Source organism: Pseudomonas sp. (assembly GCF_049645325.1).
In the GTDB taxonomy this organism is placed as follows: Bacteria; Pseudomonadota; Gammaproteobacteria; order Pseudomonadales; family Pseudomonadaceae; genus Aquipseudomonas.
Genome location: NZ_JBARTQ010000638.1, coordinates 1 through 54,038, shown reverse-complemented (window position 1 = coordinate 54,038; position 54,038 = coordinate 1). Strand labels below are relative to the sequence as shown.

Here is a 54,038-nt window from a genome sequence, read left to right as displayed (position 1 = left end):
GAGCTGGCTTGCCTGCGATGGCGGTGAATCAGTCAGCACACGGGGCCTGGCACACCGCTTTCGCAGGCAAGCCAGCTCCCCCATTGACCGCGTTAAACCAGCACCTGCCGTGTACTCGCCATGTATTCATGAATCTGCTTCTCCACCCGAGGGTGAATCAGCTCCACCGGCCCGCGGCCATTGGGGCATGGCAACGTCTTGGTAGTGCCGAACAACCGACAGATCAGCGGCCGCTCGTCGTACACCGTGCAGCCGTTGGGGCCCAGGTGCACACAGTTCAGCTCATCCATGGCCGCGTCCTGCTCGGCAGCCGTCTTGCGCGGCAGGCGCGACATTTCCTCGGGCGAAGTAGTCACCGGCCCACAGCAGTCGTGGCAACCGGGGACACACTCGAACGAAGGAATCTGTCGGCGCAGGGCGCTGATTTTCTGACTGTTGCAACTCATCGAAACACATACCGAACGGCGAATAAGTGTGGATTCTGCCGCAAAAAGCCCTGCGCAGACAGCTTCGTCCGACCGCTGTATCCTGCGTCAAATTTTCCAAACAGGGAGCCTCCCCATGACCGCCAGCGCCCGGCACACCGCTTCCTACTACGCCGCCAGCAGCGTGCCGCAACCCGATTACCCGGTGTTGACGGGCGAAGTGCGCGCCGATGTGTGCGTGATTGGCGGCGGTTATTCGGGGCTTAACACCGCCCTGGAGCTGGCCGAACGTGGCTTCAGCGTGGTGTTGCTGGAAGCGCGCAGGATCGGCTGGGGCGCCAGCGGGCGTAACGGCGGCCAGTTGATTCGCGGCGTCGGCCATGGCCTGGACCAGTTCGCCAATGTGATCGGCACCGACGGCGTGCGCCAGATGAAGTTGATGGGCCTGGAAGCGGTGGAAATCGTGCGCGAGCGCATTGAGCGCTACCAGATCCCCTGCGACCTGACTTGGGGCTACTGCGACCTCGCCAACAAACCGCGCGACCTCGCGGGCCTCGCCGACGATGCCGAAGAACTGCGCAGCCTCGGTTATCGCCATGAGGTGCGGTTGCTGCAGGCGGGCGAAATGAGCAGCGTCATCGGCTCCGAACGCTACGTGGGCGGCATGATCGACATGGGCTCCGGCCACCTGCACCCGCTGAACCTGGCGCTCGGTGAAGCAGCCGTCGCCCAACAGTTGGGCGCGAAGTTGTTTGAACAGTCCGAAGTGACGCGCATCGACTACGGCCCCGAGGTCAACGTGCACACGGCGCTGGGCAATGTGCGCGCCAAGACCCTGGTGCTGGCCTGCAACGCCTACCTCAATGGCCTGAACGCCCAGCTCAGCGGCAAAGTACTGCCCGCCGGCAGTTACATCATCGCCACCGAGCCATTGAGCGAAGCACAGGCCGCCCACTTGCTGCCGCAAAACATGGCCGTGTGTGACCAACGCGTGACGGTGGATTACTTCCGGCTTTCCGCCGACCGCCGCCTGTTGTTCGGCGGCGCCTGCCACTATTCCGGACGCGACCCGCTGGACATCGGCGCCTACATGCGGCCGAAAATGCTCAAGGTATTCCCGCAGCTGGCCGAGGTTAAAATCGACTATCAGTGGGGCGGCATGATCGGCATCGGCGCCAACCGTTTGCCGCAGATAGGCCGGCTGGCGGACCAACCCAACGTGTATTACGCCCAAGCCTATGCAGGCCATGGCCTCAATGCCACGCACCTGGCCGGCAAACTGCTGGCCGAAGCCATCAGCGGCCAGCAACAGGGTCGTTTCGATCTCTTTGCCCAGGTGCCACACATCACGTTCCCTGGCGGCAAGCACTTGCGCTCGCCTTTGCTGGCCTTTGGGATGCTCTGGCACCGTCTCAAAGAGTGGCTGTGAATCAGCCGCGCCAGAAGGGCTTCACGCCTTCCCGACGCGCCTGTTCGGCGGTCAGCCCGATGTCGCGCAACTGCTCGCAGGTCAGGGTCAGCAACGCCTTGCGGGAATGACGACGGTGCCAGAACACGCCCCAGCGGCTGTGGCTCGGCGCCGACATGGCGCGCTCCTGCCCCGCGTCCAACTCCTGACTGTGTAATGCCAACCGCACATCGCTCATGCCGCTCATTTTGCTGCCCCTCATTTACGTGTTGCCATGAGTGACTAGAGTGCGCGAGCGGGCAAAACCATTACAGATCCAACCCTTCCTTATTAAATCCATACAGACACTGCCTATCGACGCCTGAATCCTGTATTTTTGCCCTATCTGTACTGGTCCGCCGGGAGCGAACGCCATGACCCTTTACGTCAACCTCGCCGAATTGTTGGGCACGCGCATCGAACAGGGCTTCTATCGCCCCGGCGATCGCTTGCCCTCCGTACGGGCGTTGAGTGTGGAACACGGGGTGAGCCTGAGCACCGTGCAGCAGGCCTATCGTTTGCTCGAAGATAACGGCCTGGCAATGCCCAAGCCCAAGTCCGGCTATTTTGTGCCCGTGGGGCGCGAGCTGCCGGCCCTGCCCGAAGTGGGTCGCCCCGCCCAGCGCCCGGTGGAAATCTCCCAGTGGGACCAGGTGCTTGAACTGATTCGCGCCGTGCCGCGCAAAGACGTCATACAGATGGGCCGGGGCATGCCGGATGTGCTGTCGCCCACCCTCAAACCGCTGCTGCGCAGCCTGGCGAGGGTCAGCCGCCGCCAGGATCTGCCGGGGCTGTATTACGACAATATCCTTGGCTGTATGGAACTGCGTGAGCAAATCGCCCGGCTGTCTCTGGATTCCGGTTGCCAACTCACCGCCGAAGACATTGTGGTGACCACCGGCTGCCACGAGGCGCTGTCCGCGAGCATCCATGCCATTTGCGAGCCGGGCGATATCGTCGCGGTGGACTCGCCGAGCTTCCACGGCGCCATGCAAACCCTCAAGGGCCTGGGCATGAAAGCCCTGGAAATCCCCACCGACCCCATCACCGGGATCAGCCTCGAAGCCTTGGAATTGGCCCTGGAACAATGGCCGATCAAAGTCATCCAGCTGACGCCCAACTGCAACAACCCGCTCGGTTACATCATGCCCGAGGCGCGCAAGCGGGCGCTGTTGACCCTGGCCCAGCGCTTCGACGTGGCGATCATCGAAGACGATGTGTATGGCGAACTGGCCTACAGCTACCCACGCCCGCGCACGATCAAATCCTTCGACGAAGACGGCCGCGTGCTGCTGTGCAGCTCGTTCTCGAAGACCCTCGCGCCCGGGCTGCGTATCGGCTGGGTCGCACCGGGGCGGTACCTGGAACGGGTGCTGCACATGAAATACATCAGCACCGGCTCAACAGCCACACAGCCGCAGATCGCGATTGCCGAATTCCTCAAGAACGGTCATTTCGAACCGCACTTGCGCCGGATGCGCACGCAATACCAGCGCAATCGCGACTTGATGCTCGATTGGGTCAGCCGCTATTTCCCCGCTGGCACCCGCGCCAGCCGTCCGCAAGGCAGCTTCATGCTGTGGATCGAGCTACCGGAGGGTTTTGACACCCTCAAGCTCAACCGCTTGCTGGTGGAACAAGGCGTCCAGGTGGCCGTAGGCAGCATCTTTTCGGCGTCGGGCAAATACCGGAACTGCCTGCGCATGAACTACGCTGCCAAGCCGACCCCGCAGATCGAAGAAGCCGTGCGCAAGGTCGGGGTCGCCGCCACCAGGATGCTGGCCGAGGCGGCGGACTGACCTTTCACGGGAAATAGCCGTCATATGCCCACAACCGCCCTGACCTGGAAGCAGCGCCCTTGATGATCCGACGGCTTTTACCGTTTTTCCTGCTGGGCGCCCTGGCTCTGGGCGGCTGCGCCACGACCGATGTGCCGCGCATTCCCAGCGACGCCTTGCCCGCTGCGCAATCATCCTTCGGCCGCTCGATCCAGGCGCAAGCGGCACCCTATCAGGGCCGCTCCGGCTTTCGCCTGCTGCCCAACAGCAGCGAGGCCTTCATGGCCCGCGCCGAGCTGATCCGCAATGCCCAGACCAGCCTCGACCTGCAGTACTACATCGTCCACGACGGCATCAGCACCCGCATGCTCGTGGACGAACTGCTCAAGGCTGCCGACCGCGGCGTGCGCATCCGCATCCTGCTGGACGACACCACCAGCGATGGCCTCGACCAAATCATCGCCACTCTCGCCGCCCACCCCAAGATCGAGATTCGCCTGTTCAACCCGCTGCACTTGGGGCGCAGCACCGGCGTGACGCGGGCCATGGGACGCCTGTTCAACCTGTCACTGCAACACCGGCGCATGCACAACAAACTGTGGCTGGCGGACAACAGTGTGGCCATCGTCGGCGGGCGCAATTTGGGCGATGAGTATTTCGACGCCGAGCCCAACCTGAACTTCACCGATATCGACATGCTCAGCGTCGGGCCAGTGGCCGAGCAGCTCGGGCACAGTTTCGACCAGTACTGGAACAGCGCCCTGAGCAAGCCTATCGATGAGTTCGTCTCCAACTTGCCATCCAAAGGCGACCTCACCGCTGCGCGCGTCCGCCTAGAGGCGTCGCTGGCCGACTCGCGCCAGCAAAACCATGCGCTGTACAACCGCTTGCGCACCTACAAGACCCAACCGCGAATGGACATCTGGCGCCGCGAGCTGATCTGGGCCTGGAACCAGGCGCTGTGGGATGCGCCGAGCAAGGTACTGGCCACGGCCGAGCCGGACCCGCACCTGTTGCTGACCACGCAATTGGCGCCGGAACTGGAAGGCGTCAACCACGAGCTGATCATGATCTCGGCGTACTTTGTGCCAGGGCAACCCGGGCTGGTGTACCTCACCGGCCGGGCGGATGCGGGCGTGTCGGTGAGCCTGCTGACCAATTCGCTGGAGGCCACCGACGTGCCGGCGGTACACGGAGGCTATGCGCCCTATCGCAAGGCGTTGCTGGAGCACGGCGTGAAGCTTTACGAACTGCGCCGCCAGCCGGGCGACCCCAGCGCAGGCAGCGGCCCGCACCTGTTTCGCCGAGGCGCCTTCCATGGCTCGGACTCCAGCCTGCACAGCAAGGCAATGATCTTTGATCGGGAGAAGTCGTTTATCGGTTCGTTCAACTTCGACCCACGCTCGGTGCTGTGGAATACCGAAGTCGGCGTGCTGGTGGACAGCCCGGAGCTGGCAGAACACGTGCGCAACCTGGCACTGCAAGGCATGGCGCCCGCCTTGAGCTACGAGGCCAAGCTGCAGGACGGCCAGGTAGTGTGGGTGACTGAAGACAACGGCCAATTGCACACCCTGACCCGCGAACCGGGCAGTTGGTGGCGCAGGTTCAATGCCTGGTTTGCCACCAGCGTCGGCCTGGAGCGCATGCTTTAGGCGCGATGAAAATCAACTGTGGACGCAAGCCAGCTGCCACAGTTGATTACCTTTCAAGGTCAGGCCGGTTGGGCGGCGCCAAATGCACCTTGGCGCAGCAACAGCACCACCAGCCCCAGCGCGCCAGCCGCCATCAACAACGGCAGCGCGTGCCCGCTGATCCATTGGCTGCCAGCACCCGCCACCAGTGGCCCGATCAGGCAGCCAATCCCCCACAGCTGCGCGATGTGAGCGTTGGCGCGCACCAGCGCATCGTCGCGGTAGCGCTCGCCGATCAGAATCAACGACAAGGTGAACAACCCACCCGCGCTGGCCCCGAAGATCACCCACACGGGCCAGATCAGCACGCTGTGCAACGCCAGCGGAATCGCCAGGCTCGACGCGAGCAGCAACACCGCACAGCTCAAGAACAACGTGCGGCGTGGCAAGTAATCGGCCAGCGCACCGATCGGCAATTGCAGCAGTGCATCGCCGACCACCACCGTGCTGACCATCGCCAAGGCGATCTCGGCGGTAAAGCCCTGTTGCAGGCAATACACCGGCAGCAGCGTGAGAATCATCGCTTCGAACGCGGCGAACAACGCCACGGCCCAGGCAATCGCCGGCAGGCTCAGGCAAAAGCGCCACAGGTCGCCGAACGTCACGCTGAAGGACTCGGCCGTCGGTGCGCCGGAACGGCCCAACAGCAACAGCGGCGCAACCATCAGCAAGCCCACGCCCACCCAGAACCCATAATCATGGTCGGTGCCCAGCACGCCCAGCAGCAAAGGCCCCGACAATTGGCTCAAGGCATAACTGCAGCCATACAGCGCCACCAAACGGCCACGCCACTGCTCCACCACCAGTTGGTTGATCCAGCTTTCACCGAGGATAAACACGATGGTCAGGATCACGCCGATCATCAGCCGCAGCACCAGCCACACCGGGTAACTGGGCAAGATTGCCAACAAGCCGATGGACACGGCGCCGGCCCAGAGGCACAACCGCATCAGGTTGGCGGTGCCCAGCCATGAGGCCATCCGGCTGGAAACCTTGGCCCCCAGCAGTACGCCAAAAGCTGGCATGGCCGCCATCACGCCGATGGCGAAACTACCATAGCCCCAGCCTTCGAGGCGCAGGGACACCAGCGGCATGCTCACGCCCAGGGCCAGGCCGACGCTGAGCACCGAGGCCAGCACGGCGAAATAGGTCGCCCAACGCATTTCCACGCTCCTGTGGAGTATTTTCAGGGTTGTAAACGAACTGTAGGAGCGAGCTTGTGTGGGAGCCGGGCTTGCCCGCGATGCAGGCACCTCGGTGTGTCAGTCACACCTCGGTGATGCTATCGCAGGCAAGCCAGCTCCCACACAGGCTCGCTCCTACAGGGGATCAGTGCTGTTGCTTACAGTTTGATCCAGGTCGACTTCAGCTCGGTGTACTTGTCGAACGCGTGCAGCGACTTGTCGCGACCGTTACCCGACTGCTTGAAGCCACCAAACGGTGCGGTCATGTCGCCGCCGTCGTACTGGTTGACCCACACGCTACCGGCGCGCAAGGCCTTGGCGGTCAGGTGCGCCTTGGAGATGTTCGACGTCCACACTGCAGCGGCCAGGCCATAGACAGTGTCGTTGGCAATGGCGACAGCTTCTTCAGCCGTGTCGAAGGTGATCACCGACAGTACCGGGCCGAAGATCTCTTCCTGGGCGATCTTCATGGCGTTGGTCACGCCGTCGAAAATCGTCGGTTCGACGTAAGTGCCACCGGTTTCTTCCAGCGTGCGCTTGCCGCCAGCCACCAGCTTGGCGCCGTCGGCGTGGCCCGCCTCGATGTACGACAGCACCGTGTTCATCTGCTGGGTGTCCACCAGGGCGCCGACGTTGGTCGCCGGGTCCAGCGGGTTGCCCGGCTTCCAGCCCTTGAGGGCCTCGATCACCAGCGGCAGGAATGTGTCCTTGATGGAGCGCTCGACGAGCAAGCGCGAGCCGGCAGTGCAGACTTCGCCCTGGTTGAACGCAATCGCGCCAGCGGCGGATTCTGCGGCAGCTTGCAGGTCCGGGGCATCGGCGAACACGATGTTCGGGCTCTTGCCGCCCGCTTCCAGCCACACGCGCTTCATGTTCGACTCACCGGAGCGGATCAACAGCTGCTTGGCGATCTTGGTCGAACCGGTGAACACCAGAGTGTCGACGTCCATGTGCACCGCCAGCGCATTGCCCACGGTGTGGCCGTAACCCGGCAGCACGTTCAGTACGCCTTTTGGAATGCCGGCTTCAACCGCCAGGGCCGCGATACGGATGGCGGTCAGCGGGGATTTTTCGGACGGTTTGAGGATCACCGAGTTACCGGTGGACAGCGCCGGGCCAAGTTTCCAGCAGGCCATCATCAGGGGGAAGTTCCACGGCACGATGGCGCCCACCACGCCGACCGGCTCACGGGTCACGAGGCCCAACTGGTTGTGCGGGGTAGCGGCAACTTCGTCGTAGATCTTGTCGATGGCCTCGCCGCTCCAGCTCAGCGCGTTGGCTGCGCCGGGGACGTCGATGCCGAGGGAGTCGCTGATCGGCTTGCCCATGTCCAGGGTTTCGAGCAGCGCCAGCTCTTCGGCATTGGCATTGAGCAACGCCGCGAAACGCAGCATGACGGCTTTGCGTTTGGCCGGCGCAAGGCGCGACCACACACCGGAATTGAAGGTGGCGCGCGCGTTTTCCACGGCGCGCTGGGCGTCGGCAACGTCACAGCTGGCAACGGTGGCCAGCAGGCGGCCATCGACCGGGCTGATGCATTCGAACGTGTCACCGGAAACAGCGGCGGTGTACTCGCCATTGATGTAGGCGCGGCCTTCGATCTTCAGATCCTTGGCGCGTTGTTCCCAGTCGGCACGGGTCAGGGTGGTCATGCGAGTGTCCTCCTCTTATTGAATAAAAGGGCCAGGTGATGTCCCCCGGCAGCCTCAAAGAATTCTTGCCCGGCCAGCCTGCTGTTCGGCTCAAGGCAGCTGCCACCCTAAACCAGCGGCTGGGGATGTTTCAATATATTTGACATAACGCCGGTAAACACCCTTGCGATGTTCATTTTAATAAACATAGACTTTGGGCTCTCCAACCGCAGGCCAGACGGGACACGCACATGAGCATCCAGGACATCGTCGACTTCAGCCAAGCCAACACCGCCCCAGAGCGCTACCGCCCTGCCGCCGAAAAAGTCCTCAAGGGCGATCCCGAGCAAACGCTCTACAACCACTACAACAGCCCATGCGGCCAGATGAGCGCGGGTGTGTGGGAAGGTGAAGTCGGGCAATGGAAGGTCAATTACACCGAGCACGAGTACTGCGAGATTGTGCAGGGTGTTTCAGTGCTGCGTGATGCCGACGGCAACGCCAAGACCTTGCGCGCCGGCGACCGCTTTGTGATACCCGCCGGGTTCAGCGGCACCTGGGAAGTGCTGGAGCCGTGCCGCAAGATCTACGTGGTGTTCGAACAGAAAGCCTGATCGGCAAATTCCAGGCAAAAAAAAGCCCGACTCGTGAGAGACGGGCTTTTTTTCACAAGGAGGAAAATCAATTACTTGATTTTGCCTTCTTTGTAGATCACGTGCTTGCGAACGCGCGGGTCGAACATTTTCTTTTCGAGCTTGTCCGGGGTAGTACGCTTGTTCTTGTCGGTAGTGTAGAAGTGACCAGTACCGGCGCTAGAGATCATTCGAATCAATTCACGCATGATAGAGCTCCTTAGATCTTGCCAGCGGCACGGATTTCGGCCAGCACGACAGTGATGCCACGCTTGTCGATGATGCGCATGCCTTTAGCGGATACGCGCAGACGGACAAAACGTTTCTCTTCTTCAACCCAGAAGCGGTGATGCTGCAGGTTTGGCAGGAAACGACGACGGGTTTTGTTATTTGCGTGGGAAATGTTATTCCCAGTCACCGGACCCTTACCGGTAACTTGACATACTCTCGACATGCCTCAGCCCTCTAAAACCACATGCCCAACCCGGCATGGGTTGGCCGCTTAATCTCTCAGTCATTTGGCGCCAGGCGCCGCGTTTCTTTAAGGGTCTTACCGGCTACACCTACAGTGAAGGAACCGGGCCCCTAGAAAAGAGCGCTGCTTTATACCAGAAAGACCCCGGTGCAACAACAGCCCGTGAGTTTTTACCGGCGTAAATCTCGGCGGCAGACGCCTGAACCGTTGCCACTGGGGGCCGCTGTCACAGCCGACCACTCGTCGCACAGAATGATTTGCAGCGCCCGCGCGCACCGAAAAGTGCACAGCGAAACGCGCTGAGGCGCCATCAAAACAGCATTTGAGGCAAAAGCACAGGCAAAAATGGGCTAGTCATTTATCAATCAGACCTCTACGGTAGGACTTTTCCAGACTGCACTCGCAGATGGGCCTTCGATCTGCAAAGGAAACCGAATATGCGCCTCGCTGCCCTGCCGCTATTGCTTGCCCCTCTATTTATCGCCCCGGCGGCCTTTGCGGCCACCAATTTGAGCGTCTGCACCGAGGCCAGCCCCGAAGGGTTCGATGTGGTGCAATACAACTCGCTGACCACCACCAACGCCTCGGCCGACGTGCTGATGAACCGCCTGGTGGACTACGACGCCGTCAGCGGCAAGCTGGTGCCAAGCTTGGCAGACAGCTGGGACGTTTCGCCGGATGGCCTGACGTACACCTTCAAGCTGCACCCGGACGTGAAATTCCACCGCACCGAGTATTTCACCCCAAGCCGCACCCTGACCGCCGAAGACGTGCGCTTCAGCTTTGAACGCATGCTCGACCCGGCCAACCCGTGGCACAAGATCGCCCAGAGCGGCTTCCCCCACGCGCAGTCCCTGCAATTGCCGACACTGGTCAAGAAGATCGACGCGCTAGACCCACTGACCGTGCGCTTTACCCTCGACCATGCCGACTCCACCTTCCTCGCCGCGCTGAGCATGGGGTTCGCCTCGATCTACCCAGCTGAATACGCCGACAAACTGCTCAAGGCCGGCACGCCGGAGAAGCTCAACAGTCAGCCAGTCGGCACCGGGCCTTTTGTTTTCGTGCGCTTCCAGAAAGACGCCGTGGTGCGCTACAAAGCCAACCCGGACTACTTCGCCGGCAAACCGCCTGTGGATAACTTGATCTTTGCCATCACCCCCGACGCCAACGTACGCCTGCAGAAACTGCACCGGGATGAATGCCAGATCGCCCTGTCGCCCAAACCCCTGGATGTAGGCGAAGCCGAAAAAGACCCGGCGCTGAAGGTCGAGAAAACCGCTGCCTTCATGACCGCGTTTGTCGCGATCAACAGCCAGCACCCGCCGCTGGACAAGCCGGAAGTGCGCCAGGCAATCAACTTGGCGTTCGACAAAACCAGCTACCTCAAAGCCGTGTTTGAAGGCACCGCCGAAGCCGCCAATGGCGTGTACCCACCCAATACTTGGAGCTACGCCAAGGATTTGCCGGGTTATCCACAGGACATCGCCAAGGCCAAATCCCTGCTGCAACGGGCCGGGCTCAAGGATGGCTTCAAGACCACGATCTGGACCCGCCCCACCGGCAGCCTGCTGAACCCCAACCCTAACCTCGGCGCACAGCTATTGCAGGCAGACCTGGCCAAGGTCGGCATCCAGGCCGAGATCCGCGTGATCGAGTGGGGCGAGCTCATTCGCCGCGCCAAGGCCGGCGAACATGACCTGCTGTTCATGGGCTGGGCTGGCGACAACGGCGACCCGGATAACTTCCTGACCCCGCAATTCTCCTGCGCGGCCGTCAAATCCGGCACCAACTTCGCCCGCTACTGCGACCCGGCACTGGACAAACTGATCAGCGCCGGCAAGACCACCAGCGAACAAGGCGTGCGCAGCAAGCTGTATCAGCAGGCCCAGGCGCAGATCCAGCAGCAGGCCTTGTGGTTGCCGCTGGCGCACCCGACCGCCTTTGCCCTGGCACGCAAGAATGTCGAGGGTTACCAGGTGAGCCCATTCGGGCGCCAGGACTTCTCCAAGGTCAGCGTCAAGCCTTGAGACTCAACCCCGCCCTGACCGGGCGGGGTTACATCCAGCCGAATTCCGCCATCGACAACGGGTCGCCATCGCCCACGATGATGTGGTCCAGCACCCGCACATCCACGACTTCCAGGGCTTTTTGCAGCAAATTGGTCAATTTTCGATCAGCCGCACTCGGCTCGACGCTTCCGGAAGGATGGTTGTGACACAGGATCAATGCCGCGGCGTTGTAAGCCAGGGCGCGCTTGACCACCTGCCTTGGGTAAACAACGGCGGTGTCGATGGTGCCTTGAAACAACGCTTCAAAGCCCAGCACCCGGTGTTTTGAGTCGAGAAACAGGCAGCCGAAGATCTCGTGGGGTTCATGGCGTAACAGCGCCTTGAGGTAGTCGCGCACAGCCAAGGGGCTTTCCAGCACAGAGTCAGTGCGCAGGCGTTCAGCCATGTGCCGCCGAGACATTTCCAACACCGCCTGCAACTGGGCAAACTTCGCCGGCCCCAGCCCCAAATGCTGGCTGAACAGCGTCTGGCTGGCCTCCAGCAGAGGGCGAAGGCCACCGAACTGCGCCAACAAATGGCGCGCCAAGTCGACCGCGCTGCGCCCGGAAACCCCGGTACGCAGGAAGATAGCCAGCAGTTCGGCGTCGGACAGACTCGCTGCGCCCCATTCCAACAGTTTCTCCCGTGGACGCTCTGCCACAGGCCAATCGCGAATACTCATCCCTGCTCCCATTCCATCCATATGCGCCACGTGCGCCGCTGTTGCCTCGCGGTCGCTGTGTTATCGTAAGCCCTCTTTTTTGCGTGTGATTTCCCCTGGGGAGGGGGCATCGCAGGCGTCACTGAACTGGCATCACTGAACTGGAAAGGCAAACCAATGCAGCGTCTGTATCGGAAACGCATCGTTCTCGGCGTCGGCGGCGGCATTGCCGCCTACAAGAGCGCAGAACTGGTTCGCAGGCTCCTGGACCAAGGCGCCGAAGTGCGCGTGGTCATGACCCGCGGTGGCAGTGAATTCATCACGCCATTGACCATGCAGGCCTTGTCCGGCCACCCGGTTCACCTGGACCTGCTGGACCCGGCAGCCGAAGCCGCCATGGGCCATATCGAACTGGCCAAATGGGCCGACCTGGTGCTGATCGCCCCGGCCACCGCCGACCTGATCGCCCGTCTCGCCCAGGGTATTGCCGATGACCTGCTGACCACCCTGGTACTGGCCACCGACGCCACCGTCGCTATTGCCCCGGCCATGAACCAGGCCATGTGGCGCGATCCTGCCACCCAGGCCAACACCCAACTCCTGCAAACCCGCGGCCTCAAGGTGTTCGGCCCGGCGTCCGGCAGCCAGGCCTGCGGCGACGTCGGCATGGGCCGCATGCTCGAAGCCACTGACCTGGCGCTGTGCGCCGCCGAGTGCTTCCAGCACCTGGCCCTGACCGGCAAGCACGTGCTGATCACCGCTGGCCCGACCCAGGAAAACATCGACCCGGTGCGCTACATCACCAACCATAGCTCAGGAAAAATGGGCTTTGCCTTGGCGGAAGCGGCGGTCGAGGCAGGCGCACGCGTCACCCTGATCACCGGCCCGGTGCATTTGCCGACCCCGGATCGCGTCACGCGAATCGACGTAGTCAGCGCCCGGGACATGCTGGCGGCCTGTGAAGCAGCGATTCCCTGCGACCTGTTCATCGCCTCGGCTGCGGTTGCGGATTACCGCCCGGAAGTCGTTGCCCCGCAAAAACTGAAGAAAGACCCTACAAGCGGTGACGGCCTGCTCCTGCAAATGGTGCGCAACCCAGACATTCTGGCCACCATCGCCACCCGTCCGGACCGCCCGTTCAGCGTCGGCTTTGCCGCTGAGACCGAACACCTGCTGGACTACGCCGCACGCAAATTGAAAGACAAAAACCTCGACCTGATCGTTGCCAACGATGTCGCCAACCCGAGCATCGGCTTCAACAGCGAGGAAAACGCCTGCAGCGTGATCGACCGCGACCTGCACGCCACCCTTTTCGCCCAGACCAGCAAGGGCAAGATTGCCCGCCAACTGATCTCTTTTATCGCCCAACGGCTGAACCAGGTTTAATTTCCATGCACGCTTTGCAAGCCAAGATCCTCGACCCCCGCATCGGCACCGAATTCCCACTGCCGGCCTACGCCACACCGGGCTCCGCCGGCCTGGACCTGCGCGCCATGCTCAAGGAAGACACCGTCCTTGAACCGGGCCAGACCCTCCTGATTCCGACCGGCCTGTCGATTTACGTCGGCGACCCAGGCCTGGCCGCGTTGATCCTGCCGCGCTCCGGCCTGGGCCATAAACACGGCATCGTGCTGGGCAACCTGGTCGGCCTGATCGACTCCGATTACCAGGGCGAGCTGATGGTGTCGTGCTGGAACCGCGGCCAGACTGCATTCAACATCGCCATCGGCGAGCGCATCGCCCAGCTTGTACTCGTCCCGGTGGTGCAGGCGCATTTCGAGTTGGTAGAACAGTTCGATGAGACGCAACGCGGCGCAGGCGGTTTTGGGCATTCCGGCAGCCACTGACTAAGCTGAATCAGGCCGGACACCCCTTGTCCGGCCCGACGCCACCGCAAGGCTTTTCAGGACGAAGAATGCGCGGACTTAATCAGCGAGATTTCCCCAGTGGAATCAATGCATTACGCGATCGCCAAGGCAGCGCCAGCACGCCGATGGCACTTTTGCACCACGAACTCTCTGCCAAAAACGCCGTCATACCCTTCAGTTTGAGCCCGCCGGTCAGCCACATTCAGGCCAGCTTTGCCCCTTTCAGATGGAGTTTCCCCCCGCGATGAGTACCGCAGCCCGAGTAGCCCCGACATTCCCCGACAGCATCTTTCGCGCCTACGACATTCGTGGCGTCGTGCCCAAGACCCTGACCGCCGAAACCGCCTACTGGATCGGCCGCGCCATCGGCTCCCAGAGCCTGGCCCAGGGTGAGCCCAACGTCTCGGTAGGTCGCGACGGGCGCTTGTCCGGCCCGGAACTCGTGGAGCAACTGATCCAGGGCCTGGCCGACAGCGGCTGCCACGTCAGCGATGTCGGCCTGGTGCCGACGCCTGCGCTGTACTACGCAGCTAACGTACTGGCCGGCAAATCCGGAGTGATGCTCACCGGCAGCCATAACCCGTCGGACTACAACGGTTTCAAGATCGTGATCGCTGGCGACACCCTCGCCAACGAACAGATCCAGGCCCTGCACACGCGCTTGAAAACCAACGACCTGACCAGCGGCAAAGGCAGCATCACCCAAGTCGACATCCTCCAGCGCTACTCGGATGAAATCACCGGCGACGTCAAACTCGCACGCCGCTTGAAAGTGGTGGTGGACTGCGGCAACGGCGCGGCCGGCGTGATCGCCCCGCAGCTGCTCGAAGCCCTGAACTGCGAAGTGATCCCACTGTTCTGCGACGTCGACGGCCACTTCCCCAACCACCATCCGGACCCGGGCAAACCTGAAAACCTGGTGGACCTGATCGCCAAGGTCAAGGAAACCGGGGCTGACGTGGGCCTGGCCTTCGACGGCGACGGCGACCGTGTTGGCGTAGTGACAGAAACCGGCGAGATCGTGTTCCCGGACCGCCTGTTGATGCTGTTCGCCCGTGACGTGGTGGCACGCAACCCGAATGCCGAGATCATCTTCGACGTGAAATGCACCCGTCGCCTCACGCCGTTGATCAAGGAATACGGCGGTCGCCCGCTAATGTGGAAGACCGGTCACTCGTTGATCAAAAAGAAAATGAAGGAAACCGGCGCGCTGTTGGCCGGTGAAATGAGCGGCCACGTATTCTTCAAGGAGCGCTGGTTCGGTTTTGACGACGGCATTTACAGCGCCGCTCGTCTGCTGGAGATCCTCAGCAAGGAAAAATCCACTGCGCAAGGGCTGTTTGAGACCTTCCCGAATGATATTTCTACGCCAGAGATCAATATCCATGTGACCGAGGAGAGCAAATTCAGCATCATTGACGCACTGCACGATGCGCAATGGGGCGAAGGCGCCAACCTGACCACCATTGATGGTGTGCGAGTCGATTACGCCAAAGGCTGGGGCCTGGTTCGCGCGTCCAACACCACACCGGTGCTGGTCCTGCGTTTCGAGGCGGATACCGAGGCTGAGTTGCAGCGCATCAAGGACGTGTTCCACGCCCAGTTGAAACGTGTTGCCCCTGATCTCCAATTACCGTTCTGATTTTTTACCGGAGCCCTGAATGACCCTCGAACGCGAAGCCGCTGCCAATACTGCCAAGGTCCTGTCCGAAGCGTTGCCTTACATTCGACGCTACGTCGGCAAGACGCTGGTGATCAAGTACGGCGGCAATGCCATGGAAAGCGACGAGCTGAAAACCGGCTTTGCCCGCGACATCGTGTTGATGAAAGCCGTCGGGATCAACCCGGTGGTGGTACACGGTGGCGGCCCACAAATCGGCGACCTGCTCAAGCGCTTGTCGATCGAGAGTCACTTCATCGATGGCATGCGCGTCACTGACGCGCAGACCATGGACGTGGTGGAGATGGTCCTCGGTGGCCAGGTCAACAAAGACATCGTCAACCTGATCAACCGCCACGGCGGCAGCGCGATCGGCCTGACCGGCAAGGACGCGGAGCTGATCCGCGCGAAAAAACTGACCGTGACCCGTCAGACGCCGGAAATGACCCAGCCGGAAATCATCGACATCGGCCAGGTGGGCGAAGTGATCGGCATCAACACCGACCTGCTGAACCTGCTGGTCAAGGGTGACTTCATTCCGGTGATCGCGCCCATCGGCGTAGGTGCCAATGGCGAGTCCTACAACATCAACGCCGACCTGGTGGCAGGCAAAGTGGCGGAAGCGCTGAAGGCTGAAAAGCTGATGCTGCTGACCAATATCGCCGGCCTGATGGACAAGGAAGGCAAGGTGCTGACCGGCCTGACGACCACTCAGGTGGACGAGTTGATCGCCGACGGCACCATTTACGGCGGCATGCTGCCGAAGATCCGTTGCGCGCTGGAAGCGGTGCAAGGCGGCGTCGGCAGCTCGCTGATCCTGGATGGCCGCGTGCCGAATGCGATCCTGCTGGAAATCTTTACCGACACGGGTGTGGGCACGCTGATCAGCAACCGCAAGCGTCCTTAAATGCCAGCAAAAAAAAGGCCCCGCTCAACCCAGTTGAGCGGGGCCTTTTTTTTGTTTTCTGCTGCAAAATGGAGACCCCTGTGGGATCGGGCTTGCTCGCGAATGCGGAGTGTCAGTCATTGAATATGTTTCTGACCCAGCGCATTCGCGAGCAAGCCCGCTCCCACACAAGCCCTCTCACACAAAGAGATCAGTGTCAGACGCCGAACTGCTCGCGGTACGACTTGACCGCCGGCAGATGCTGCTTGAGCTGCGGGTCATCTTCCAGGAACTGCAACACCTGGTTCAGCGACACGATGCTCACCACCGGAATGCCGAAATCACGTTCCACTTCCTGGATCGCCGACAACTCACCGTTGCCGCGCTCCTGGCGGTTCAGCGCGATCAGCACGCCTGCCGCCTTGGCGCCTTCCTGGGAAGCAATGATCTGCATCACTTCACGGATCGCGGTGCCGGCGGTGATCACGTCGTCGATGATCAGCACATCGCCTTTGAGCGGAGCCCCGACGAGGCTGCCGCCTTCGCCATGGGCCTTGGCCTCTTTACGGTTGAAACACCACGGCAAATCCAGCTCATGGTGTTCAGCCAGCGCCACGGCGGTAGCCGCCGCCAGAGGGATGCCCTTGTAGGCCGGACCGAACAGCACGTCGAAGGAAATACCGCTTTCAACGATGGCTGCCGCATAGAAACGACCCAGCTGAGCCAGGGCCGAACCCGAGTTGAACAAGCCTGCATTGAAGAAGTACGGGCTGGTGCGCCCGGACTTCAGAGTGAACTCACCGAAGCGCAAAACGCCGCGATCGATGGCAAAACGAATGAAATCGCGTTGATACGCCTGCATGAAAAAAGCCTCAGATACCACGGATTTAGCTAATTAGGTAGACGGCGTGTATCATACACGCACGCGATTTTTGGGGCCATTTATGCGGATCATCAGTGTGAACGTCAATGGTATTCAGGCTGCAGTCGAGCGTGGTTTGCTCAGTTGGCTGCAAGCACAGAATGCCGACGTCATCTGCCTGCAGGACACCCGCGCCTCCGCCTTTGAACTGGACGACCCAGCCTTCCAACTGGATGGCTACTTCCTTTATGCCTGCGATGCCGAAGTGCCCACCCAAGGTGGCGTGGCTTTGTACTCGCGGTTGCAACCCAAGGCGGTCATCAGCGGCCTCGGCTTCGAGACAGCCGACCGCTACGGGCGCTACCTGCAAGCCGATTTCGACAAGGTCAGCATCGCGACCTTGCTGCTCCCTTCGGGGCAGAACGGCGATGAAGACTTGAACCAGAAGTTCAAGCTAATGGACGATTTCGCCCGTTACCTGGATAAACAGCGACGCAAACGTCGCGAGTACATTTACTGTGGCTCGCTGTACGTGGCGCAACAGAAGCTGGATATCAAGAACTGGCGCGACAGCCAGCAATCCCCGGGCTTCCTGGCGCCGGAACGGGCCTGGATGGACGAGATTGTCGGCAACATGGGGTATGTCGATGCCCTGCGCGAAGTCAGCCGCGAAGGCGACCAGTACAGCTGGTGGCCAGACAACGAACAGGCTGAGATGCTCAACCTGGGCTGGCGTTTCGACTACCAGTTGCTGACGCCAGGCCTGCGCCGATTTGTTCGCAGCGCACGCTTGCCGCGTCAACCGCGCTTCTCGCAACACGCGCCGTTGATCGTGGACTACGACTGGACACTGACCATCTGAGGTCTTTTCCCAGGCACAAAAAAACCGACATCGCTGTCGGTTTTTTTGTGGGCGCCGTTCGTAAAACCAGCGCTATTTCACCAGCCGCCAGGTCAAGGGATAGCGATAAGCGATCCCTTTGTTGGCCTTGATCGAACCGATGATCGTCAGTACTACGCTGGCGATGGCCAGGGCCGTCATCAGGAAAAAGCCGATTACCGCGAACGCCAACACGATGCAAACGATCCAGGCGATGGCCACGGTGATCTGGAAATTCAAGGCTTCCTTGCCCTGATCATCGATGAACGGGTCCACTTCTTTCTTCATCTGCCACAGGATCAGCGGCCCGACGACACTGCCGAAGGGGAACACAAACCCCAGAAACGCCGCGAGATGACACAACATGGCTCCCTGACGCACTTCGTAGGAAGGCGTAGGCACGGGCAGTTGTCCGTCATTCATGGCGTTTCTCCTTGAGGTCGTCTCAGTCAGCCAGGGCGGCGTTCTGCAGTTCGAAGATTTCGGTCATGCCCTTCTGGGCCAGGGCCAGCATGGCGTTCAGGTCAGCCGGCTGGAATGGCGCGCCTTCGGCGGTGCCCTGCACTTCGATGAAACCACCGGTGCTGGTCATCACCACGTTCAGGTCGGTCTCGGCAGCCGAATCTTCCAGGTAGTCCAAGTCCAGCACAGGCTCGCCTTGGTACATGCCCACCGACACCGCAGCAATCATCTGCTTGAGCGGGTCGCCGCCTTTCAGGCCGCCGCGCTTCTTGATCACTTTCAGTGCGTCGACCAGGGCCACCATGGCGCCGGTGATGGACGCCGTGCGGGTGCCGCCGTCAGCCTGGATCACGTCGCAGTCGACGTACAGGGTCACGTCGCCCAGCTTGGACATGTCCAGGGCTGCGCGCAGGGAACGGCCGATCAGGCGCTGGATTTCCAGGGTGCGCCCGCCTTGCTTGCCACGGCTGGCTTCACGCTGGTTACGCTCGCCGGTGGCGCGCGGCAGCATGCCGTATTCGGCGGTCAACCAACCCTGGCCCTGACCCTTGAGGAAACGCGGCACGCCGTTTTCGACGCTGACAGTGCAGATAACCTTGGTATCGCCAAACTCGACCAGTACAGATCCCTCGGCGTGTTTGGTGTAGTTGCGGGTGATGCGGATCGAGCGGAGCTGATCGGCAGCGCGACCACTTGGACGTTTCATAGGGGATACCTGTACGAAGGACGAAAAACTGCCGAGCATTATAGAGCCGCGAACCGATTCGGGGCACTTCTAAAAAATTCGGTTACGAATGGCCAGCCTTTCGCCCTTTGTTTGGGCGCGCTCGCGCCACTGCGCTACAATCCTGCGCCTTCGCAGCCTGTCGGCTTCAATTTACCCATCAGCCCGTATTTGCGGGACTGCATCGCGAGGTACCTCCATGGTGCACAGCATGACCGCCTTCGCCCGCGTCGAAAAAGCCGGCGTCCAAGGCACCCTGAGCTGGGAATTGCGCTCGGTCAACAGCCGTTACCTGGAGCCGCACCTGCGCCTGCCGGAATCGTTCCGCGACCTCGAAGGCGCTGTGCGTGAAGCGCTGCGCCAGGGCATCTCCCGCGGCAAGCTGGAATGCACCCTGCGCTTTACCGAAGAAACCACCGGCAAACCGCTGCAAGTCGACCGCGACCGCGCTGCGCAGTTGGTGGCCGCCGCCGAGACCATCGCCGGCCTGATCAAGCAGCCCGCCGCGCTGAACCCTCTGGAAGTGCTGGCCTGGCCCGGCGTGCTGGTGGCCGACGCCACTGATCCACAGGCTCTCAACGCCGAAGCCCTCACCCTGTTCAACCAGGGTTTGAAGGAGCTCAAGGCCGGCCGCGAACGTGAAGGCGCCGAGCTGGCCCGCCTGATCAACGAACGCCTGACCTCGATCGAAGACGACGTGGTCACCTTGCGCGAGCTGGTGCCGCAGATGCTCGCCACCCAGCGCCAGAAGGTCATTGACCGCTTCACCGACATGAAGGCCGACCTTGACCCTGTGCGCCTGGAGCAGGAAATGGTGCTGCTGGCACAAAAGAGCGATGTCGCCGAAGAACTCGACCGCCTGAGCACCCACATCCTCGAAGTGCGCCGGGTGCTCAAGTCTGCCGGTGCCGCCGGTCGGCGCCTGGACTTCCTGATGCAGGAACTCAACCGCGAAGCCAATACACTGGGCTCCAAAGCCTTTGATCCGCGCAGCACCACGGCGGCGGTCAACCTCAAAGTGTTGATCGAGCAAATGCGCGAACAAGTACAGAATATCGAGTAAGGCACCCTGACATGACCCACAGCACCGGCACCCTTTACATCATTTCCGCGCCGTCGGGCGCGGGCAAAAGCAGCCTGGTCAAAGCCCTGACCGACGCTGACGAGCAGATCCGCATTTCGGTCTCGCACACCACCCGCGCCATGCGCCCGGGCGAGGTGAACGGCGTGCACTACCACTTCGTCGAGCGCACCGAGTTCGTGAAGATGATCGAGCACGGCGACTTCCTGGAGCGGGCCGAGGTGTTCGGCAACCTCTATGGCACCTCCCAGAGCCATCTGCAGCAAACGCTGGACGAAGGCCACGACCTGATCCTGGAAATCGACTGGCAGGGTGCCGAGCAAGTGCGCCAGCTGATGCCCAAGGCCCGCTCGATCTTCATTCTGCCGCCGTCCCTGGAAGCGCTGCACCAGCGCCTGACCAACCGCGGCCAGGACAGCGACGAGATCATCGAAGGCCGCATGCGTGAAGCCGTCAGCGAAATGAGCCACTACGTCGACTACGACTACCTGATCATCAACGACGATTTTGCCCACGCGCTTGACGATTTGAAGGCGATTTTCCGTACCAACCAGCTCCAGCAAAAGCGCCAGCAGCAACGTTTTGGCAAATTACTGGCCGAACTGCTCGGCTGATTGGCTCTTCCCAAAACCGCTGCAAGGGCTTTACATTGGCACTTGTAGCGGTTTTGCGAGGGCGCGGGAAAAATCAGCGCTTCCCTAAACGCTGGTGATTTTTTAAACTGTTTAGTCCGCTCGCCCAACCGGGCAGCGCGCATCTTGCATTCGCTCCGAGGAATACCATGGCCCGCGTAACCGTTGAAGACTGCCTAGAACACGTGGATAACCGCTTTGAGCTGGTCATGCTCTCTACCAAGCGTGCCCGTCAACTGGCCACTGGCGGCAAAGAGCCCCTGGTCCAGTGGGAAAACGACAAGCCTACCGTTGTAGCCCTGCGTGAAATCGCTGAAGGCCTGATGAGCTACGAGTTCATCGCCAACGCCGAAATCGTTGAAGACGAACCGCTGTTTGCAGCGTTCGAGGACGAGTCCAACGAGGCCGTCTAAGCCTATGCCTGGTCGACGTAGCACGGCGCGGGGTCACAGCCAACGGCAGGAGTCATTCCTTTGCCGAGCATAGACGCCCTCGCCGATCGCTTATCGACCTACCTCGGCCCAGACCAGGTCAACCTGGTCCGCCGAGCGTATTTCTACGCCGAACAAGCCCACGACGGCCAACGCCGCCGCAGTGGTGAGGCGTATGTCACGCATCCTCTTGCCGTGGCAAATATTCTGGCCGACATGCACATGGACCATCAGAGTTTGATGGCTGCGATGCTGCATGACGTGATCGAAGACACCGGCATCGCCAAAGAAGCGCTCAGTGCGCAATTTGGTGAAACCGTGGCCGAACTGGTCGACGGGGTCAGCAAACTGACCCAGATGAACTTCGAGACCAAGGCCGAAGCCCAGGCGGAAAACTTCCAGAAAATGGCCATGGCCATGGCCCGGGACATTCGGGTAATTCTGGTCAAGCTGGCTGACCGGCTGCACAACATGCGCACGCTGGAAGTGCTGTCCGGCGAAAAGCGCCGGCGCATCGCCAAGGAAACCCTGGAAATCTACGCGCCCATCGCCAACCGGCTGGGCATGCACGCCATTCGTATCGAATTCGAAGACCTCGGCTTCAAGGCCATGCACCCGATGCGTTCGGCGCGCATCTACCAGGCGGTCAAGCGTGCCCGGGGCAACCGCAAGGAAATCGTCAACAAGATCGAAGAGTCCCTGAGCCATTGCCTGGCGGTCGATGAGATCGAAGGCGAAGTCAGCGGACGGCAGAAGCACATCTACGGCATCTACAAGAAGATGCGCGGCAAGCGTCGGGCGTTCAACGAGATCATGGACGTGTACGCGTTCCGGATCATCGTCGACAAGGTCGACACCTGCTACCGCGTGCTCGGCGCTGTACATAATTTGTACAAACCACTGCCGGGCCGTTTCAAGGACTACATCGCAATTCCCAAGGCCAACGGCTATCAGTCGCTGCATACCACGCTGTTCGGTATGCACGGGGTGCCGATCGAGATCCAGATCCGCACCCGCGAAATGGAAGAGATGGCCAACAACGGCATCGCTGCCCACTGGCTGTACAAATCCAGCGGCGACGAACAGCCAAAAGGCACGCATGCACGCGCCCGTCAGTGGGTCAAAGGCGTGCTGGAAATGCAGCAACGTGCCGGCAACTCCCTGGAATTTATCGAAAGCGTGAAGATCGACCTGTTCCCGGACGAGGTCTACGTGTTCACGCCAAAAGGCCGGATCATGGAGCTGCCCAAAGGCTCCACGGCGGTCGACTTTGCCTACGCGGTGCACACCGACGTCGGCAACAGCTGCATCGCCTGCCGGATCAACCGGCGCCTGGCCCCGCTGTCGGAACCGCTGCAAAGCGGCTCCACGGTGGAGATCGTCAGCGCACCGGGCGCGCGCCCGAACCCGGCCTGGCTCAATTTCGTGGTCACCGGCAAGGCGCGTACCCACATCCGTCACGCCCTGAAACTGCAGCGCCGCTCCGAGTCCATCAGCCTGGGCGAGCGCCTGCTGAACAAAGTGCTCAACGGCTTCGACAGCGCCCTCGACAAAATCCCCGCCGAGCGCACCCAGGCGATGCTCCACGAGTACCGTCAGGAAACCATCGAAGACCTGCTGGAAGATATCGGCCTGGGCAATCGCATGGCCTATGTGGTCGCCCGCCGCCTGCTCGGCGAAGGCGAACAGTTGCCAAGCCCGGAAGGCCCGCTGGCGATTCGCGGCACCGAGGGCCTGGTGCTCAGCTACGCCAAGTGCTGCACGCCGATCCCGGGCGACCCGATTGTCGGCCACCTGTCGGCAGGCAAAGGCATGGTCGTGCACCTGGACAACTGCCGCAATATCACCGAAATCCGTCACAACCCCGAGAAATGCATCCAGCTCTCATGGGCCAAGGATGTCACCGGCGAATTCAATGTCGAGCTGCGCGTCGAGCTGGAGCACCAGCGCGGCCTGATCGCCCTGCTGGCCAGCAGCGTCAACGCGGCCGACGGCAATATCGAAAAAATCAGCATGGACGAGCGTGATGGCCGCATCAGCGTGGTCCAGCTGGTGGTCAGCGTGCACGACCGCGTGCACCTGGCTCGCGTGATCAAGAAACTGCGCGCCTTGACCGGTGTGATCCGCATCACCCGCATGCGTGCGTAGCGCTTCACATAAGTCATCATCTCTTACAAGGAGTCACAAATGACCAAGACTGTAATCACCAGCGACAAAGCCCCGGCCGCCATCGGCACTTACTCCCAGGCCATCAAGGCGGGCAATACCGTCTACATGTCCGGCCAGATTCCGCTGGACCCAAAAACCATGGAACTGGTTGAAGGCTTTGAAGCACAGACTGTACAGGTCTTCGAAAACCTCAAGTCGGTTGCCGAAGCAGCCGGTGGTTCGTTCAAGGACATCGTCAAACTCAACATCTTCCTCACCGACCTGAGCCACTTCGCCAAGGTCAACGAGATCATGGGCAAGTACTTCGAACAGCCGTACCCGGCCCGCGCCGCCATTGGTGTTGCCGCTCTGCCAAAGGGCGCGCAGGTTGAGATGGACGCGATTCTGGTCATCGAGTAAAACACCCGGCGCAGCCCACACGCTGCGCCGACTTCGTTTTAGAAGGATTTCGTAATGCGCAAAGCGCTTGTTGCCTCTTCGTTGCTCGCCCTGTTGCTAGGCGGCTGTGCCAGCAACCCCGCCGACCTGGATGTGAGCGGTACCTGGATCAACCAGGCCGCCATCGACGCGGCAGCCAAGGGCGGCCCTTTGCGTGAAGCCCTGCAGACCTTTGGCCCGAACCTGGAGTGGGAGGTCAACCCCAAGGCCTCACAGGCGCGCTACTACAACGGCTTTGAAGTGGCTGAGGGCAAGTTGCTCGGTGAGCAGTCCGGCGCGTGGAGTGTCGAGTTCTACGGCAGCTCCGCCACCGAACTCAAGCGTAAAGGCAAACAACTGCTGCAAGTGGCCAACGACAATGAGCCGGAGCAGCTGTTCGCCCGTGCCAAAGACCCGGCTCCGGAAGGCGCGCCATTGGGCGCCAACTTCGAACGCACGCTGTATGCCGCCTACATGGGCGGCGACTGGAAGATCACCGACGGCAACGGTGACGGCGCCACGGTGCAGTTCCAGGCGAATGGCAAGGTTGCCGGCTTGCCCGGTGTTGATCAGTACTCGCTGTGCCTGGCGGGCGACTGCGCCTCCATGAGCGGCGGCTACGACAGCATCTGGCTGCAATTGAACGGCCAGGGCAACCCATGGATCTTCGCGCGCAAGGGCAAGCAGCTGGAAATCTTCCAGGCGATCAATACCGCCCAGGCCGACGAGGTGCCTTCGTTTACACCGGGCCCTCGCCAGTGGCTGCTGGAAAAGCAATAAGCAACATCACCTGGATCTAAATGTGGGAGCTGGCTTGTGTGGGAGCGGGCTTGCTCGCGAATGCATCACCTCGGTACAACTGGTACACCGAGGCGCCCGCATCGCAGGCAAGCCAGCTCCCACATTTTTGACCGCGCCTCAGCCCTTGAGAATCGCCGCATACCCCTCGCGGTAGGTCGGATACGTCGGCACCCAGCCCAGCGCCTTGATCCGCGCATTGCTGCATTGCTTGCTGCCGGCCCGGCGCACGCTGGCGTCGTCGGCCCACTCGGTCACGCCCAGGTAGTCACGCAACCAGCTCACCACCTCCGCCAATGGCGCCGGGGCGTCATCTACACCGATGTAGACCTTGTCCAACGCGCCGCCCTGCTCAACATGCTGCAACAAAAAGGCCAGCAAACCTGCCGCGTCATCCGCGTGAATCCGGTTGCCATATAAAGGTGGATCAATCGCCACGCGATAGCCCTGGCGTACCTGCGTCAGCAGCCACTCACGGCCCGGGCCGTAGATGCCGGTCAAGCGCACGATGCTCGCCGGGATGCCGCTGTTAAGCGCGACTTGCTCGGCTTCCAGCATCACTTTGCCGGAATAACCCTGCGCCTGAGTGTCGGACGTTTCGTCGACCCACTCCCCGTTCTGCTGCCCGTACACACTGCTGCTGGACACAAACAGCAGGTGCTTGGGCTCCTGGCCGTAATCGTCCAGCCACTCCAATACATGCTGCAACCCTTGCACATACGCCGCGCGATAACCGGCTTCGTCGTGGTCGGTCGCGGCGGCGCAGTACACCAGGTAATCCACCCCACCGATTGGCCAGGTGTCGGGGCAGTCTTTTTTGAACAGGTCACCGGCAATGCCGACCACGCCGTCGGGGAGCTTCGAAATATCCCGTCGCAGCCCATGGACCTCCCATTCCGAGGCCAGCAATTGGCTAGCCAGCCGACTACCCACGTCGCCGCAACCGGCAATCACAACAGAAGGCGCAGACATCACAAAACTCCATTCTTAAAGGCGCAGATTAGCCGCCGGAGATGACCAGCGGCCAGCAAAAGGACAAATAAAGTAACTGTATTACTTCTGTTAACAAGAATTACTTGCAATAATAACCACCCATTTGTCCTCGACCCCTTCGGGTCTGGAAGGACGATCACTCATTTTTTTCTCTCAGGTCCGGCCAGCATGACACGTAATACAAACCCCGCTTCGCCAACCAAGCTTCACAGCCCATCCCGCGCCTGGCGTGCGATTGCTGCGATGCTGTTCAGCGTAATGCTGGCGCCGACCGCCGCATTCGCGGACGCCGCCGCACCTGCGGCTCCTGCCGCTGCCGAGCATAACGCTGCAGCCCCGGCCGCGCCCGTCGCGGCACCTGCTGCCACCGACCCGGCCCAGGCTGCCGCCCCGGCTCCTGCCGACGATTCCGGTGTGGTGCTGGAAGAAGACAACACCCTGGGCATGTCGCACGACCTGTCGCCATGGGGCATGTACCAGAATGCTGACGTCGTGGTGAAAGCCGTGATGATCGGCCTCGCCATCGCCTCGATCATTACCTGGACCATCTGGATCTCCAAGGGCTTCGAGCTGTTGGGCGCCAAGCGTCGTTTGCGGACTGAAATCGTCCACCTGAAAAAAGCCACCACCCTCAAGGAAGCCAGCGACACCGCGACCAAGAAGGGCACCCTGGCCAACCTGCTGGTACACGACGCGCTTGAAGAAATGCGCCTGTCGGCCAACACCCGCGAAAAAGAAGGCATCAAGGAGCGCGTCAGCTTCCGCCTGGAGCGCCTGGTGGCAGCCTGCGGCCGTAACATGAGCAGCGGCACCGGCGTGCTGGCGACCATCGGTTCCACCGCGCCTTTCGTCGGCCTGTTCGGTACCGTGTGGGGCATCATGAACAGCTTCATCGGCATCGCCAAAACCCAGACCACCAACCTCGCCGTCGTTGCCCCAGGCATCGCCGAAGCCCTGCTGGCTACGGCCCTGGGCCTGGTTGCCGCGATTCCTGCGGTGGTGATCTACAACGTCTTCGCCCGTTCGATCGCCGGCTATAAAGCCCAGGTATCGGACGCGTCGGCAGAAGTCCTGCTGCTGGTCAGCCGCGACCTCGATCACCTGCCTACCGAGCGCAGCTCGCAACCGCACATGGTGAAAGTGGGGTAATCGGCCATGGGCCTGCATTTGAATCAAGGCGACGATGAGCTCGTCGAGAACCACGAAATCAACGTCACGCCGTTTATCGACGTGATGCTGGTGCTGCTGATCATCTTCATGGTGGCAGCACCGTTGGCTACCGTAGACATCAAGGTTGACCTGCCCGCGTCCAGCGCCAAGCCTGCGCCGCGGCCGGAGAAACCGATTTTCCTCAGCGTCAAGTCGGACCAGCGCCTGTTCCTGGGCGAAGAAGAAGTCAAAGCTGAAACCCTGGGGCCGGTGCTCGACGCCAAGACCCAAGGCAAGAAAGACACGACGATCTTCTTCCAGGCCGACAAGGGCGTGGACTACGGCGACCTGATGAGCGTGATGGATGCCCTGCGGGCAGCCGGCTACCTCAAGGTCGGCCTGGTCGGACTTGAGACGGCAGCCAAGAAATGATCACGACGCGCCACAAACTGACGCGTTATGGCACCAGCCTCGCCGTCGTGCTGGGCGTGCACGCCGTCGCGATCATCATCGCGCTTCAATGGTCCGCGCCGCATCAGGTGCAGTTGCCACCGGCGGCCATGGTCATCGACCTGGCGCCGATGCCTGCCCCGCCGCCGCCGGCACCGCCCAAGGTGATCACGCCGCCGCAGCCGCCGGCACCGGTGGAAGAGCTGCCCCTGCCGAAACTGGCCGAGGCGCCCAAGCCAACGATCCAGGTGCCCAAGCCGGTCAAACCCAAGCCCAAGCCTCAGCCGCCCAAGCCTGTGGAGAAGAAGCCCGAGCCGCCCAAGGAGAAACCTTCCGAAGAGCCGCCGAGCGAAACCCCACCGACCAACGCGCCAGCTGAAAAATCGGCCCAGCCGGCGCCTGGCCCATCGCCCCAACAGGTAGCGGCCAAAGCGTCCTGGGAAGGCACCTTGCTGGCGCACTTGCAGAAGTACAAGAAGTACCCGCCCGGCGCGCAACAGCGTGGCAAGGAAGGCTTGAACCGCCTGCGCTTTGTGGTGGATGCCGAAGGCAACGTGCTGTCGTATGAGTTGGTGGGCCGATCCGGCAACGCCGACCTGGACCGCGCGACCCTGGACATGATTCGTCGTGCCCAGCCACTGCCCAAGCCGCCGGCCGACATGTTGAAAGGCGGCAGCGTCGAGATCGTCGCGCCGTTCGTTTACAACATCGAGAAGCGTCGCCGTTGAGATATGAGTGTGGTGAGGGGCAGCCCTCACCACCTCAGCAAAATCTCCAACACTCCCCGCTCAATCCCGATCAAAGTTCTGATAACGTGCGTCTATCGATTGCAGCCGGTATGCTTGGCCCGCAACCTCATGGACGCCCGCTATGACTCTTACAGAATTACGCTACATCGTGACCCTCGCCCAAGAGCAGCACTTCGGCCACGCGGCCGAGCGTTGCCATGTCAGCCAGCCGACGCTGTCGGTGGGTGTGAAAAAGCTTGAAGACGAACTCGGTGTGCTGATTTTCGAGCGCAGCAAGAGCGCCGTGCGCCTGACCCCGGTCGGCGAAGGCATTGTCGCCCAGGCCCAGAAGGTGCTGGAGCAAGCCCAAAGCATTCGCGAACTGGCCCAGGCCGGCAAGAACCAGCTGACCGCACCGTTGAAAGTCGGCGCCATCTATACCGTCGGCCCGTACCTGTTCCCGCACCTGATTCCGCAACTGCACCGCGTTGCGCCGCAGATGCCGCTGTATATCGAAGAAAACTTCACCCACGTGCTGCGCGACAAACTGCGCAACGGCGAGCTGGACGCGATCATCATCGCCCTGCCCTTCAACGAAGCCGACGTGCTGACCCTGCCGCTCTACGATGAGCCCTTCTACGTGCTGATGCCGGCGTCCCACCCGTGGACGCAGAAAGACACCATCGACGCCGGCCTGCTCAACGACAAGAGCCTGCTGCTGCTCGGCGAAGGCCACTGCTTCCGCGACCAGGTACTGGAAGCCTGCCCGACCCTGACCAAGGGCAACGACGGCGCCAAGCACACCACCGTGGAATCCAGCTCCCTGGAAACCATTCGCCACATGGTGGCTTCCGGCCTGGGCATTTCGATCCTGCCGCTGTCGGCAGTCGACAGCCATCACTACGCTCCCGGCGTGATTGCTGTGCGCCCGCTCACGCCGCCAGTGCCATTCCGTACTGTAGCGATCGCCTGGCGCGCCAGCTTCCCACGTCCGAAAGCCATTGAGATCCTTGCCGACTCGATCCGCCTGTGTTCGGTGGCCAAGCCGCCTGCTGCGAGCTAAGCCACGGTATGACTGAACTGTCGCAGGTGTCGGTGACCGCACTCAAGGGTGTCGGTGAAGCCATGGCCGAGAAGCTGGCCAAGGTCGGCCTGGAGAACCTTCAGGACGTGCTGTTCCACCTGCCCCTGCGCTACCAGGACCGCACTCGCGTTGTGCCCATCGGCCAATTGCGCCCAGGGCAGGACGCGGTGGTCGAAGGTACCGTGAGCGGCGCCGACGTGGTGATGGGCAAACGCCGCAGTTTGGTCGTGCGCCTGCAAGACGGCACCGGCGGCTTGAGCCTGCGCTTCTACCATTTCAGCAATGCCCAGAAAGAAGGCCTCAAGCGGGGCACCCGCGTGCGCTGCTACGGCGAAGCGCGCCCCGGCGCCTCGGGCCTGGAAATCTACCACCCGGAATACCGCGCCATCACCGGCGACGAACCACCACCGGTGGACACCACCCTCACGCCGATCTACCCGCTGACCGAAGGCCTGACCCAACAGCGCCTGCGCCAACTGTGCATGCAGACCCTGACGATGCTCGGCCCGAAAAGCCTGCCCGACTGGTTGCCTGTGGAATTGGCCCGCGACTATCAACTGGCACCGCTGGACGATGCGATTCGCTACCTGCATCACCCACCCGCCGACGCCGATGTCGACGAGCTGGCCCTGGGTCATCACTGGGCCCAGCACCGCCTGGCCTTCGAAGAATTGCTGACCCATCAGCTGTCCCAGCAGCGCCTGCGCGAGAGCATGCGGTCCCTGCGCGCACCGGCGATGCCCAAGGCCACGCGCCTGCCCGCGCAGTACCTGGCCAATTTAGGGTTTGCGCCGACCGGAGCGCAGCAGCGCGTGGGCAATGAAATTGCCTACGACCTCAGTCAGCACGAACCCATGTTGCGGCTGATCCAGGGCGACGTGGGCGCGGGCAAAACGGTGGTCGCCGCCCTCGCCGCCTTGCAGGCCCTGGAAGCCGGTTATCAGGTGGCGCTGATGGCGCCCACGGAGATCCTCGCCGAGCAGCACTTCATCACCTTCAAGCGCTGGCTCGAACCCTTGGGCCTGGAAGTGGCGTGGCTGGCGGGCAAGCTCAAGGGCAAGGTCCGCGCCGCCGCCCTCGAACAGATCGCGGGTGGCGCACCCATGGTGGTCGGCACCCACGCGCTGTTCCAGGACGAAGTGCAGTTCAAGAACCTCGCGCTGGTGATCATCGACGAACAGCACCGCTTCGGCGTGCAGCAGCGTCTGGCCCTGCGCCAGAAAGGCGTGGGTGGCCGGATGAACCCGCACCAGTTGATCATGACTGCCACACCGATCCCGCGCACCCTGGCCATGAGCGCCTACGCCGACCTCGATACCTCGATCCTCGACGAATTGCCGCCCGGCCGTACGCCGGTCAATACCGTGCTGGTCACCGACACCCGTCGTGTCGAGGTGATCGAACGCGTGCGCAGCGCGTGCGCCGAAGGTCGTCAGGCTTATTGGGTGTGTACGCTGATCGAGGAATCCGAAGAGCTGACCTGCCAGGCCGCCGAAACCACCTTCGAAGACCTCACCAGTGCCTTGGGCGAGCTCAAGGTCGGGCTGATCCACGGGCGTATGAAGCCTGCTGAAAAAGCGGCGGTGATGGCCGAATTCAAGGCCGGCAACCTGCAATTGCTGGTGGCCACCACCGTGATCGAAGTTGGCGTGGACGTGCCCAACGCCAGCCTGATGATCATTGAAAACCCCGAGCGCCTGGGCCTCGCGCAGTTGCACCAATTGCGCGGCCGTGTCGGTCGGGGCAGCGCCGCCAGCCATTGCGTGCTGCTCTATCATCCGCCGCTGTCGCAGATCGGGCGCCAGCGCCTGGGGATCATGCGCGAAACCAACGACGGGTTTGTCATCGCCGAAAAAGACCTCGAACTGCGCGGCCCTGGCGAAATGCTCGGCACCCGCCAGACCGGCCTGCTGCAATTCAAGGTCGCCGACCTGATGCGCGACGCCGACCTGTTGCCTGCCGTGCGCGACGCAGCGCAAGCCTTGCTGGAACGCTGGCCCGATCACGTCAGCCCTTTGCTGGATCGCTGGCTGCGACATGGGCAGCAATACGGCCAAGTGTGACGCCTGACTCACTTAGTCGACCTACAGTTGTATCAAGCTGGGTATACTTCGGTGAATGTAAGAAATTGGATCAGGCCATGTCAGAAGTTGCCCTCGCTACAGCCCCACTGACCGCCCCGCCGGTCATTCGGGCTCTGCTCGCAAAGCTCGCCATCCCTTTCACGGAAGTTGCCGAACTGCCTGGCCTGAATCCTGCGCGGAAGGTGCAGGCGGTGCTGCTGGAAGATGCCGTTGGCGCACTCATGGTGCTGTTCCCGCAAAGCCAGTTGCTCGACCTCAACCGCCTCGCCGAATTGACCGGGCGCCGCCTCACGGCCGTGTCGCCGGATCGCGTCGAGCGCATGCTGGGCAAACATGACCTGCGCCTACTGCCGGGCCTGCCCGCACTCACCACGTCACCTTGCCTGTACGAGGGCAGCCTGCTCAACGAGCCAAGCTTGCTGGTGCATTCAGGCGAAGCGGGCTTGCTGCTGGAGATCGCCAGCGATGACTTCAAGACCATGCTCACCAAGGCCAGCGCCGGGCACTTCGGCGAACCGCTGAGCAACATCCGCCCCAACCTCGACCGCCCGAATGATGACCGCGAGGAAATCACCCAGGCCATGCAGGCGTTCACCGCCCGCCGTATCCAGCAGCGCCTGGAAGCGACCCTGGAAATTCCACCCCTGGCCGACACGGCGCAGAAGATCATCAAGCTGCGCGTCGACCCCAATGCCACCATTGATGACATCACCGGAGTCGTCGAAACCGACCCGGCCCTTGCCGCGCAAGTGGTGAGCTGGGCCGCGTCGCCGTACTACGCGTCGCCGGGCAAGATTCGTTCGGTGGAAGACGCCATCGTGCGCGTGCTGGGCTTTGACCTGGTGATCAACCTGGCGCTCGGCCTGGCCTTGGGCAAGACCCTGAGCCTGCCCAAGGATCATCCGCATCAGTCCACGCCGTACTGGCACCAGTCGATCTACACCGCCGCCGTGATCGAAGGCCTGACCCGCGCCATCCCGCGCGCCCAGCGCCCGGAAGCCGGCCTGACTTACCTGGCCGGTCTGCTGCATAACTTCGGTTACCTGCTGCTGGCGCATGTGTTCCCGCCGCATTTCTCGCTGATCTGCCGCCACCTGGAGGTCAACCCGCACCTGTGCCACAGCTATGTCGAGCAACACTTGCTGGGCATCAGCCGCGAGCAGATCGGCGCCTGGCTGATGCGCTACTGGGACATGCCGGACGAACTGTCCACCGCCCTGCGCTTCCAGCACGACCCGACCTACGATGGCCAATACGCCGAGTACCCGAACCTGGTATGCCTGGCCGTACGCCTGCTGCGCAGCCGTGGCATTGGCTCCGGGCCGGACGAAGCAATTCCGGATGCGCTGCTGGAGCGCCTGGGGCTGACGCGGGATAAGGCTGAGGAAGTGGTAGGCAAGGTGTTGGATGCTGAGGTGTTGTTGCGTGAGTTGGCTTCCCAGTTCAGCCAGGGCTGACACTGCCCCTGTGGTGAGCGGGCTTGCCCCGCGCGGGGCTGCGAAGCATCCCCAAAACCCGTCACGCGGCCCTAACTGAAGAAATGCGGTGACTTTGTCAGGGCTGCTGCGCAGCCCGGCGCGGGGCAAGCCCGCTCACCACAAAAAATCGCCAGCCACAGAAATGGCCTCAGACTTTCTTCTTTTTCTTCGGCTTCAGATACTTGGTCAGCCCCTGGAACCAGATCACCAGTGCCGGGTTGCCCTTGATCTGGATCGACTTGTCCTGAATCCCTGTCATGAACGCCAGTTGCTTGTTCTTCGCCTGCATCGTGGCGAAGCCGTAGGCGGCATCTTTGAAGGCGATAGCAAACGCAGGCTCTGGGTGAACACCTGAGCGGCTGGTGATGCGCTGGTCTTTGACGATGAAGTGACGGGCAACCTTGCCGTCGAGGGTCTGCAACTGGAACGCCAGGTCTTTGTCACCCAACTGTTGCTGAAAGGCAGGATTGGTGCGGCTGGCTTTGCCCATCATCAGGCCCAGCACCCACAACAAAAGACGAAATTTCATTCACACGGCCTCGGTGTAATTATTAAGTGGCCGCAGCAGTGTAACGATTTGTCGGAGGAACGCCACCGATCTCGCGCTTTAGCAGGAGATCGGCTGGCGTTTAACGCTTATAGCGACATGTTGCTTAAACGTTAGGGCAAGGCACCGGCGCCCAGTCGGCGAGGTTTGGATCGCGGCAAGTGCCTTCGATCTGCGCCTTACCGGCACTGGCGACCTGCTTGCTTTCAGCTTGCTTGGCCTGAGCGGTCTGGAAGCTCTTCTCGGTGGTCACCGCTTCTTTCGGCACGGTTGGCAGCACGGCTTTTTTCGCCGGCTTCACGGCTTTCTTGCCTTTGACCGGCGTCACTGGCGGCGTGGTATCAGCGGTGGCCACTGTCACCACGTCGGTACGCTGCACACCTACTTGTTGCAGGTCTTTCTCGTAGGCCTGGTTGTAGTTGCTCAGGTCTTCGCTGGCTTTGCCGTTGACCGCGACGATCAGGTCATTCGACTCTTTCAAGCCCGAAACGATTTCTGCCAGGCGCTTGCGGCCTTCGCTGTCGTTGACGGTGTTCGCCTTGCGGTCGGCAACAAGCTTGGTAAACGCGCTCTGGTAGCACTGCTGGGACGCCTTGGCGTACGCGGTGCTGCGGTCGATGTCAGAGGCACTTTTGTTGAAGTCGGTGGAGTACGACGCGATGCGCTGGTTGTCATCGCTGATCTGCTTCTGACGCTCGGTGTAGTAACCCGCTGCGCCGCCGGCCAGGGCGCCGCCCGCTGCACCGATGGCGGCGTTACGGCCGCGCTTGTCGGAGTCGCCGGTCAGGGCGCCCAGCAATGCACCGCCGGCTGCGCCGATGGCCGCGCCGGTAACGACCGACTTGGTCATGTCCGAATCGGTCGCACGCAGGTGCTGCACCGGCTCGTAGCAGTTGGGGTAGTACTCGACCTTGGTGCTCGACGCGACCTTGGAGGACGGCGAGGTAGCGCAACCGGTCAACACGGTGCTGAAACCAGCTGCGATCAGCAGCAGGTGACGCTTGGAAACCGCCTTACGTGAAAAAAGCATAGGTGTGTTCTCTTTTAAGTTTGACTTGCCCAGCACGGCCCACCGCCGCCTGAGTCCCTTCCAAGCTCGCTATACAGCCATCGGTCAAGACCGCTGACCGCTCGCTGCGAGCAATTCCTTCAAGATCGTTGCCGGGTCGGCCCGCTGTTGCTTGCGGTAGTTGCCGACATGGCGAACGAACAGTGTTGCGCGCGTCACCAGGCTCTTGCCGAGCACGGGTTTGCGATCCAACTCTTCCTTGATCCGTTGAAACTGCGCCTGGATCACCGCATCGGTGTAACGCGTGCCGGTCGCCAGGTTGTCGATATAAATCGCCACCGCGCCGTCGAGAGCGCTGCGTCCATTGGTGATGGCCATGTCGAACAGCTGCGCGCTGGCCTCATCCTTGTTGTCTTTGGCCTGCTGGCGACTCTTCTGCAGGTTGGCCAGGCGAATGTTGTAGTTGCTGATGGTTTCAGCCACCAACGCGGCCGACTGAATCAGGTTGCCTGCGGCTTCTTCGCGTTGCTGGGCGATCAGCGAAACGTTGCGCTTGAGCTCTTCATTGACCAGCCCCAGCTCGGCTTGCAGCTTGGGGTCGGCGCTGCTGGCGATGATGCTGTCCAGGCGTTTGGTCGGGTCTTGGGCATCGTCGATGGCATCAGTCAGGGACGCGAGGCGACCTTCTTTCTGCCACTGCGCGAACAGCTCCTTGTAGCGCGAACGCGGCGCCGACAAGGCGCCAATCGCCACGCGAAAACCGGTGGTCTCGTTGCTTTGCTCGGTGCCATCGGCGGCAAACAACGGGTACTCGCGGCGCATCCCGGTAAACAGCGTGCCCTCGCCTTCGAGGTAGTTGCCGCCCTTGACCACAAAGCCACCGTAAGTGCCCTGACGACGCCCGGCGTGCACCAGTTGGAAAGACTCCTGGACCATTTCCGCCGCGTTGCCGATCACGTCGAACATGCCGATCGGGTTGGGCAGTTTGGTGCCGATAGGCATCAACCGCGCGACCTGACCGGTGCCGCCGGCAACCTGGTTGAACACTGCGTAATCGCCCAGCGGGCCGTCGCTGTCGCTGCCTTCGACGCGGCGCGGGAACAATCGCCCTTCGAGATCCTGGCGGCTCACCGCCTGGCCGCCACGCGCGGCGAACTCCCATTCCACTTCGGTGGGCAGGCGCACAAAACCCAGGCCGCCGTCTTCAGCCGACGAACCGCGGCCACTCACCGGCAACAACTCCCGGTGGTATTTCATCAGCCAGGCGCTGTACACCGCCGAGAAGCGCTCGGCTTCAAAGCGCGACAGTTTCACCTTGGGCAGGCGCGCGGCCATGCCCGTGGGCACATCACACGCAGGCGCCGGCTCGCCACTGGCCAGCGATTGGGCCTGGGACATCACCTGGGCGTACTGGCGTGCGGTCACTTCGTACTTGCCGATGAAATACAGCATGGGCTTGAGCGGCGTCTTGGCATCGGTCTTCGGCATCAGTGGCGCGATGACGCTGTTCCAGTCTTTCGGCAAATCCTTGAGGGTGAACTGGCCGTTGATGAAGTCGCGGCGGTAGCCGGAAATAAACGACTGCTGGTAGCCCGCCTCACCTTCGGCGAAGGGGTAGCCGAGGCTGATTTCGCGGTCATCCAGGGTGCCCTGGGCCAGCACGTAGGCGTAGCGAAACACCATGTTGCCTTCGCACGGCAGCGGCAGGCTGACGTCATCGGCCAAGGGTTTTGGATTGTCGAGTTTGTCGCTCGCCTCATCAGCCCACGCCATCGAGGCCAGGCTCAGCGCCACAGCGGCGCCCAGTAACTTATACATCTCTGATTCCTTCAGAAGCCTGGATACGCGCTACCCGCCAGCCACCACACGCCGCCGCTACGGCGCTGACGCCGAGGACTGCAGCCAGGGCCAGGCCGTAGTGACGCGCCAACAGGTGGCTGGCGTGTTCGCCCGACACTTGCACAAATAGCTTATTCAACGCCGCCTCGGCCAAGCCATACAGCCCGACACTGAGCACGGCGGCGAAACCTGCGCTGTACAACGCCTGCACCACCACAAACAACAACAGTCCGGCGGTGGAAAACCCCAACAGGCGCAGCACCGACAACTCCCGACGCTTGCGCGCCACCGCGGCCAACGCCCCGGCGAAGATCGCCGCAAACGCCCCCGCCAGCGCCAACCCGGCGATGATCCAGAACACGATCGACAGGTTGCGGCTCAACGACTGCACTTGGGCAATGGTTTGTGCCTGGGTCGACACCAGCAAATCCTGCCCGGCGAAATACACCCGCAACGGCTCTACATCGGTGAGCGCGCGCGCGTACAAACGAAACGCTGGGTAAACGCGTTGTTCACTCACGCCCGCTTCATCGCCGTTCCAGCCCAACGCTGATACGGCGCGACCATCGCGGTAATCTTCGACGGCTTCGAGCAAGCTCAAATCGGCAAACACTCCGTCCCGGGCGAACGCTTCAAGCGGCAACACCGCCTGCACCTGCAACCGCGTGCGCTGGGCTTCGACGCGCCCCGCCACTTGCCGCGCAAAACGCGTGTCGAGCCAATCGCCAGGGCGCGCCGCGAGCTTTTCAGCGGCGGTGTGGCTCAGCACGATCTGGTCCAGCCCCTTTGGCACTGGCAACGCGTCCAGCAATGGATCACCCGGCGCGGTTGGCAGCATCTCCAGCGCCAGCGTGCCCACCTGCGCCGTCGCCGCTATCTGGCGTGTGCGCGGGATGGCGAAAGCCACATCGCTACGCTGGCCGAGCTGTTCGACGAACGCGCGGCTGAATCGACCGCCGCCCAACGGGATAATTTCACGGGTTGCGGGGTCGGTCTCCAACCGTTCGGTCAAACTGCTAACCAGTCCAAATTTCAGCCCGAATAACACCAGCAACGGCGCGATGACAGCCACCAAAGCCAACACCGAACACGCCGACAGCCACGCGTCGTTGCGGTAATCCTGCCAGGCGAGCGACGCTACCAAACCGATGCGCATCAGCACGCCTCCCCAAGGGTGGCGGTGACGCCGCCGTCGGTGTCGCGACGGCAACTGATACGCCGCACCTGCAAGCCACTGGCGCGGGCCAAAGGTTCGTCATGCGTAGCGATCACACAGGCCGCGCGGTGTTCGCGGGCCTGGGCCAGCAGCGCCTGCATCACGCGTTCGGCATTCAGCGGGTCGAGGGACGCGGTCGGCTCATCGGCCAGCACCAATTGCGGCGCATGGGCCAAGGCGCGGGCACAACTGACGCGCTGGCGCTGGCCCACCGACAACGCAGTCGGCTTCTTGGCCAACTGATCGCTGATCTCCAACTGTTCGGCCAGGCGCGCCACGCTGCCGTCGTCCTTCAAGCCCAACAGCTGCCGCGACAAGGCGATATTGCTGCGCACATCGAGAAAGCCCAGCAACCCGCCGGTTTGCAGCACATAACCCAAATGCTGGCTGCGCAGCGCGGCCAGGCTGGACTGCTGATCAGCCCGCCACAGCCCGCCGATGTCGTGTTGATGAAACTCAAACTGGCCGACTTGATCCGGCGCCAGCACCAGCGCCAGCAAATCCAGCAAGGTGCTTTTGCCACAGCCACTCGGCCCGACAATCGCCAGTTGCTCACCGGCACGCAGCGTCAACGTCGGAATCACCAGGCTATAGCGCTGGCTACCGAGGCCCCGGCTCTTGTGCACCGCGCTCAGGTTCAGCATCACGGCAGCGTCGACAACGGCACGCGGTACAACGCATCGCCCGGCTCGGCATCGCCGAAACGGACCCAGTTGGCCACGTCGTTATGGAAGGTTTCGTAAAGGCGGATTTTCGAATCCAGCTCGTCGATGAAGTCTTCCTGCTCGGCCACGCTCAACGACAACCACAAATCCTGGGTCATGTTCAGCGACTTGCTGCGGTACGGCAGGCCTTCCAGGTATTCGCCAAGAATGCCGCCGTCGGCCAGGTTGCCGCCCTTGCGCAGGGCTTGCGGGTCGCGGCTCATGTAGGCCGAGGCGCTGGCGATTTCCTGGAAGAAATCTTTGGGCGAGGTCTGGGTTTTGCGCGCCGCGTCGACGATCAATTTCAGCGACTGCTGCAAATCATTGAGCTGCAACTTGGTCAGCATCACGCACACCTGGAACGCCGGCAGTGCCGGGTTGGTCAGGTCGCGGTCGGCGGTCCAGGCGCTGACCAGCTGCGGCGCCTGGCTCGCGGTTTTGCGGCCGAGGAAATCCATGTGCATGGCATAACCGACCGCTGCGGACTTGTCGGCCAATGTCGGCGCGGTACTCAACAACGGCACCGGCTGCGGCGTATTGCTGCGCACCTGATGGACGAGGTTGGCGAAGACCGTGCCGATCTCATCCACGCGCTCACCCAACTTGCGCACATCGCCACCCGCCACCGGCGTGTACAGGTCGCCAATCTGCGGGTTGGCGTCGGCGGTAAGGATGCGGTACTGGCTCTCGGCACCCGCGTGGGTTTTCTTGCCTGCGTCGGTGCGCAGGTGCAGGGCGTAGATCTTGATCTGCTTGCCCAACGCGGCCTGGCGCACTTCGGCTTCGTTCATCTGGGTGGCGGCAAACGGGTCGTTCTTGCGCAGCGCGCCCGCGTCGGTGACCAGCAGGATAATACGCCCGCCGTAACCGGACCAATCCATGCCATCCACCGCCTGCATCACGCCGGCAAACGCGTCTTCGTTGAAGGAGTGGCTGGAGACGGTGGACGCTTTGACCTGGCGCGCCATGTCGAGAAAGCGTTGCGGGTCGCGGCCCTGGTCCAGGGTGATTAGGTTTTTGGCCACGTATTCGAGGCCCGGGGTTTTCTTGATGCTGTTGCGAAAACCCACCAGGCCGAAGCTGACGCTGTCCAGCTCGCCGCGTTCAGCAATGCGGGTCTGCAGTTCATGCACCACGTCGCGGACCTGGTCGATGTAGGGCTGCATCGATACGGTGGTGTCGACCACCAGGACCACGGCGGTGCGGAAGGTGTCGGCGCTGGCGTCCGGCGCACTGCGGCCGACGGTTTTGGCGACAGCATACGCCGCACTGCCCGGGTCGATAGACGCCACATTGAGCAACTGCACCGGCTGGCCGTTTTCGTCGAAGGTCTCTTTGGAATCGAAAATCGGCAACAGGTAGAACTGGTTCTGCGGCACCGCACTGGCCGTCGGCTCAAGCGCCAGCACCTGTTGATTGTCTTCGCTGTTTTTCTGCGCCTTGGCCAAGACGCCCTTGGCCGCTGCGGGATCCGCCAAGAGCTTTTCGACTTCGCCGGATTGGCGCAGGAACATCACCGGCGCCCGGCCCGAGCGCTCGGTGAACTTGAGCACCAGGCTCTGCTTCCAGTCACTGACCTGCGAGGCCGGCAACCAACCGTCGCTGCGCCCATCGGTCGCCGCGCCGACACGCACCCAAGGGCTGCCATCGACATCTTTGCGCTGGTAAACGTAAAGCACGGAAAACGCCGGCAGCCCTTCGCCGGGCGCGGCACCGGCATCATGGGAGAGCTTGGCGCCCGGCTTGCTGAGGACGCGCTGGAACAAGGTCTTCTTGCCCGCCATCAGCAAAGGCCGCTGACCGCCATCCGCCTCGGCCACCACCGGTGTCAATGCAGGCGGCGGTGAAGCCTTGGTTGGCGGTGTCTTCGGGACCACGGCGGCAGGCGGTGCAGCCGGCGCATCGCTGCCGCTCAACCACCAGTAACTGGCGCCACCTATCGCCAGCGCAACGGCCACCGCAACAGCGGCCAGCGCGAGTACCGGCCCACGGCGCTGCTCGGACACGGCACCGTGCTGGGTCGGCGTCACCACCGGCTGGCGCACAGGCTGCGGCTGCGGCTTATCGGTCGGAATCTCGATAGATATCGGCGTGATGCCCGCCAGATCAAAACTCAGTGGAATCGGCAACGGCCGTACCAGCGTGGCCTCAGCTGAATCCAGTGGCAGCTGGTCCAGCGCTCGCAACAGCGCCGCCGCGTCCGGGAAACGCTCGGCCGGGTCCTTGGCCAACAGTTTGCGCAACACGTCCTGATAACGGCCGTGGTGCACCGGCAATTCCGGCAACGGTTCGGTCAGGTGCGCCAGTGCCGTGGACAGCGCGTCGGTGCCGGTGTAAGGCAGCTTGCCGACGAGAATTTCATACAGCACCACGCCCAACGCATACAGGTCGGCGCGGCCATCAATCTCCTGGCCCCGCGCCTGTTCCGGGCTCATGTAGCTCGGCGTGCCCACGGCAAAACCGGCCTGGGTGAACTGGGTGCGATCGTCGAGGGACTTGGCGATGCCAAAGTCCGACAACACTGCCGTGCCGTCAGCGCGGAACAGAATGTTCGCCGGCTTGACGTCGCGGTGCACCAGGCCTTGGGCGTGGGCATAACCCAACGCCGAGGCGATCTGGCGAACCAGCGTCACGCCCTGCTCCGGCGTCAGCCCGGCGGCAATACGCTCCTTGAGCGTACCGTTCGGCAGGTATTCCATGGCCATGTAATACAGCTCACCGACATTGCCGATGTCATGGATGGTCACCGTGTGCGGGTGGGACAGGCGCGCCAAGGTCTTGCCCTCGCGCAGAAAGCGTTCGCAAAAACTCGGGTCGGCCGCCAGCGCCGCCGCCATGACCTTCAGCGCCACTTTGCGCTCCAGCGAACGCTGGGTCGCCAGGTACACGTTGGCCATGGCGCCTTCGCCGATCTCGCCCTCGATGTCATAGCCCGGAATCACGATGTTCATGCCGACACCTTCACGACAATGGCGGTGATGTTGTCCGGCGCGCCCCGGTTCAGCCCCAGGTGCACCAGGCTGCGCACGATTTCATCCGGGGCGTCATGACCGAGGACTTCGCGAATTTCGTGGTCTTCGACGGTTTTGGTCAGGCCATCGCTGCACAGCAGGTAACTGTCGCCGGGGGCGATCAGCAAATCGACCACTGCCAGCTCCAACTGGGCTTCCACGCCGACGGCGCGGGTCACGATATTGGCGCGCGGATGCACGCGGGCATCGGCTTCGCTGAGCAGGCCGCTGTCTTGCAGGTCCTGCACGTAGCTGTGGTCTCGCGAGATGCTGTCCAGCACACCGTCACGCAGGCGGTACAGGCGGCTGTCGCCCGCCCACAAACACACACCGCGCAAACCGCGAGCGGCCAACACCACCACGGTGCTGCCCATCATGGTGACACCCCGGTTGGCGGTTTCTTCGCGCACGGTCGCGTTGATGCGAATCAGGTCATTGCGCAGCGCTGCCGAGTACTCATCAAGGGAACGGCCCACCGGCACATTGCGCAGGCTGTCGACGATCAGGCTGCTGACGTAGTCCCCTGCCGCATGCCCGCCCATGCCGTCGGCCACCACCCACAGGCGGTTCTCCTGCAGGTCCAGGCACGCGTCTTCGTTGACCTGGCGAACCATGCCCACATGGCTTTTGCTCGCGGATTTGAACGTCGCCCCCATCTACACCACACCTTCTTGTCCGAGCAAAAACTGCGCAAAATCGCCGGCGGCAGGCAAACCCTGACACCGCAATAAACCAGGTGAAATACGCTCCGAACCGCGGCCCCACCAAAGGCTGGCGCCTTCGCAGGCCTGTTCGGCGAGCGCCGTCATGCGCCCATGAGGCACGGTGGCGGCCACCCGTTGCAGGCCGGCGAAACGGCTGTCGACCGCGCGCGGCTCGCTGGCTGGAACGCCCAAATGATCGATGCCGTGATTGAAACTCTCGAAGGTCGCGCCCGCATCCAGGGTGCTGAGCAACAGCTCTTCGGCCTGCTCAAACCAGGCGTCCGGGCCGCCGACCAGCGACGCCGGATTGGTGTCGTGATCGAGCAACGCAACCACCGCCAGCGGGAAATAGCGCCCGACCCGATCAATGCTCGGCATCACCACCCCCGCCGCGGCGTCCGGCCCGCACACGCCCGGCGCCAGCACAAAGCGCCACAGCGGGCTGACCAGGTACACCTTGAGCCAGTCGCCGCCGAGGCTGTTCTGGCTGGCGAGCAAACCCGCCGCCAGCCAGCTGTCCCACGGGCCGATAAAACTCTGGGGCAAGGCGCGGCTGACAAAGTCACCGCGGCTGGCCAACTTGCCGTAGAAACCCAACGTCGTCATAGCCGCTCCGGCAGGCTGAAGCCGCTGAGCACGCGGCTCTTGAACGGGTTGAAGGCACTGTTGGCGCGCAACTCGTAGGCGATGCTTGCGCCGTCGACCCGCAGGCGCAGGTTGAAGCGGTCCGGCGAGTTGCCGGCGGTGAGGTCAGATTGCTCCAGCAGGCGGAACCAGGCCCACGGGCCGTCGAGGGTCACGCCCGAACGCCCGCTGGCCGAGGGCGGCATGATGGAAATGCGCACCACACCAATGCTGCCCGGGTTCGGCCATTGCATCGCGACCGGGCGACTTGGCCCATGGTCGTAGCTCAATTGCTGGCCGTCGAGGTCGAGCAGGAACTGGGTGATAGTCGGGTCCATCGACACCGGCTTGAGTTCAAAACGCACGATGGGCTGGGTGCCGCCTGCGCGGAAGAACGCGTCACGAATCGCTGCTGCGCGCTGGAAGGTTTGCAGCACGCCCGGCGCAATTCCGAGCTTCTGCGCCGCGCCCGGCTGCCAGCGCCAGGTCTGGGCCGACGTGTCCACGTAAGGCTGCAGGTATTTGCGGAAGTAGTTATCCATCACCCCGCCCACGCCGAAGAACTGGCCGAAGTCATCCAGGGTCGCATCACGGGCACTGCCCGGTGCCATCGGGTAACGCCCGGCCAGCGACTGGCGATACACATTCACCACTTCGCTGACCCACGCCGCGTTCAACTGGTTACGCACCCCGCCCATCATGCTGTTGGTGGTGGAGTTGACCACGGACTTGACCAGGCCCTGCACCAGCGGCGGCTGGCGCTCGGCATTCAGGCTGACCCGCGTGGCCGCTGCCGCCGCCTGGTTCTTCGCCTCGCCAAGCAAGGCGTCGCCACTGGCGCCGACCATTGCACTGACCTGCACATACAGCGCGTTCATGTCCGCCAGCAAGCCGTCGATGGCGGCCGGTTCGCCTTCGTTTTTGCTGACGATGCTGTTGAGTTCGGCAAAGTGCGCGGTCACCGGGTCATCTGCCGCTTCGGGCGTGCTGGCCGTCTGCTGCTCCTGGCCAAGCAGGCTGCCGAGGCGCTCCTTGAGCTTGTCGACGCCACCTTCCACCGGCACGCCTTTGGCGGCCAACTGACGCTCTTCGGCTTGCAGATCAGTCTCTTTGGCCACGGCCACCAGCAGCTTTTTCAGCGGCGATGTCGGGCCGGAAATGACGCGCAGCACGTCAGCGGCCTGGGCCACGCTGGTGATCGGCACGAAGTCGATGTCCGCGAGCAAGGCGTCCCATTGGCGCTGGTAATCCTGGAAATACAGGCGGCGCACATCAGCCGCCAAGCTGATCACATTCTGCTGATCGGCCTGCTCACGGCCCAGCACCCATTGCTCTTCGGCGAGGGTGCCGGTCTGGTTCAAGCTGCTCAACAGGAACGCCTGGCGGTAACCCTTGGCGGTAAAAAACCCACTTAATGGTTCACCCAGCGGTTTGCCACTCTTGCGGCTGAACACCAGCGCGGCATCGCGCCCGGCGGCTTCGTTGATGCGAAAATCCGCAATGCCTTCCGGCAGTTTCTGGCGCTTGACCCGGTCATAGACACGCTGGGCCACCGGCAGCTGTTGCAGCTGGCGCCGCAGGTCATCGATCAGGCGCGGATCAAGACGTGCGCTCGGTGGGTGGCGTTCGAACAGCGCCTGCAAGTGCGCGGTCAAGGCTTGGCGCTGGTCGGCGGGCAAGTCGCGCGGCAGGCTGCGGTCCCAATCCAGCGCGATCCACGCCTTGATGAAGTCCGGGTCGTAGTGCTCGGCATCCGCCAGCATCAGGTAGGCCTTGAGGCCTTCGTAGAGGAAGTCGGAATTGCCGCCGCCATGCAGTTGTTCTTCGATGCGCGTCACCAGGCGTGGCGCGAATACGGCGATCAACAGCTTGCGGTACACGCTGGCAGACTCGGCTTCGAGCATGTCGCCCTGGTACAAGCCCAGGCCTTCGGCCCAACTGGGGGAGTCGCCGGCGAGGCCTTTTACCGCATTGAGCAACGGCAGCACGGCGAGCACTTCGCGCTGCGCCGGGGTCAGGTTCTGCACGGCCTGGCCGAGTGGCGCGACCTTCTGGTCGACTTGGGCGATATACGCCTGGTTGGCGCGATAACTCACCCACCACAGGCTGCTGACCACCAGCACCACGGCCACCGTGGCGGCCAGCACGCCGCGCGCGATCCACTTGCGCCGACGTTCGACCTTCGGGTTCACGCCCACCAAACCACGCTCGGCAAACGCCACAGCGGTGAAGAGTTTTTCGATGAAGTAACTGCGCCCGGTGCCGCTCTGGCGCGCCAGGTGCTGGCGGTCCAGGTTCATGCTCTGGGCCATGGCGCCGATCAGGCGGTCAATCGGGCTGCCTTCCTGGGTGCCGCTGGTGAAGTACACGCCGCGCAGCAATACGCGCTCTTCAAAGGCATTCGGTTTGAACACACCTTCAAGGAAGCTTTGCAGGCAGTCCTTCAACGCGCCGAACTGCTGCGGGAAGCCGTAGATCAGGTCACGCCGCGCCGGGTCGCGTTCCTGTTGCAGGCGCTCCACCAAGCGTTCGTTGAGGCGCTGCTCAAGCCCGGCGAACTCGCTTTGCAGCGTCGCCAGCGGGCTGTCACTGTGCTTGCCGTCGTCCAGCGCAAAGGTCATGCCCCACACCTGGGCGCGGTCTTCCTTGCTCAGGTTGTCGAAAAACTCCATGAAACCCGGCACCAGGTCGAGCTTGGTCAACATCAGGTAGATCGGGAAACGCACGCCCAACTGGGTGTACAGCTCCTGGATCCGCAGGCGAATCGCGGCGGCGTGGGCAGCCCGTTCGGCGTCACTGCCGAGCAGCAAATCCGAAAGGCTGATGGCGATAAACGCACCGTCGATAGGCCGGCGCGAACGCTGCTTTTTCAGCAAGTCGAGAAAGCCCAGCCACGCGGCCTTATCCACCGTCGAATTGCTGTCCTGGGTGGTGTAGCGGCCCGCGGTGTCGAGCAAAACGGCTTGGTCGGTAAACCACCAATCGCAGTTGCGCGTACCGCCGACACCCCGCACCGCGCCGGCACCCAACTGCGCAGCCAGCGGAAAATGCAGGCCGGAATTGACCAGCGCAGTGGTCTTGCCCGAACCCGGCGGGCCGATGATCACGTACCACGGCAACTCGTAGAGGTTGCGGCGCTCATCGCCACCGAGCTTGGCTTTTTTCAGCAACGCCAGGGCTTCGTCCATGCGCTGGCGCAGGGTCACCAGTTCTTCGGCGGTGGCGACGCTATTGGGGTCGACCGGGGTCTCTGCGGCCAGGCTGCGCATCACTTCGGTGGCCTGGCGCCGGGCCTGGATGATGCGGAACACGCGATAGGCGATCCACACCGCAAACACCAGGATGATCAGCGCCCAGCGGCGCCCTTCGGGCATCAGCACGTCGAGCAACGGCCCGACAAACCAGATGATCAGGCTCAGGGCGATCAGGCCCAGCAACGGGATCACCCAGCGAATCATGAAACTGAAAAACGCCTTCACTCGACGCCCTCCGCCAATACGGTGATTTCAACCCGACGATTGCGGGCACGGCCTTCGGCTGTGCTGCTGGTCGCCACGGGCTCGGTGTCGCTTCTGCCTTCGGCGCTGAAGCGATCGCCCTGGCCGGTCTTGGCCGCGAGAATCTCCAGCACCGACTTGGCCCGCGCTTCGGACAAGGCCCAGTTGGACGGGAACCGCAGCGTGGCAATCGGACGGTTGTCGCTGTGCCCGGTGACGCGCACCTGGCCCTTGACCTTGCGGATGGCATCAGCGATGCGCAGCATCAGCGGCTGGTAGTCATCGACGATGCTGGAGCTGGCGGACGCAAACAGCTCATCGCCCCGAATCGTCACGACGGAACGGTCGACCTTGTCTTCCACCGCCACACGGCCTGCCTTGATGTCTTCCACCAGAAAGCCCGCCAGACGCGGCCGCTCGACAACTTTTGGCTGCGCCACCGGACGGTCGATGGCCTGCACCGGGATCTCGCCCAGGGCATGGATATTCTTGAACACCGGCTCGGCATCCGACGCCAGTTTCATGCGCAACCCAAACAACAACGCCAGCAGCAGCGCGAGGCCAATGGCCACGGCGATCCACGGCGGCATGAATTGCGCGAGGCGGTCACGCGCCACGGTCACGCCGCGCCAATGCGGCGACAGCTCGCGCTCGTGTTCGCCACGGGCGCTGCGAATGGCCGCCGCCGTGCGCTCACGCAAGGCTTCCAACTGGCTGCGACCGTCGTTCATTACGCGGTAGCGGCCTTCGAAACCCAGGCACATGCACAGGTACAGCAACTCCAGCAGGTACAGGCGCTCGCGCGGGCTTTGCAGGCAATGGTCGAGCAGTTGGAAGACTTTTTCGCCGCCCCAGGCTTCGTTGTGCACGGTGATCAGCAGGCTCTGCTTGCCCCAATCGCTGGTGCTGCCCCATGGCGTACTGAGCACGGCTTCGTCGAGCGCGGTACACAGTGCGTAACGCGCCAACAGCACTTCGTTGCGCGCCACACCGGCAGCTTCGGCGCGCTCTTCAAACTGACGCAAGTAGGCCAGCAACTGCGCGCGCAAACTGGCCGGCGCCGGGTGGGCGATGGTATTGCGCAGGCGCGTCAGCAACGCCAACAGCGGGCCGGCGGCGCTTTCCAGCGGGTTCAGACCCTGGCTTTTGCCGGTCAGGATCGGCGCCGCAGGCACGGACAAAGGCGCCGGTTCTGCACGCGCAGGTTCCGGCGCACGGCCGCCCGGGCGCGGCATGAACTGGGTGCGGTCATCATCATTGGGATGCATCGCGAATTATCCTCGGATCGCCCAGAAGGCCAGGTTCAGACCCGGGAACTGCCCGGCGATATGGAAAGCAAAACCGCCCGAATGGATCAGTTGCTGCCAGTGCTCGCTGCCGCGATCCAGCTCGTAATAGGTGCTGCCTGCGTGGTACGGGATCTGCCGTGGTGCCACCGGCAACGGCAGCAGGCCGATGCCTGGCAACTGCAGGTTGACCAGGTCGCGGATGTGCTCCACCGAGCCGACCTTGCTCTGCTGGCCGAAGCGCGCCCGCAGGGTTTCGCCGGGCACATCAGCGCGCACCACGAGGATGAAACTGGCGCTGTCGATGAGGGTTTTGTCGGCCAGCATCGCCACGTGAATGCCGTAGGCTTTTTCCACAATCGGGATCGGCGTGGCCTTGCTGTCGATGAGCATCGACAGCGCTTCACGCAGGGCCGCCATCACCGGGGCGAAGCTCAGGGTCAGGTCATCATGCTGGTAGTGCGGGTATTCCTGAGGACGGCGGCCTGAGGTGGAAAAGGTTGAGAACTCACCGGCCAGGCTCACCAGTTCGCTGAAAAACCGCTCTGGGTGCAGCGGGCTTAACTGGCTGAAATGCTGGATCAACGGTTGGGCGCGGTTGACCAGTTGCAGCAACATGAAATCGGCAATTTCCGACGCGCCACCGGCGCCCGAGGCGACCACGCGGCCCGCCAGGGCTTCGCCGCGCTGGTGCAGCAGGCCGAGCAGTTCGCTGCGAAATGCCGTCAGCGGCTTGCTGGCGGCCACGTCCAGCACCGGCGGGATGTACGTGTCGTCGAGCACCAGCGCGCGGTCGGCGCGTTTTTCCTTGATGCGCACCAGGCCGATGGCGGCGTAGTCGCTGATGCCATCCTGGGCAGTCAACAAGCGCAGGGCGCGGGAGCCCACGGCCACTGGCGCGCGGTTTTCGAACGGCGCGTTGTCGTCACGCACTTCGCGCACCTGGCTCACGTAACGCGCCGCTTCAAGGGCTTCGCCTTCATCGACCGTGTCGCGGGCACCCGCGCGCTTGAGCGGCAAGGCCAGGTAGACCAGGCCGTCGCGCAGGTTGTCGTCGATGTTCAGCGGGCTCGGCGCCAGGTCATCCTGGGGAATATTGAACGGCGTGCCATCAGGCAGCAGGCCGCGCGCCGACACGATCGCCAGCTTGCCCTGGGCCAGCAGGCCCTGGTCGATCAGCAACTCGGAAAACCCCCAAGCCCCGGCAGACAACGGGCGGCTACGCGCGTCGATCAAGTTTTCCAGGTAACGGTCATGCTGCTGGAAGTGCTGCGTTCCGATGAACATGCCTTCCGACCAGACCACGCGATTGTTCCAGGACATGGGGGCTCCGTTTGCTTCTTATTGGGCAGGGCTGGATGGGGGAACCACGACGTCGGCACGCACAGCGCGCACATCGAGGCTGATCTGGTATTCGGTGTATTGGCGCGGCGGCACGTTGATCACCGTGCGCCATTGCGCGCGGTCGAGTTCGCGGTAACCCACCAGCAACCCGATCTGGCGCGTGGAAGGGTCGAGGTTGCGCTGAATGCTCAATTGCTGGCCCGGCTGCACCATCACTTCGTCCTGGTCCAGCAGGTCCAGCCCGAGGGTGGATTGCGCGCGGTCAGCCAGCGCGAAGTAATCGGAACGACCGAAGGTGGCGGCGTTTTTCAGTTCGAAAATGCGCACCCGAACAGGCGCGGCCTGGCCGTTGGCGCCGGGGTTGAGCCCGGCAATGGCGTGGAAGTGCAACTCGACGGCGGCCGTGTCCGCGTCAGCTTCGGCAGCCGCCTCGGGCTTGGCGGCATCCTTGGCACACGCCGTCAGCAGCAACGCGGTGGCAACTGCGAGTAAAAACCTGGGAATCATCCTGCGTCCTCAATGACGTACTTAGCTATCCGTTTTATCCATTGTTGCGGCGCGATTCAGCGTCGCTGTCGTGCGCTGTGCTCTTCGTAGGCCCGGCTGAATTCACGGCCGAACAGGTCCTGGAAGTCTTCCTGGGCCTCGCGGGAAATATTGCTGTAGAGCTCGGTGAACTGCTGCCAGTACTGGGCCTGGCGCGAGCCGTTGAAAATGCTCGACAGCCCGCCGGGCTTGCCCATGCGCTCTTCCAGTTGCCCCGGCTCGAAGCGCGCCAGCAAGTGCTTGATCGCCGCTTCGACCCCGGCCATGACGGCCAACTGGTGGGCACGCAGGTCGTCGAAACTATCGCGCACCGCGATGTCCGGTGCCATAAACGCTTGGTTGCCATGACGAAGCAGCAGCAACAAGGCCTCGTCGGCATTCGGGGCGAATTTCAACGGGTTGTTTTCGGCGGGACGGATCATGGTCTGCTGCATGCGGAACTCGCCCTTGAGGCTTGCACGGGCACGCAATACGTCGATCAGGCCTTCGACCATCAAGCGGTAGCTGCGGCCGATACTTTCCATCTGGGCTTCGGCTTGGGCCTTGTCCAGGCGTAGCTGATCCAGGCCGGCGCCGCGCAGGAAGGCTTGCAAAAGGTCGGGCTGTTGCTGGGTGTCGGCCACGGGGAGCACGGGCTCGACCACGGGTGGCGGTTGGATGACGGGCGCGGGTGCTGGCGTGTCGCCAAACAGGTCCCAGTCTTCGGGAATCACGGAACCTGACAGCACCGGCTTTTCGACCGCTGGCACGGCAACCGGCGTCGGCGGGCGGAAATCGTGCTGCTCGGAGGGCACATGATCCGGCACGGTCGGCGGTGGCACGGCGGTCGGGCTGAGAAAATCGAACAGGTCCGGCAGGGTGTCCATCGACGAGGCGCCCTGGAACTGCGGCGCGATCGCCGGCGCTGGCGCGGGTGTGCTCGCCACGGCGCCCATCAGCGCCTCAAAGCTGTTCGGTGACTCACTGGCAAACGCTTGGCTATCAACGGCTTGCACGTTGAAGTCGATGCGCGCCTGGATTTCGTAATCGCCGATACGGATCAACTCGCCATCTTGCAACGGCTCGCTGTTACCCCGGCGCAGACGAATACCGGCGTTCACCAACTCCACACCGTTAGTGCTGTTATCGGTTAGATAGTAACGGCCATCTTTGTATTGAATAACACAATGTTGCGACGAGACGAGACGCTCTGGATCAGGCAATACCCAGTCATTATCCGAACTGCGGCCGATCGCCATCGAGCCCTGGTTCAAGGACTTTTCAGGGCACTGCCCAGGGGTAATCTTGTGATAACTAGTGATAGTCAAACACAGCGACATCTTGCCTCCTTGCTGATACTTCGCGCGCAGCCGATTCCCGGGCCAACGCTTCCCGAGAAACCCCACCAGGTCGTGCAAACGACCCTCACAACCTGTTTTTGTCAGCATGATCGCTGATCTTAACTGGGCTCTATGACAAAAATCCTGTCCTGGTGCGCCGCTCGACCCACCAGTCGCGCAGGGTGTTAAGCACCGCACATCTGTCACAGAGGGCGAATAGCTTACCTTGACAAGGCCCAACTACTACACCAAAAATGCACAACTTCTTGAACACCAGTGATGGCACTTTGAAATCAACTTGAATTCAAAGTTCCACTATGACCAAGAAAACATGCCTAGTTCATCGCGCAACTAGTGCATGCATTGCCCGCCATCTAACGGGCTGATAGGGAGATCAAATTCAGTGGATGTGCCGTTGCTGCTCACCGCCGTTTCCGCGACTTCGCCGTGTGGCGAAGACATGGAATATGACGCGGACTTTCTCCACCTGGAGCGTGCTGCCAAGGGCCAACCCGAGCGCAGCATGGGCGACTCGATCCTGCCCGCAGAACCACCGGAATGGCGCGGCATCCAGCAGCAAAGCCTCGACTTGCTGCAACGCAGCAAAGACCTGCGCATCACCCATTTTCTCTTGCAAAGCTCCCTCGCCCTTCAGGGTGCGGCCGGGCTGGCTGAAGCGCTCACGCTGATCAACGCGTTGCTGCGCGATTACTGGGCCGACCTGCATCCGCGCCTGGACGCCGACGACGATAACGACCCCACCGTACGCATCAACGCCTTGTCCGGCCTGACCAGCGACACCACCATTCGCCTGTTGCGCGAGAGCATCCTCACGCGTTCGCGCACCTTCGGGCCCGTCAGCCTGCGCGCGGCGCTCAACGCCAGCGGCCTGCAGATTTTTGCCGACGAACAACTCGGCGCCCAGCAACTCAACGCGGCGTTCCTCGACAGTGACCCCGAGCAATTGCAAGCCACCCGTGACGCGTTGATCGCCGCGCGGGCAGCCTGCGAAGCCATCGAACAACAGGTCAACAAGCACGTCGGTTCCGCCCAAGGCGTGGACCTCAGTGGCCTGAAGCAACCGCTCAAGCAGGCGTTGCAGATACTCAACCAAGCGGTGCCTGGCACCGTCAGCAGCAGCGAACCCGAGGCCGTCAGTGAAGACAATGCCCCCTCGGTCGACTTCGCCGCTGCCCCCGCGGCACCGCGCCCGGCCGGCGACATCGCCAGCCGTGACGACGTGCTGCGCAGCCTCGACAAGATCCTTGCGTACTACACCCGGCACGAGCCTTCGAGCCCGCTGCCGGTGCTGTTGAACCGGGCGAAGAATCTGGTGCACGCCGACTTCGCGGCCATCGTGCGCAATCTGATTCCCGACGGCATGTCCCAATTTGAAAACCTGCGCGGCCCGGACGGCGAGTAAACCGCCCGGCAGTGCAGTAACAACACCGTCGCTCAAGCGACCAGGAGCAGCAACGTGGCGAAGCAAAGTTCTCAGAAATTCATCGCGCGCAACCGTGCGCCCCGGGTGCAGATCGAGTACGACGTCGAGCTCTACGGCGCCGAGAAAAAGGTCCAGCTGCCCTTCGTCATGGGCGTGATGGCCGACCTCGCCGGCAAGCCTGCCGAGCCGCTCGCACCGGTGGCCGACCGCAAGTTCCTTGAAGTGGACGTCGACAACTTCGACTCCCGCCTCAAGGCCATGCAACCGCGCGTGGCGTTCCACGTACCGAACGAGCTGACCGGCGAAGGCAACCTGAGCCTGGACATCACGTTCGAAAGCATGGACGACTTCAGCCCGGCCGCCGTGGCCCGCAAGGTCGACTCGCTGAACAAGCTGCTCGAAGCCCGCACCCAGTTGGCCAACCTGTTGACCTACATGGACGGCAAGACCGGCGCTGAAGAAATCATCATGAAGGCGATCAAGGACCCGGCATTGCTGCAGGCCCTTGCGAGTGCGCCCAAGCCTGCTGGGGACCAGTAATCATGACCGACAATACCGCCCGCGAAGGCGCCCAGATCCTGGGTGCGACTGAAGAAGCCAGCGAGTTTGCAAACCTGCTGCTGCAAGAATTCAAGCCCAAGACCGAGCGCGCCCGCGAAGCCGTCGAAACCGCCGTGCGTACCCTGGCCGAACAGGCCTTGGCGCAAACGGACTTGGTGTCCAATGACGCGATCAAGTCGATCGAATCGATCATCGCCGCCATCGACGCCAAGCTCACCGCCCAGGTCAACCAGATCATCCACCATCAGGATTTCCAGCAACTGGAAAGCGCCTGGCGTGGCCTGCATTACCTGGTCAACAACACCGAAAGCGATGAGCAACTGAAGATTCGCGTGCTCAACATTTCCAAGCCGGACCTGCACAAGACCTTGAAGAAATTCAAGGGCACCGCGTGGGACCAGAGCCCGATCTTCAAGAAGATGTACGAAGAAGAATACGGCCAGTTCGGCGGCGAACCGTACGGCTGCCTGGTAGGCGACTACTACTTCGACCAGTCGCCTCCCGACGTGGAACTGTTGGGTGAGCTGTCGAAAGTCTGCGCCGCCATGCACGCCCCGTTCATCGCAGCGGCGTCGCCGACCGTTATGGGCATGGGTTCGTGGCAGGAACTGTCGAACCCGCGCGACCTGACCAAGATCTTCACCACCCCGGAATACGCCGGCTGGCGCTCGCTGCGCGAATCGGAAGACTCGCGCTACATCGGCCTGACCATGCCGCGCTTCCTGGCGCGCCTGCCGTATGGCGCCAAGACCGACCCGGTGGAAGCGTTCGCCTTCGAAGAAAACACCGACGGTGCCGACAGCTCCAAGTACACCTGGGCCAACGCCGCGTACGCAATGGCAGTCAACATCAACCGCTCGTTCAAGCACTACGGCTGGTGCTCGCGCATCCGTGGCATTGAGTCCGGCGGCGAAGTGGAAAACCTGCCGGCCCACACGTTCCCGACTGATGACGGTGGCGTGGACATGAAGTGCCCGACCGAAATCGCGATCAGCGACCGCCGTGAAGCGGAACTGGCGAAGAACGGTTTCATGCCGCTGCTGCACAAGAAAAACACCGACTTCGCCGCGTTCATCGGCGCCCAGTCGTTGCAGAAACCGGCCGAATACGACGACCCGGACGCCACCGCCAACGCCAACCTGGCTGCACGCCTGCCGTACCTGTTCGCCACCTGCCGTTTCGCCCACTACTTGAAGTGCATCGTGCGCGACAAGATCGGTTCCTTCAAAGAGAAGGACGAAATGCAGCGCTGGTTGCAGGACTGGATCCTCAACTACGTCGACGGCGACCCGGCCCACTCCACCGAAACCACCAAGGCCCAGCATCCGTTGGCCGCCGCCGAGGTGATCGTGGAAGAAGTCGAAGGCAACCCGGGTTACTACAACTCCAAGTTCTACCTGCGCCCGCACTACCAGCTCGAAGGGCTGACCGTATCGCTGCGCCTGGTATCGAAGCTGCCTTCGGCGAAAAGCGCGTAACCCACGGATGAGCTAGCTCTTCTGTGGGAGCCGGGCTTGTGTGGGAGCGGGCTTGCTCGCGAATACGGGGGGTCAGTCGAAACATCTTAGGCTGATAC

At 62.4% G+C, this 54,038-nt stretch carries 48 protein-coding genes and 1 pseudogene; 25 read left to right on the top strand and 24 right to left on the bottom strand.

Annotated features, from left to right (window positions below):
- Positions 1–92 precede the first annotated feature (92 nt).
- Positions 93–446, bottom strand: a complete 354-nt coding sequence (locus WBB95_RS27290; RefSeq protein ID WP_003176897.1) for a YkgJ family cysteine cluster protein — start codon at positions 444–446, stop codon at positions 93–95.
- 115 nt (positions 447–561) lie between these two features.
- Here WBB95_RS27290 and WBB95_RS27285 point away from each other — a divergent pair, with 115 nt between their 5' ends.
- Complete coding sequence (locus WBB95_RS27285; protein ID WP_424490397.1) at positions 562–1,854, top strand: NAD(P)/FAD-dependent oxidoreductase; 1,293 nt, start codon at positions 562–564, stop codon at positions 1,852–1,854.
- Between the two features lies 1 nt (position 1,855).
- Here WBB95_RS27285 and WBB95_RS27280 read toward each other — a convergent pair whose 3' ends face one another.
- Positions 1,856–2,080, bottom strand: a complete 225-nt coding sequence (locus tag WBB95_RS27280; RefSeq protein WP_424490399.1) for a DUF1127 domain-containing protein — start codon at positions 2,078–2,080, stop codon at positions 1,856–1,858.
- A 166-nt stretch (positions 2,081–2,246) separates the two neighbouring features.
- Here WBB95_RS27280 and WBB95_RS27275 point away from each other — a divergent pair, with 166 nt between their 5' ends.
- The gene (locus tag WBB95_RS27275; protein WP_424490396.1) at positions 2,247–3,671 is read left to right on the top strand and encodes a PLP-dependent aminotransferase family protein; all 1,425 of its coding nucleotides are present in this window, start codon (positions 2,247–2,249) and stop codon (positions 3,669–3,671) included.
- Positions 3,672–3,733: 62 nt separating this feature from the next.
- Positions 3,734–5,302 (top strand): phospholipase D family protein, encoded by a 1,569-nt coding sequence (locus tag WBB95_RS27270; RefSeq protein ID WP_424490395.1) that lies wholly within the window; start codon positions 3,734–3,736, stop codon positions 5,300–5,302.
- 59 nt (positions 5,303–5,361) lie between these two features.
- Here WBB95_RS27270 and WBB95_RS27265 read toward each other — a convergent pair whose 3' ends face one another.
- Both WBB95_RS27265 and WBB95_RS27260 read right to left on the bottom strand, forming a co-directional pair.
- On the bottom strand, positions 5,362–6,504 hold the full coding sequence (locus WBB95_RS27265) for an MFS transporter (protein WP_424490394.1): 1,143 nt from the start codon (positions 6,502–6,504) through the stop codon (positions 5,362–5,364).
- A gap of 179 nt (positions 6,505–6,683) precedes the next feature.
- Positions 6,684–8,177 carry an aldehyde dehydrogenase gene (locus WBB95_RS27260; protein ID WP_424490393.1) on the bottom strand — a complete coding sequence of 498 codons (1,494 nt, stop codon included), beginning with the start codon at positions 8,175–8,177 and terminating at the stop codon, positions 6,684–6,686.
- Positions 8,178–8,407: 230 nt separating this feature from the next.
- Between WBB95_RS27260 and WBB95_RS27255 the strand changes: the two genes are divergently transcribed.
- On the top strand, positions 8,408–8,770 hold the full coding sequence (locus WBB95_RS27255; RefSeq protein ID WP_119737234.1) for a cupin domain-containing protein: 363 nt from the start codon (positions 8,408–8,410) through the stop codon (positions 8,768–8,770).
- 71 nt (positions 8,771–8,841) lie between these two features.
- On the opposite strand, the gene rpmG is transcribed toward WBB95_RS27255, so the two are convergent.
- Together rpmG and rpmB are read right to left on the bottom strand one after the other, a co-directional pair.
- Positions 8,842–8,997, bottom strand: coding sequence for a 50S ribosomal protein L33 (rpmG, locus tag WBB95_RS27250; protein ID WP_003176906.1), 156 nt, complete (start codon positions 8,995–8,997; stop codon positions 8,842–8,844).
- 11 nt (positions 8,998–9,008) lie between these two features.
- Positions 9,009–9,242 (bottom strand): 50S ribosomal protein L28, encoded by a 234-nt coding sequence (gene rpmB, locus WBB95_RS27245; protein ID WP_003176907.1) that lies wholly within the window; start codon positions 9,240–9,242, stop codon positions 9,009–9,011.
- 458 nt (positions 9,243–9,700) lie between these two features.
- Between rpmB and WBB95_RS27240 the strand changes: the two genes are divergently transcribed.
- Entirely contained in the window at positions 9,701–11,293 is a 1,593-nt protein-coding gene (locus tag WBB95_RS27240; RefSeq protein WP_424490392.1) for an ABC transporter substrate-binding protein, read from the top strand.
- Between the two features lie 28 nt (positions 11,294–11,321).
- On the opposite strand, the gene radC is transcribed toward WBB95_RS27240, so the two are convergent.
- Positions 11,322–11,996, bottom strand: a complete 675-nt coding sequence (gene radC / locus WBB95_RS27235) for a RadC family protein (protein ID WP_424490391.1) — start codon at positions 11,994–11,996, stop codon at positions 11,322–11,324.
- Positions 11,997–12,152: 156 nt separating this feature from the next.
- On the opposite strand from radC, the gene coaBC reads away from it, so the two are divergent.
- The 4 genes and pseudogenes from coaBC to argB all read left to right on the top strand — a co-directional run bounded on the left by coaBC (position 12,153) and on the right by argB (position 16,410).
- Positions 12,153–13,361: a bifunctional phosphopantothenoylcysteine decarboxylase/phosphopantothenate--cysteine ligase CoaBC gene (coaBC, locus tag WBB95_RS27230; protein WP_154741350.1), complete on the top strand. Its 1,209-nt coding sequence runs from the start codon at positions 12,153–12,155 to the stop codon at positions 13,359–13,361.
- A gap of 5 nt (positions 13,362–13,366) precedes the next feature.
- Positions 13,367–13,822 (top strand): dUTP diphosphatase, encoded by a 456-nt coding sequence (gene dut / locus WBB95_RS27225; RefSeq protein WP_424490390.1) that lies wholly within the window; start codon positions 13,367–13,369, stop codon positions 13,820–13,822.
- 247 nt (positions 13,823–14,069) lie between these two features.
- Positions 14,070–15,485 (top strand): annotated as a pseudogene (locus WBB95_RS27220) (phosphomannomutase/phosphoglucomutase); the annotation flags it as partial.
- A gap of 19 nt (positions 15,486–15,504) precedes the next feature.
- The gene (argB, locus tag WBB95_RS27215) at positions 15,505–16,410 is read left to right on the top strand and encodes an acetylglutamate kinase (RefSeq protein ID WP_424490389.1); all 906 of its coding nucleotides are present in this window, start codon (positions 15,505–15,507) and stop codon (positions 16,408–16,410) included.
- A 196-nt stretch (positions 16,411–16,606) separates the two neighbouring features.
- Here argB and pyrE read toward each other — a convergent pair whose 3' ends face one another.
- A complete protein-coding gene (pyrE, locus tag WBB95_RS27210) occupies positions 16,607–17,251 on the bottom strand; it encodes an orotate phosphoribosyltransferase (RefSeq protein WP_424490388.1) in 645 nt (214 codons plus the stop codon).
- 82 nt (positions 17,252–17,333) lie between these two features.
- On the opposite strand from pyrE, the gene WBB95_RS27205 reads away from it, so the two are divergent.
- Positions 17,334–18,113 (top strand): exodeoxyribonuclease III, encoded by a 780-nt coding sequence (locus WBB95_RS27205; protein WP_003195493.1) that lies wholly within the window; start codon positions 17,334–17,336, stop codon positions 18,111–18,113.
- Positions 18,114–18,185: 72 nt separating this feature from the next.
- On the opposite strand, the gene WBB95_RS27200 is transcribed toward WBB95_RS27205, so the two are convergent.
- The gene (locus tag WBB95_RS27200) at positions 18,186–18,554 is read right to left on the bottom strand and encodes a DUF4870 domain-containing protein (protein ID WP_424490387.1); all 369 of its coding nucleotides are present in this window, start codon (positions 18,552–18,554) and stop codon (positions 18,186–18,188) included.
- A gap of 22 nt (positions 18,555–18,576) precedes the next feature.
- Complete coding sequence (gene rph / locus WBB95_RS27195) at positions 18,577–19,299, bottom strand: ribonuclease PH (RefSeq protein WP_003213280.1); 723 nt, start codon at positions 19,297–19,299, stop codon at positions 18,577–18,579.
- A gap of 217 nt (positions 19,300–19,516) precedes the next feature.
- On the opposite strand from rph, the gene WBB95_RS27190 reads away from it, so the two are divergent.
- The 6 genes from WBB95_RS27190 to WBB95_RS27165 all read left to right on the top strand — a co-directional run bounded on the left by WBB95_RS27190 (position 19,517) and on the right by WBB95_RS27165 (position 24,827).
- Positions 19,517–20,380: a YicC/YloC family endoribonuclease gene (locus WBB95_RS27190; RefSeq protein WP_424490386.1), complete on the top strand. Its 864-nt coding sequence runs from the start codon at positions 19,517–19,519 to the stop codon at positions 20,378–20,380.
- An 11-nt stretch (positions 20,381–20,391) separates the two neighbouring features.
- Complete coding sequence (gmk, locus tag WBB95_RS27185) at positions 20,392–21,012, top strand: guanylate kinase (protein ID WP_010168203.1); 621 nt, start codon at positions 20,392–20,394, stop codon at positions 21,010–21,012.
- Positions 21,013–21,179: 167 nt separating this feature from the next.
- Positions 21,180–21,443 (top strand): DNA-directed RNA polymerase subunit omega, encoded by a 264-nt coding sequence (gene rpoZ / locus WBB95_RS27180; RefSeq protein ID WP_003176920.1) that lies wholly within the window; start codon positions 21,180–21,182, stop codon positions 21,441–21,443.
- Between the two features lie 60 nt (positions 21,444–21,503).
- Positions 21,504–23,609: a bifunctional GTP diphosphokinase/guanosine-3',5'-bis pyrophosphate 3'-pyrophosphohydrolase gene (gene spoT, locus WBB95_RS27175; RefSeq protein ID WP_424490385.1), complete on the top strand. Its 2,106-nt coding sequence runs from the start codon at positions 21,504–21,506 to the stop codon at positions 23,607–23,609.
- 39 nt (positions 23,610–23,648) lie between these two features.
- A complete protein-coding gene (locus tag WBB95_RS27170) occupies positions 23,649–24,029 on the top strand; it encodes a RidA family protein (RefSeq protein WP_003176922.1) in 381 nt (126 codons plus the stop codon).
- Positions 24,030–24,083: 54 nt separating this feature from the next.
- Positions 24,084–24,827, top strand: a complete 744-nt coding sequence (locus WBB95_RS27165; protein ID WP_424490384.1) for a hypothetical protein — start codon at positions 24,084–24,086, stop codon at positions 24,825–24,827.
- A 138-nt stretch (positions 24,828–24,965) separates the two neighbouring features.
- On the opposite strand, the gene WBB95_RS27160 is transcribed toward WBB95_RS27165, so the two are convergent.
- Positions 24,966–25,817, bottom strand: a complete 852-nt coding sequence (locus WBB95_RS27160) for an SDR family oxidoreductase (protein WP_424490383.1) — start codon at positions 25,815–25,817, stop codon at positions 24,966–24,968.
- Between the two features lie 189 nt (positions 25,818–26,006).
- On the opposite strand from WBB95_RS27160, the gene exbB reads away from it, so the two are divergent.
- The 6 genes from exbB (at position 26,007) to WBB95_RS27130 (ending at position 32,790) form a co-directional block, all read left to right on the top strand.
- Positions 26,007–26,987 carry a tonB-system energizer ExbB gene (exbB, locus tag WBB95_RS27155; protein ID WP_424490382.1) on the top strand — a complete coding sequence of 327 codons (981 nt, stop codon included), beginning with the start codon at positions 26,007–26,009 and terminating at the stop codon, positions 26,985–26,987.
- 6 nt (positions 26,988–26,993) lie between these two features.
- A complete protein-coding gene (gene exbD / locus WBB95_RS27150) occupies positions 26,994–27,419 on the top strand; it encodes a TonB system transport protein ExbD (RefSeq protein WP_424490381.1) in 426 nt (141 codons plus the stop codon).
- Positions 27,416–28,165, top strand: a complete 750-nt coding sequence (locus WBB95_RS27145) for an energy transducer TonB family protein (protein ID WP_424490380.1) — start codon at positions 27,416–27,418, stop codon at positions 28,163–28,165. The genes exbD and WBB95_RS27145 overlap by 4 nt, the downstream gene beginning before the upstream one ends.
- Positions 28,166–28,307: 142 nt before the next feature.
- Positions 28,308–29,228 (top strand): hydrogen peroxide-inducible genes activator, encoded by a 921-nt coding sequence (locus WBB95_RS27140; RefSeq protein ID WP_003213305.1) that lies wholly within the window; start codon positions 28,308–28,310, stop codon positions 29,226–29,228.
- Between the two features lie 8 nt (positions 29,229–29,236).
- On the top strand, positions 29,237–31,312 hold the full coding sequence (recG, locus tag WBB95_RS27135; RefSeq protein ID WP_424490379.1) for an ATP-dependent DNA helicase RecG: 2,076 nt from the start codon (positions 29,237–29,239) through the stop codon (positions 31,310–31,312).
- A 77-nt stretch (positions 31,313–31,389) separates the two neighbouring features.
- Positions 31,390–32,790, top strand: coding sequence for an aminoacyl-tRNA deacylase and HDOD domain-containing protein (locus WBB95_RS27130; protein ID WP_424490378.1), 1,401 nt, complete (start codon positions 31,390–31,392; stop codon positions 32,788–32,790).
- A gap of 169 nt (positions 32,791–32,959) precedes the next feature.
- Here WBB95_RS27130 and WBB95_RS27125 read toward each other — a convergent pair whose 3' ends face one another.
- The 13 genes from WBB95_RS27125 to tagH all read right to left on the bottom strand — a co-directional run bounded on the left by WBB95_RS27125 (position 32,960) and on the right by tagH (position 50,457).
- On the bottom strand, positions 32,960–33,340 hold the full coding sequence (locus WBB95_RS27125) for a helicase (RefSeq protein WP_110620485.1): 381 nt from the start codon (positions 33,338–33,340) through the stop codon (positions 32,960–32,962).
- Between the two features lie 124 nt (positions 33,341–33,464).
- Complete coding sequence (gene tagQ, locus WBB95_RS27120) at positions 33,465–34,388, bottom strand: type VI secretion system-associated lipoprotein TagQ (protein WP_424490377.1); 924 nt, start codon at positions 34,386–34,388, stop codon at positions 33,465–33,467.
- 84 nt (positions 34,389–34,472) lie between these two features.
- Positions 34,473–36,185, bottom strand: coding sequence for a formylglycine-generating enzyme family protein (locus WBB95_RS27115; RefSeq protein ID WP_424490376.1), 1,713 nt, complete (start codon positions 36,183–36,185; stop codon positions 34,473–34,475).
- On the bottom strand, positions 36,178–37,362 hold the full coding sequence (locus WBB95_RS27110; protein WP_424490375.1) for an ABC transporter permease: 1,185 nt from the start codon (positions 37,360–37,362) through the stop codon (positions 36,178–36,180). Before WBB95_RS27110 ends, WBB95_RS27115 begins: the two co-directional genes overlap by 8 nt.
- The gene (locus tag WBB95_RS27105; protein WP_424490398.1) at positions 37,362–38,066 is read right to left on the bottom strand and encodes an ABC transporter ATP-binding protein; all 705 of its coding nucleotides are present in this window, start codon (positions 38,064–38,066) and stop codon (positions 37,362–37,364) included. The genes WBB95_RS27110 and WBB95_RS27105 overlap by 1 nt, the downstream gene beginning before the upstream one ends.
- Positions 38,066–41,077: a serine/threonine-protein kinase gene (locus tag WBB95_RS27100; protein ID WP_424490374.1), complete on the bottom strand. Its 3,012-nt coding sequence runs from the start codon at positions 41,075–41,077 to the stop codon at positions 38,066–38,068. Before WBB95_RS27100 ends, WBB95_RS27105 begins: the two co-directional genes overlap by 1 nt.
- Positions 41,074–41,793, bottom strand: coding sequence for a PP2C family protein-serine/threonine phosphatase (locus WBB95_RS27095; RefSeq protein WP_424490373.1), 720 nt, complete (start codon positions 41,791–41,793; stop codon positions 41,074–41,076). Before WBB95_RS27095 ends, WBB95_RS27100 begins: the two co-directional genes overlap by 4 nt.
- Positions 41,794–42,447 (bottom strand): type VI secretion system-associated protein TagF, encoded by a 654-nt coding sequence (tagF, locus tag WBB95_RS27090; protein WP_424490372.1) that lies wholly within the window; start codon positions 42,445–42,447, stop codon positions 41,794–41,796.
- The gene (tssM, locus tag WBB95_RS27085; RefSeq protein ID WP_424490371.1) at positions 42,444–45,944 is read right to left on the bottom strand and encodes a type VI secretion system membrane subunit TssM; all 3,501 of its coding nucleotides are present in this window, start codon (positions 45,942–45,944) and stop codon (positions 42,444–42,446) included. Before tssM ends, tagF begins: the two co-directional genes overlap by 4 nt.
- Entirely contained in the window at positions 45,941–47,230 is a 1,290-nt protein-coding gene (locus WBB95_RS27080; protein WP_424490370.1) for a DotU family type VI secretion system protein, read from the bottom strand. The genes tssM and WBB95_RS27080 overlap by 4 nt, the downstream gene beginning before the upstream one ends.
- Positions 47,231–47,236: 6 nt before the next feature.
- The gene (gene tssK, locus WBB95_RS27075; protein ID WP_424490369.1) at positions 47,237–48,571 is read right to left on the bottom strand and encodes a type VI secretion system baseplate subunit TssK; all 1,335 of its coding nucleotides are present in this window, start codon (positions 48,569–48,571) and stop codon (positions 47,237–47,239) included.
- A gap of 18 nt (positions 48,572–48,589) precedes the next feature.
- Positions 48,590–49,099, bottom strand: coding sequence for a type VI secretion system lipoprotein TssJ (gene tssJ, locus WBB95_RS27070; RefSeq protein ID WP_424490368.1), 510 nt, complete (start codon positions 49,097–49,099; stop codon positions 48,590–48,592).
- Positions 49,100–49,155: 56 nt separating this feature from the next.
- On the bottom strand, positions 49,156–50,457 hold the full coding sequence (gene tagH, locus WBB95_RS27065; RefSeq protein WP_424490367.1) for a type VI secretion system-associated FHA domain protein TagH: 1,302 nt from the start codon (positions 50,455–50,457) through the stop codon (positions 49,156–49,158).
- A 403-nt stretch (positions 50,458–50,860) separates the two neighbouring features.
- Here tagH and tssA point away from each other — a divergent pair, with 403 nt between their 5' ends.
- From tssA to tssC, 3 genes are read left to right on the top strand one after another with little or no spacing between them, the layout of a single operon-like run.
- On the top strand, positions 50,861–51,880 hold the full coding sequence (gene tssA / locus WBB95_RS27060) for a type VI secretion system protein TssA (protein ID WP_424490366.1): 1,020 nt from the start codon (positions 50,861–50,863) through the stop codon (positions 51,878–51,880).
- A gap of 54 nt (positions 51,881–51,934) precedes the next feature.
- Positions 51,935–52,441: a type VI secretion system contractile sheath small subunit gene (gene tssB, locus WBB95_RS27055; protein WP_010168268.1), complete on the top strand. Its 507-nt coding sequence runs from the start codon at positions 51,935–51,937 to the stop codon at positions 52,439–52,441.
- Between the two features lie 2 nt (positions 52,442–52,443).
- Positions 52,444–53,940 carry a type VI secretion system contractile sheath large subunit gene (gene tssC / locus WBB95_RS27050; protein ID WP_424490365.1) on the top strand — a complete coding sequence of 499 codons (1,497 nt, stop codon included), beginning with the start codon at positions 52,444–52,446 and terminating at the stop codon, positions 53,938–53,940.
- The last annotated feature ends 98 nt before the right edge of the window (positions 53,941–54,038 follow it).

What these genes read in the sequence shown, in the direction of transcription:
- exbD (WP_424490381.1), top strand. Translation starts at nt 26,994, where the DNA reads ATGGGCCTGCATTTGAATCAAGGCGACGATGAGCTCGTCGAGAACCAC.
- WBB95_RS27285 (WP_424490397.1), top strand. Translation starts at nt 562, where the DNA reads ATGACCGCCAGCGCCCGGCACACCGCTTCCTACTACGCCGCCAGCAGC.
- rpmB (WP_003176907.1), bottom strand. Translation starts at nt 9,242, where the DNA reads ATGTCGAGAGTATGTCAAGTTACCGGTAAGGGTCCGGTGACTGGGAAT.
- pyrE (WP_424490388.1), bottom strand. Translation starts at nt 17,251, where the DNA reads ATGCAGGCGTATCAACGCGATTTCATTCGTTTTGCCATCGATCGCGGC.
- tagH (WP_424490367.1), bottom strand. Translation starts at nt 50,457, where the DNA reads ATGTCGCTGTGTTTGACTATCACTAGTTATCACAAGATTACCCCTGGG.
- argB (WP_424490389.1), top strand. Translation starts at nt 15,505, where the DNA reads ATGACCCTCGAACGCGAAGCCGCTGCCAATACTGCCAAGGTCCTGTCC.
- WBB95_RS27130 (WP_424490378.1), top strand. Translation starts at nt 31,390, where the DNA reads ATGTCAGAAGTTGCCCTCGCTACAGCCCCACTGACCGCCCCGCCGGTC.
- tssK (WP_424490369.1), bottom strand. Translation starts at nt 48,571, where the DNA reads ATGTCCTGGAACAATCGCGTGGTCTGGTCGGAAGGCATGTTCATCGGA.
- radC (WP_424490391.1), bottom strand. Translation starts at nt 11,996, where the DNA reads ATGAGTATTCGCGATTGGCCTGTGGCAGAGCGTCCACGGGAGAAACTG.
- WBB95_RS27170 (WP_003176922.1), top strand. Translation starts at nt 23,649, where the DNA reads ATGACCAAGACTGTAATCACCAGCGACAAAGCCCCGGCCGCCATCGGC.
- rpoZ (WP_003176920.1), top strand. Translation starts at nt 21,180, where the DNA reads ATGGCCCGCGTAACCGTTGAAGACTGCCTAGAACACGTGGATAACCGC.
- WBB95_RS27145 (WP_424490380.1), top strand. Translation starts at nt 27,416, where the DNA reads ATGATCACGACGCGCCACAAACTGACGCGTTATGGCACCAGCCTCGCC.
- tagF (WP_424490372.1), bottom strand. Translation starts at nt 42,447, where the DNA reads ATGACGACGTTGGGTTTCTACGGCAAGTTGGCCAGCCGCGGTGACTTT.
- WBB95_RS27260 (WP_424490393.1), bottom strand. Translation starts at nt 8,177, where the DNA reads ATGACCACCCTGACCCGTGCCGACTGGGAACAACGCGCCAAGGATCTG.
- WBB95_RS27290 (WP_003176897.1), bottom strand. Translation starts at nt 446, where the DNA reads ATGAGTTGCAACAGTCAGAAAATCAGCGCCCTGCGCCGACAGATTCCT.
- WBB95_RS27125 (WP_110620485.1), bottom strand. Translation starts at nt 33,340, where the DNA reads ATGAAATTTCGTCTTTTGTTGTGGGTGCTGGGCCTGATGATGGGCAAA.
- WBB95_RS27105 (WP_424490398.1), bottom strand. Translation starts at nt 38,066, where the DNA reads ATGCTGAACCTGAGCGCGGTGCACAAGAGCCGGGGCCTCGGTAGCCAG.
- WBB95_RS27205 (WP_003195493.1), top strand. Translation starts at nt 17,334, where the DNA reads ATGCGGATCATCAGTGTGAACGTCAATGGTATTCAGGCTGCAGTCGAG.
- WBB95_RS27265 (WP_424490394.1), bottom strand. Translation starts at nt 6,504, where the DNA reads ATGCGTTGGGCGACCTATTTCGCCGTGCTGGCCTCGGTGCTCAGCGTC.
- WBB95_RS27080 (WP_424490370.1), bottom strand. Translation starts at nt 47,230, where the DNA reads ATGCATCCCAATGATGATGACCGCACCCAGTTCATGCCGCGCCCGGGC.
- rpmG (WP_003176906.1), bottom strand. Translation starts at nt 8,997, where the DNA reads ATGCGTGAATTGATTCGAATGATCTCTAGCGCCGGTACTGGTCACTTC.
- WBB95_RS27165 (WP_424490384.1), top strand. Translation starts at nt 24,084, where the DNA reads ATGCGCAAAGCGCTTGTTGCCTCTTCGTTGCTCGCCCTGTTGCTAGGC.
- WBB95_RS27100 (WP_424490374.1), bottom strand. Translation starts at nt 41,077, where the DNA reads ATGAACATCGTGATTCCGGGCTATGACATCGAGGGCGAGATCGGCGAA.
- WBB95_RS27240 (WP_424490392.1), top strand. Translation starts at nt 9,701, where the DNA reads ATGCGCCTCGCTGCCCTGCCGCTATTGCTTGCCCCTCTATTTATCGCC.
- WBB95_RS27095 (WP_424490373.1), bottom strand. Translation starts at nt 41,793, where the DNA reads ATGGGGGCGACGTTCAAATCCGCGAGCAAAAGCCATGTGGGCATGGTT.
- dut (WP_424490390.1), top strand. Translation starts at nt 13,367, where the DNA reads ATGCACGCTTTGCAAGCCAAGATCCTCGACCCCCGCATCGGCACCGAA.
- exbB (WP_424490382.1), top strand. Translation starts at nt 26,007, where the DNA reads ATGACACGTAATACAAACCCCGCTTCGCCAACCAAGCTTCACAGCCCA.
- WBB95_RS27275 (WP_424490396.1), top strand. Translation starts at nt 2,247, where the DNA reads ATGACCCTTTACGTCAACCTCGCCGAATTGTTGGGCACGCGCATCGAA.
- WBB95_RS27160 (WP_424490383.1), bottom strand. Translation starts at nt 25,817, where the DNA reads ATGTCTGCGCCTTCTGTTGTGATTGCCGGTTGCGGCGACGTGGGTAGT.
- WBB95_RS27280 (WP_424490399.1), bottom strand. Translation starts at nt 2,080, where the DNA reads ATGAGCGGCATGAGCGATGTGCGGTTGGCATTACACAGTCAGGAGTTG.
- coaBC (WP_154741350.1), top strand. Translation starts at nt 12,153, where the DNA reads ATGCAGCGTCTGTATCGGAAACGCATCGTTCTCGGCGTCGGCGGCGGC.
- rph (WP_003213280.1), bottom strand. Translation starts at nt 19,299, where the DNA reads ATGAAACGTCCAAGTGGTCGCGCTGCCGATCAGCTCCGCTCGATCCGC.
- tssC (WP_424490365.1), top strand. Translation starts at nt 52,444, where the DNA reads ATGACCGACAATACCGCCCGCGAAGGCGCCCAGATCCTGGGTGCGACT.
- WBB95_RS27255 (WP_119737234.1), top strand. Translation starts at nt 8,408, where the DNA reads ATGAGCATCCAGGACATCGTCGACTTCAGCCAAGCCAACACCGCCCCA.
- tssJ (WP_424490368.1), bottom strand. Translation starts at nt 49,099, where the DNA reads ATGATTCCCAGGTTTTTACTCGCAGTTGCCACCGCGTTGCTGCTGACG.
- gmk (WP_010168203.1), top strand. Translation starts at nt 20,392, where the DNA reads ATGACCCACAGCACCGGCACCCTTTACATCATTTCCGCGCCGTCGGGC.
- WBB95_RS27110 (WP_424490375.1), bottom strand. Translation starts at nt 37,362, where the DNA reads ATGCGCATCGGTTTGGTAGCGTCGCTCGCCTGGCAGGATTACCGCAAC.
- WBB95_RS27200 (WP_424490387.1), bottom strand. Translation starts at nt 18,554, where the DNA reads ATGAATGACGGACAACTGCCCGTGCCTACGCCTTCCTACGAAGTGCGT.
- WBB95_RS27190 (WP_424490386.1), top strand. Translation starts at nt 19,517, where the DNA reads ATGGTGCACAGCATGACCGCCTTCGCCCGCGTCGAAAAAGCCGGCGTC.
- WBB95_RS27140 (WP_003213305.1), top strand. Translation starts at nt 28,308, where the DNA reads ATGACTCTTACAGAATTACGCTACATCGTGACCCTCGCCCAAGAGCAG.
- WBB95_RS27115 (WP_424490376.1), bottom strand. Translation starts at nt 36,185, where the DNA reads ATGTATAAGTTACTGGGCGCCGCTGTGGCGCTGAGCCTGGCCTCGATG.
- recG (WP_424490379.1), top strand. Translation starts at nt 29,237, where the DNA reads ATGACTGAACTGTCGCAGGTGTCGGTGACCGCACTCAAGGGTGTCGGT.
- tagQ (WP_424490377.1), bottom strand. Translation starts at nt 34,388, where the DNA reads ATGCTTTTTTCACGTAAGGCGGTTTCCAAGCGTCACCTGCTGCTGATC.
- WBB95_RS27270 (WP_424490395.1), top strand. Translation starts at nt 3,734, where the DNA reads ATGATCCGACGGCTTTTACCGTTTTTCCTGCTGGGCGCCCTGGCTCTG.